At 52.4% G+C, this 57,671-nt stretch carries 49 protein-coding genes (1 of these 49 running past the window's edge); 18 read left to right on the top strand and 31 right to left on the bottom strand.

Features of this window, described 5'->3' with window-relative positions; translation table 11 throughout:
- The 4 genes from mdtO to yjcO all read left to right on the top strand — a co-directional run.
- Positions 1–141: the 3' end of a multidrug efflux transporter permease subunit MdtO gene (gene mdtO, locus D9597_RS20505; protein ID WP_130224319.1), read on the top strand. Its footprint begins 1,911 nt before the window's first position; only the last 141 of its 2,052 coding nucleotides appear in the window; its start codon lies off the left edge, out of view; its stop codon occupies positions 139–141.
- Positions 138–1,604, top strand: a complete 1,467-nt coding sequence (gene mdtP / locus D9597_RS20500) for a multidrug efflux transporter outer membrane subunit MdtP (RefSeq protein ID WP_130224317.1) — start codon at positions 138–140, stop codon at positions 1,602–1,604. The genes mdtO and mdtP overlap by 4 nt, the downstream gene beginning before the upstream one ends.
- 197 nt (positions 1,605–1,801) lie before the next feature.
- Positions 1,802–3,949 carry a formate dehydrogenase subunit alpha gene (fdhF, locus tag D9597_RS20495; RefSeq protein WP_077629246.1) on the top strand — a complete coding sequence of 716 codons (2,148 nt, stop codon included), beginning with the start codon at positions 1,802–1,804 and terminating at the stop codon, positions 3,947–3,949.
- A gap of 93 nt (positions 3,950–4,042) precedes the next feature.
- Complete coding sequence (gene yjcO / locus D9597_RS20490; RefSeq protein ID WP_064525643.1) at positions 4,043–4,732, top strand: Sel1 family TPR-like repeat protein YjcO; 690 nt, start codon at positions 4,043–4,045, stop codon at positions 4,730–4,732.
- Between the two features lie 201 nt (positions 4,733–4,933).
- Here the strand turns inward: yjcO and gltP are convergent, their stop codons facing one another.
- From gltP to nrfA, 8 genes are all read right to left on the bottom strand, one after another.
- A complete protein-coding gene (gltP, locus tag D9597_RS20485) occupies positions 4,934–6,247 on the bottom strand; it encodes a glutamate/aspartate:proton symporter GltP (RefSeq protein WP_130218549.1) in 1,314 nt (437 codons plus the stop codon).
- 341 nt (positions 6,248–6,588) lie between these two features.
- On the bottom strand, positions 6,589–7,185 hold the full coding sequence (gene nrfG, locus D9597_RS20480) for a heme lyase NrfEFG subunit NrfG (RefSeq protein ID WP_130224315.1): 597 nt from the start codon (positions 7,183–7,185) through the stop codon (positions 6,589–6,591).
- Positions 7,182–7,565, bottom strand: coding sequence for a heme lyase NrfEFG subunit NrfF (gene nrfF / locus D9597_RS20475; RefSeq protein WP_130224313.1), 384 nt, complete (start codon positions 7,563–7,565; stop codon positions 7,182–7,184). The genes nrfG and nrfF overlap by 4 nt, the downstream gene beginning before the upstream one ends.
- Complete coding sequence (locus tag D9597_RS20470; RefSeq protein ID WP_130224301.1) at positions 7,558–9,276, bottom strand: heme lyase CcmF/NrfE family subunit; 1,719 nt, start codon at positions 9,274–9,276, stop codon at positions 7,558–7,560. The genes nrfF and D9597_RS20470 overlap by 8 nt, the downstream gene beginning before the upstream one ends.
- Before the next feature lie 19 nt (positions 9,277–9,295).
- Complete coding sequence (gene nrfD, locus D9597_RS20465) at positions 9,296–10,252, bottom strand: cytochrome c nitrite reductase subunit NrfD (RefSeq protein WP_001601119.1); 957 nt, start codon at positions 10,250–10,252, stop codon at positions 9,296–9,298.
- Positions 10,249–10,920 (bottom strand): cytochrome c nitrite reductase Fe-S protein, encoded by a 672-nt coding sequence (nrfC, locus tag D9597_RS20460; protein ID WP_000220281.1) that lies wholly within the window; start codon positions 10,918–10,920, stop codon positions 10,249–10,251. Before nrfC ends, nrfD begins: the two co-directional genes overlap by 4 nt.
- Positions 10,917–11,483, bottom strand: a complete 567-nt coding sequence (nrfB, locus tag D9597_RS20455) for a cytochrome c nitrite reductase pentaheme subunit (protein ID WP_001296647.1) — start codon at positions 11,481–11,483, stop codon at positions 10,917–10,919. The genes nrfC and nrfB overlap by 4 nt, the downstream gene beginning before the upstream one ends.
- A gap of 44 nt (positions 11,484–11,527) precedes the next feature.
- Positions 11,528–12,964 (bottom strand): ammonia-forming nitrite reductase cytochrome c552 subunit, encoded by a 1,437-nt coding sequence (nrfA, locus tag D9597_RS20450; protein ID WP_000196875.1) that lies wholly within the window; start codon positions 12,962–12,964, stop codon positions 11,528–11,530.
- A gap of 393 nt (positions 12,965–13,357) precedes the next feature.
- Here nrfA and acs point away from each other — a divergent pair, with 393 nt between their 5' ends.
- The 3 genes from acs (at position 13,358) to actP (ending at position 17,929) form a co-directional block, all read left to right on the top strand.
- Positions 13,358–15,316 carry an acetate--CoA ligase gene (gene acs / locus D9597_RS20440; RefSeq protein WP_130224299.1) on the top strand — a complete coding sequence of 653 codons (1,959 nt, stop codon included), beginning with the start codon at positions 13,358–13,360 and terminating at the stop codon, positions 15,314–15,316.
- 652 nt (positions 15,317–15,968) lie between these two features.
- On the top strand, positions 15,969–16,283 hold the full coding sequence (locus D9597_RS20435; RefSeq protein WP_001337746.1) for a DUF485 domain-containing protein: 315 nt from the start codon (positions 15,969–15,971) through the stop codon (positions 16,281–16,283).
- The gene (gene actP / locus D9597_RS20430; RefSeq protein WP_000832550.1) at positions 16,280–17,929 is read left to right on the top strand and encodes a cation/acetate symporter ActP; all 1,650 of its coding nucleotides are present in this window, start codon (positions 16,280–16,282) and stop codon (positions 17,927–17,929) included. The genes D9597_RS20435 and actP overlap by 4 nt, the downstream gene beginning before the upstream one ends.
- Before the next feature lie 82 nt (positions 17,930–18,011).
- On the opposite strand, the gene D9597_RS20425 is transcribed toward actP, so the two are convergent.
- The 3 genes from D9597_RS20425 to soxR form a co-directional block, all read right to left on the bottom strand.
- On the bottom strand, positions 18,012–19,661 hold the full coding sequence (locus D9597_RS20425; protein ID WP_130205832.1) for a Na+/H+ antiporter: 1,650 nt from the start codon (positions 19,659–19,661) through the stop codon (positions 18,012–18,014).
- Positions 19,662–19,810: 149 nt separating this feature from the next.
- A complete protein-coding gene (ghxP, locus tag D9597_RS20420; RefSeq protein ID WP_130224297.1) occupies positions 19,811–21,160 on the bottom strand; it encodes a guanine/hypoxanthine transporter GhxP in 1,350 nt (449 codons plus the stop codon).
- Positions 21,161–21,704: 544 nt separating this feature from the next.
- The gene (soxR, locus tag D9597_RS20415; protein ID WP_000412428.1) at positions 21,705–22,169 is read right to left on the bottom strand and encodes a redox-sensitive transcriptional activator SoxR; all 465 of its coding nucleotides are present in this window, start codon (positions 22,167–22,169) and stop codon (positions 21,705–21,707) included.
- Positions 22,170–22,254: 85 nt separating this feature from the next.
- Between soxR and soxS the strand changes: the two genes are divergently transcribed.
- Positions 22,255–22,578, top strand: a complete 324-nt coding sequence (gene soxS / locus D9597_RS20410) for a superoxide response transcriptional regulator SoxS (RefSeq protein WP_000019357.1) — start codon at positions 22,255–22,257, stop codon at positions 22,576–22,578.
- Between the two features lie 2 nt (positions 22,579–22,580).
- Here soxS and D9597_RS20405 read toward each other — a convergent pair whose 3' ends face one another.
- The gene (locus D9597_RS20405) at positions 22,581–24,167 is read right to left on the bottom strand and encodes an EAL domain-containing protein (RefSeq protein WP_130224295.1); all 1,587 of its coding nucleotides are present in this window, start codon (positions 24,165–24,167) and stop codon (positions 22,581–22,583) included.
- A gap of 439 nt (positions 24,168–24,606) precedes the next feature.
- Between D9597_RS20405 and D9597_RS20400 the strand changes: the two genes are divergently transcribed.
- A complete protein-coding gene (locus tag D9597_RS20400) occupies positions 24,607–24,888 on the top strand; it encodes a YjcB family protein (protein WP_130224293.1) in 282 nt (93 codons plus the stop codon).
- 98 nt (positions 24,889–24,986) lie between these two features.
- Here the strand turns inward: D9597_RS20400 and ssb1 are convergent, their stop codons facing one another.
- Positions 24,987–25,523, bottom strand: coding sequence for a single-stranded DNA-binding protein SSB1 (ssb1, locus tag D9597_RS20395; protein ID WP_000168309.1), 537 nt, complete (start codon positions 25,521–25,523; stop codon positions 24,987–24,989).
- A gap of 251 nt (positions 25,524–25,774) precedes the next feature.
- Between ssb1 and uvrA the strand changes: the two genes are divergently transcribed.
- Positions 25,775–28,597: an excinuclease ABC subunit UvrA gene (gene uvrA, locus D9597_RS20390; RefSeq protein WP_130205822.1), complete on the top strand. Its 2,823-nt coding sequence runs from the start codon at positions 25,775–25,777 to the stop codon at positions 28,595–28,597.
- A gap of 380 nt (positions 28,598–28,977) precedes the next feature.
- Here the strand turns inward: uvrA and D9597_RS20385 are convergent, their stop codons facing one another.
- From D9597_RS20385 to D9597_RS20350, 7 genes are all read right to left on the bottom strand, one after another.
- Positions 28,978–29,334, bottom strand: coding sequence for an MmcQ/YjbR family DNA-binding protein (locus D9597_RS20385; protein WP_130218565.1), 357 nt, complete (start codon positions 29,332–29,334; stop codon positions 28,978–28,980).
- Between the two features lie 3 nt (positions 29,335–29,337).
- Complete coding sequence (locus D9597_RS20380; RefSeq protein WP_130205818.1) at positions 29,338–29,754, bottom strand: secondary thiamine-phosphate synthase enzyme YjbQ; 417 nt, start codon at positions 29,752–29,754, stop codon at positions 29,338–29,340.
- Positions 29,755–29,864: 110 nt separating this feature from the next.
- A complete protein-coding gene (aphA, locus tag D9597_RS20375) occupies positions 29,865–30,578 on the bottom strand; it encodes an acid phosphatase AphA (protein WP_130224290.1) in 714 nt (237 codons plus the stop codon).
- 339 nt (positions 30,579–30,917) lie between these two features.
- A complete protein-coding gene (gene tyrB, locus D9597_RS20365) occupies positions 30,918–32,111 on the bottom strand; it encodes an aromatic amino acid transaminase (protein WP_130224288.1) in 1,194 nt (397 codons plus the stop codon).
- Between the two features lie 253 nt (positions 32,112–32,364).
- Positions 32,365–33,444, bottom strand: a complete 1,080-nt coding sequence (alr, locus tag D9597_RS20360) for an alanine racemase (protein WP_130218569.1) — start codon at positions 33,442–33,444, stop codon at positions 32,365–32,367.
- Between the two features lie 52 nt (positions 33,445–33,496).
- Positions 33,497–34,912, bottom strand: a complete 1,416-nt coding sequence (dnaB, locus tag D9597_RS20355; protein ID WP_130205810.1) for a replicative DNA helicase — start codon at positions 34,910–34,912, stop codon at positions 33,497–33,499.
- Between the two features lie 71 nt (positions 34,913–34,983).
- Complete coding sequence (locus tag D9597_RS20350; RefSeq protein WP_130205808.1) at positions 34,984–36,018, bottom strand: LacI family DNA-binding transcriptional regulator; 1,035 nt, start codon at positions 36,016–36,018, stop codon at positions 34,984–34,986.
- A 255-nt stretch (positions 36,019–36,273) separates the two neighbouring features.
- On the opposite strand from D9597_RS20350, the gene D9597_RS20345 reads away from it, so the two are divergent.
- From D9597_RS20345 to D9597_RS20325, 5 genes are all read left to right on the top strand, one after another.
- Entirely contained in the window at positions 36,274–37,845 is a 1,572-nt protein-coding gene (locus D9597_RS20345; protein WP_130218571.1) for a malonate decarboxylase subunit alpha, read from the top strand.
- Entirely contained in the window at positions 37,838–38,617 is a 780-nt protein-coding gene (locus D9597_RS20340) for an enoyl-CoA hydratase/isomerase family protein (RefSeq protein ID WP_130224286.1), read from the top strand. Before D9597_RS20345 ends, D9597_RS20340 begins: the two co-directional genes overlap by 8 nt.
- A gap of 77 nt (positions 38,618–38,694) precedes the next feature.
- Entirely contained in the window at positions 38,695–39,924 is a 1,230-nt protein-coding gene (locus D9597_RS20335; protein WP_165383160.1) for an Nramp family divalent metal transporter, read from the top strand.
- Positions 39,925–39,934: 10 nt separating this feature from the next.
- Positions 39,935–41,971 (top strand): FAD-binding protein, encoded by a 2,037-nt coding sequence (locus tag D9597_RS20330; protein ID WP_130224284.1) that lies wholly within the window; start codon positions 39,935–39,937, stop codon positions 41,969–41,971.
- Between the two features lie 105 nt (positions 41,972–42,076).
- Positions 42,077–43,060 carry a quinone oxidoreductase gene (locus D9597_RS20325; protein WP_130224282.1) on the top strand — a complete coding sequence of 328 codons (984 nt, stop codon included), beginning with the start codon at positions 42,077–42,079 and terminating at the stop codon, positions 43,058–43,060.
- A gap of 163 nt (positions 43,061–43,223) precedes the next feature.
- Here D9597_RS20325 and pspG read toward each other — a convergent pair whose 3' ends face one another.
- Positions 43,224–43,466 (bottom strand): envelope stress response protein PspG, encoded by a 243-nt coding sequence (pspG, locus tag D9597_RS20320; protein WP_000891404.1) that lies wholly within the window; start codon positions 43,464–43,466, stop codon positions 43,224–43,226.
- Between the two features lie 133 nt (positions 43,467–43,599).
- Positions 43,600–44,595: a tRNA dihydrouridine(20/20a) synthase DusA gene (gene dusA, locus D9597_RS20315; RefSeq protein WP_130224280.1), complete on the bottom strand. Its 996-nt coding sequence runs from the start codon at positions 44,593–44,595 to the stop codon at positions 43,600–43,602.
- A 155-nt stretch (positions 44,596–44,750) separates the two neighbouring features.
- Here dusA and zur point away from each other — a divergent pair, with 155 nt between their 5' ends.
- The gene (zur, locus tag D9597_RS20310; protein ID WP_064525566.1) at positions 44,751–45,266 is read left to right on the top strand and encodes a zinc uptake transcriptional repressor Zur; all 516 of its coding nucleotides are present in this window, start codon (positions 44,751–44,753) and stop codon (positions 45,264–45,266) included.
- 41 nt (positions 45,267–45,307) lie between these two features.
- Here zur and D9597_RS20305 read toward each other — a convergent pair whose 3' ends face one another.
- The 4 genes from D9597_RS20305 to dgkA all read right to left on the bottom strand — a co-directional run bounded on the left by D9597_RS20305 (position 45,308) and on the right by dgkA (position 48,117).
- Positions 45,308–45,517 carry a CsbD family protein gene (locus D9597_RS20305; protein ID WP_001030602.1) on the bottom strand — a complete coding sequence of 70 codons (210 nt, stop codon included), beginning with the start codon at positions 45,515–45,517 and terminating at the stop codon, positions 45,308–45,310.
- 115 nt (positions 45,518–45,632) lie between these two features.
- Positions 45,633–46,958: an MATE family efflux transporter DinF gene (gene dinF, locus D9597_RS20300; RefSeq protein ID WP_130224278.1), complete on the bottom strand. Its 1,326-nt coding sequence runs from the start codon at positions 46,956–46,958 to the stop codon at positions 45,633–45,635.
- Between the two features lie 72 nt (positions 46,959–47,030).
- On the bottom strand, positions 47,031–47,639 hold the full coding sequence (gene lexA / locus D9597_RS20295) for a transcriptional repressor LexA (protein ID WP_064525560.1): 609 nt from the start codon (positions 47,637–47,639) through the stop codon (positions 47,031–47,033).
- A 109-nt stretch (positions 47,640–47,748) separates the two neighbouring features.
- The gene (gene dgkA / locus D9597_RS20290; protein WP_000002907.1) at positions 47,749–48,117 is read right to left on the bottom strand and encodes a diacylglycerol kinase; all 369 of its coding nucleotides are present in this window, start codon (positions 48,115–48,117) and stop codon (positions 47,749–47,751) included.
- Positions 48,118–48,287: 170 nt separating this feature from the next.
- Between dgkA and plsB the strand changes: the two genes are divergently transcribed.
- Positions 48,288–50,711: a glycerol-3-phosphate 1-O-acyltransferase PlsB gene (gene plsB / locus D9597_RS20285; RefSeq protein WP_130218630.1), complete on the top strand. Its 2,424-nt coding sequence runs from the start codon at positions 48,288–48,290 to the stop codon at positions 50,709–50,711.
- A gap of 146 nt (positions 50,712–50,857) precedes the next feature.
- On the opposite strand, the gene ubiA is transcribed toward plsB, so the two are convergent.
- From ubiA to malK, 5 genes are all read right to left on the bottom strand, one after another.
- The gene (gene ubiA / locus D9597_RS20280; RefSeq protein WP_130224276.1) at positions 50,858–51,730 is read right to left on the bottom strand and encodes a 4-hydroxybenzoate octaprenyltransferase; all 873 of its coding nucleotides are present in this window, start codon (positions 51,728–51,730) and stop codon (positions 50,858–50,860) included.
- Between the two features lie 12 nt (positions 51,731–51,742).
- Positions 51,743–52,240, bottom strand: coding sequence for a chorismate lyase (ubiC, locus tag D9597_RS20275; RefSeq protein WP_000019214.1), 498 nt, complete (start codon positions 52,238–52,240; stop codon positions 51,743–51,745).
- Positions 52,241–52,417: 177 nt separating this feature from the next.
- Positions 52,418–53,338, bottom strand: coding sequence for a maltose operon protein MalM (malM, locus tag D9597_RS20270; protein WP_130224274.1), 921 nt, complete (start codon positions 53,336–53,338; stop codon positions 52,418–52,420).
- A 150-nt stretch (positions 53,339–53,488) separates the two neighbouring features.
- Positions 53,489–54,829, bottom strand: a complete 1,341-nt coding sequence (gene lamB / locus D9597_RS20265) for a maltoporin LamB (protein WP_130205783.1) — start codon at positions 54,827–54,829, stop codon at positions 53,489–53,491.
- 71 nt (positions 54,830–54,900) lie between these two features.
- Entirely contained in the window at positions 54,901–56,016 is a 1,116-nt protein-coding gene (malK, locus tag D9597_RS20260; protein ID WP_130224272.1) for a maltose/maltodextrin ABC transporter ATP-binding protein MalK, read from the bottom strand.
- Positions 56,017–56,380: 364 nt separating this feature from the next.
- Here malK and malE point away from each other — a divergent pair, with 364 nt between their 5' ends.
- A complete protein-coding gene (malE, locus tag D9597_RS20255) occupies positions 56,381–57,571 on the top strand; it encodes a maltose/maltodextrin ABC transporter substrate-binding protein MalE (RefSeq protein WP_130205779.1) in 1,191 nt (396 codons plus the stop codon).
- The last annotated feature ends 100 nt before the right edge of the window (positions 57,572–57,671 follow it).

Here is a 57,671-nt window from a genome sequence, read left to right as displayed (position 1 = left end):
GAAACACCCGCCTCGCAGGCCATCCTGCCGACCTTATTAAAACAGGAGCAACACGTCTGCCAGCTTTTCGCCCGCTTGCCAGACTGGACAGCCCCGGCATTAACGCCCGCCACGGAACAGGCACAAGGAGCCACGCAATGATCAATCGTCAACTTTCACGCCTGCTGTTGTGCAGCATTCTCGGCAGCACGACGCTGATTTCCGGCTGTGCCCTGGTACGTAAGGATTCTGCGCCTCATCAACAGCTCAAACCGGAACAAATCAAACTTGTCGATGATATCCATCTGGCCAGTTCCGGCTGGCCGCAGGCGCAGTGGTGGAAACAATTTAACGATCCGCAACTGGATGCCCTGATCCAGCGCACACTGCAAGGTTCACACACGCTTGCTGAAGCGAAACTGCGGGAAGAAAAAGCGCAATCGCAGGCCGACCTGTTAGATGCCGGTTCACAATTGCAGGTGGCGGCGTTAGGGATGCTCAACCGCCAACGTGTCTCGGCGAACGGTTTTTTAAGCCCTTATTCAATGGATGCGCCAGCACTGGGTATGGACGGGCCGTACTATACGGAAGCCACAGTAGGTTTGTTTGCCGGACTGGATCTCGATTTGTGGGGTGTACATCGCTCGGCGGTTGCCGCCGCTATTGGCGCGCATAATGCCGCGCTGGCAGAAACCGCAGCAGTAGAGCTATCGCTGACCACGGGCGTAGCGCAGCTTTATTACAGTATGCAGGCCAGCTATCAGATGCTTGATCTGTTAGAACAAACTCGCGATGTGATTGATTACGCGGTGAAAGCGCACCAGAGTAAAGTGGCACACGGCCTGGAAGCGCAAGTGCCTTTCCACGGCGCGCGGGCACAGATTCTGGCGGTCGATAAACAAATTGCTGCCGTCAAAGGACAAATCACCGAAACGCGAGAATCTCTGCGTGCATTGATTGGCGCGGGAGCCAGCGATATGCCGGAGATCAAACCGGTGGCATTACCGCAAGTACAGACCGGTATTCCGGCGACGCTCTCTTATGAGTTGCTCGCCAGACGCCCGGATCTGCAAGCCATGCGCTGGTATGTTCAGGCGTCATTAGATCAGGTAGATTCCGCGCGGGCGCTGTTCTACCCGAGCTTTGATATCAAAGCGTTTTTCGGTCTGGACTCCATCCACCTGGATACCTTATTCAAAAAAACCAGTCGCCAGTTCAACTTCATCCCGGGTCTGAAATTGCCGCTGTTTGACGGTGGACGGTTGAATGCCAATCTCGAAGGCACTCGCACCGCCAGCAACATGATGATTGAACGTTACAACCAGTCAGTACTGAACGCGGTGCGCGACGTTGCAGTCAATGGCACGCGTCTGCAAACGCTCAACGACGAGCGGGAGATGCAGGCAGAACGCGTAGAAGCAACCCGCTTCTCCCAGCGTGCCGCCGACGCCGCCTACCAACGCGGTCTAACCAGCCGCTTACTGGCTACCGAAGCTCAGTTGCCGGTGCTTTCCGAAGAGATGTCATTACTGATGCTGGACAGCCGCCGGGTGATTCAAAGTATTCAGTTGATGAAATCGCTGGGCGGCGGGTATCAGGCGGCTCCCGTCGTTGAGAAAAAATAAAATGTCTGCCGCGTGATGGCTGTCACGCGGTATTTCGTTTCGTCACGTCAAAACTGACGACAGCCTGTTTTTCGTCAGAGTTTTGAATAAATAGTGCCCGTAATATCAGGGAATAGCCTCAAATAAAATGTGGCATAAAAGATGCATACTGTGGTCGAGAGCGCGTATGCGTGATTTGATTAACTGGAGCGAGACTGATGAAAAAAGTCGTCACGGTTTGCCCCTATTGCGCATCAGGTTGCAAAATCAACCTGGTCGTCGATAACGGCAAAATCGTCCGGGCGGAGGCAGCGCAGGGGAAAACCAACCAGGGTACTCTGTGTCTGAAGGGTTATTATGGCTGGGATTTTATTAACGATACCCAGATCCTGACCCCGCGCCTGAAAACCCCCATGATCCGTCGCCAGCGTGGCGGCAAACTCGAACCTGTTTCCTGGGATGAGGCACTGAATTACGTTGCCGAGCGCCTGAGCGCCATCAAAGAGAAGTACGGTCCGGATGCCATCCAGACGACAGGCTCCTCGCGTGGTACGGGTAACGAAACCAACTATGTAATGCAAAAATTTGCGCGCGCCGTTATTGGTACCAATAACGTTGACTGCTGCGCTCGCGTCTGACACGGCCCATCGGTTGCAGGTCTGCACCAATCGGTCGGTAACGGCGCAATGAGCAATGCCATTAACGAAATTGATAATACCGATTTAGTGTTCGTTTTCGGGTACAACCCGGCGGATTCCCACCCTATCGTGGCGAATCACGTGATTAACGCTAAACGTAACGGGGCGAAAATTATCGTCTGCGATCCGCGCAAAATTGAAACCGCGCGCATTGCTGACATGCACATCGCACTGAAAAACGGCTCGAACATCGCGCTGTTGAATGCGATGGGTCATGTCATTATTGAAGAAAATCTGTACGACAAAGCGTTTGTCGCTTCTCGCACAGAGGGCTTTGAAGAGTATCGTAAAATCGTTGAAGGCTACACGCCGGAGTCGGTTGAAGATATCACCGGCGTTAGCGCCAGTGAGATTCGTCAGGCGGCGCGGATGTATGCCCAGGCGGAAAGCGCATCTATTCTGTGGGGCATGGGTGTGACCCAGTTCTATCAGGGCGTGGAAACCGTGCGTTCTCTGACCAGCCTCGCGATGCTGACCGGTAACCTCGGTAAGCCGCATGCGGGCGTTAACCCGGTTCGTGGTCAGAACAACGTGCAGGGCGCCTGTGATATGGGCGCGCTGCCGGATACGTATCCGGGATACCAGTACGTGAAAGATCCGGCTAACCGCGAGAAATTCGCCAAAGCCTGGGGCGTAGAAAGCCTGCCTGCTCATACCGGTTATCGCATCAGCGAGCTGCCGCACCGCGCAGCGCATGGCGAAGTGCGTGCCGCGTACATTATGGGCGAAGATCCGCTGCAAACGGATGCGGAACTGTCGGCAGTACGTAAAGCCTTTGAAGATCTGGAACTGGTCATCGTTCAGGACATCTTTATGACCAAAACCGCGTCGGCGGCGGATGTCATTTTACCGTCAACGTCGTGGGGCGAGCATGAAGGTGTCTATACTGCGGCTGACCGTGGCTTCCAGCGTTTCTTCAAGGCGGTTGAACCGAAGTGGGATCTGAAAACGGACTGGCAGATTATCAGTGAAATCGCCACCCGTATGGGTTATCCGATGCACTACAACAACACCCAGGAGATCTGGGACGAGTTGCGTCATCTGTGCCCGGATTTCTACGGTGCGACTTACGAGAAAATGGGCGAACTGGGCTTCATTCAGTGGCCTTGCCGCGATACGTCAGATGCCGATCAGGGGACTTCTTATCTGTTTAAAGAGAAGTTTGATACCCCGAACGGTCTGGCGCAGTTCTTCACCTGCGATTGGGTTGCGCCAATCGACAAACTCACCGACGAGTACCCGATGGTACTGTCAACGGTGCGTGAAGTTGGCCACTACTCTTGCCGTTCGATGACCGGTAACTGTGCGGCACTGGCGGCGCTGGCTGATGAACCTGGCTACGCACAAATTAATACCGAAGACGCCAAACGTCTGGGTATTGAAGATGAGGCATTGGTTTGGGTGCACTCGCGTAAAGGCAAAATTATCACCCGTGCGCAGGTCAGCGATCGTCCTAACAAAGGGGCGATTTACATGACCTACCAGTGGTGGATTGGCGCCTGTAACGAGCTGGTTACCGAGAACTTAAGCCCAATTACCAAAACGCCGGAGTACAAATACTGCGCCGTGCGCGTCGAGCCGATCGCCGATCAGCGCGCCGCCGAGCAGTACGTGATTGACGAGTACAACAAGTTGAAAACTCGCCTGCGCGAAGCGGCACTGGCGTAAATAAGTCCCTTCTACAGCCTCCTCTGGGAGGCTGTTTTTTTATCCATTCGAACTCTTTATACTGGATACACCCTACCCAATCGTATTATCAAAATGAAAAAAATTATCGCATTGATGTTGTTTTTGACATTCTTTGCCCACGCGAACGACTCCGAGCCTGGCAGCCAGTATGTAAAGGCGGCAGAGGCCGGAGACAGACGCGCACAATATTTTCTTGCCGACAGCTGGTTTAGCTCCGGCGATTTGAGCAAAGCCGAATATTGGGCACAGAAAGCCGCCGACAGTGGTGATGCCGATGCCTGCGCGCTGTTGGCGCAGATTAAAATCACCAATCCGGTCAGTCTGGACTATCCACAAGCAAAAATTCTCGCCGAAAAAGCAGCGCAAGCGGGCAGTAAAGAAGGTGAAGTGACGCTGGCACATATTCTGGTGAATACTCAGGCAGGTAAACCGGATTATCCGAAGGCGATTTCGCTGTTAGAAAACGCCTCGGAAGATCTGGAGAACGACTCCGCCGTCGATGCCCAGATGCTGCTTGGTTTGATTTACGCCAACGGCATAGGCATTAAGGCCGATGATGAGAAAGCGACCTGGTATTTCAAGCGTAGCTCTGCGATTTCCCGTACCGGTTATTCCGAGTACTGGGCAGGAATGATGTTCTTAAACGGTGAAGAAGGTTTTATCGAGAAGAACAAACAGAAGGCGCTGCACTGGTTGAACCTGAGCTGTATGGAAGGGTTTGATACCGGGTGTGAAGAGTTTGAAAAATTAACCAATGGTTAAGGTAGCCCTGATAAAACGCGTTAAACGTCGCATCAGGCATTGATGTCGGTTGATGTCGGATGCGGCGTAAACGCCTTATCCGACCTACAAAATCACGCTAAATCAGGCTATTGCGCTGTCTGGCGTAGGCCTGATAAGACGCGGCAAGCGTCGCATCAGGCATCCACACATTGCCGGGTGGATGTCCCCGGCAATCTTCAATTACTGATCCGCAGTCTTATCAAATTTGCCCAGCACTTCACGCTCGTAGGCCATCGCTTTTTTGTGGTCAAATTTGTGTTCCCACTTGGCAATCACCAGCACCGCCAGCGCATTACCTACCACGTTCAGCGCGGTACGCGCCATGTCGAGGATACGGTCAACACCGGCAATAAACGCCAGACCTTCCAGCGGAATGCCTACGCTACCCAGCGTTGCCAGCAACACCACAAACGACACGCCCGGCACGCCAGCAATCCCTTTCGAGGTCACCATCAGCGTCAGCACCAGAATGATTTCCTGCCAGATGGACAGGTCAATACCATACAACTGCGCGATGAAAATAGCGGCAATACTTTGATACAGCGTCGAACCATCAAGGTTAAAAGAGTAACCGGTCGGCACCACGAAACTGGTGATCGATGCCGGGGCGCCGTAGGCTTCCATCTTCTCAATAATTCGCGGCAGTACGCTTTCTGAGCTGGCAGTGGAGTACGCCAGAATCAGCTCATCTTTCAGAATACGAATCAGGATCCAGACACTTAACCCGCACAGGCGCGCCACAATTCCCAGCACTACCAGCGCGAAGAACAGAATGGCGAAATGCACCAGCAGCACCAGTTTCGCCAGTGGCCACAGAGAAGAGAAACCAAAGTTAGCCACCGTCACCGCAATCAGCGCAAACACACCCACTGGGGCATAGCGCATCACCATGTGCGTCACTTTAAACATGGTTTCAGAGATAGAGCGGAACACGGTCACCAGCGGTTCACGATGCAACGCAGGCAGAGAGGAAAGCCCCAAACCAAACAGCACCGAGAAGAAGATGATTGGCAGCATTTCGCCTTTCGCCATCGACGCCACAATGTTCGTCGGCACCAGCGACAAAATCGTGCCCATAATGCCGTGGGAACTGCTTTGGACTGCTTCCGTAGTGCTCTGATATTTCGAGATATCGACGGTCGCCAGCTGCGACATATCCACCCCGGCACCGGGCTGGAAGACGTTCGCCAGAGTGATCCCCAAAATGATAGCGATGGTGGTGATCACCTCGAAGTAGATAATGGTTTTCGCACCAATTCGCCCGAGCTGTTTGGCGTCGCCGACACCTGCGATACCGACCACCAGCGTGGAAATTACGATCGGCACAACAATCATTTTGATCAGGTGGATGAAGATATCACCCGCTGGAGAAAGCAAATTGACGACCAGCCAGTCGCGACTGTCGCTATGGTAGTGCAGGTAGCTTCCCAGGAGAATGCCCAGCACCATAGCAAACAGAATCTGCCAGGCCAGGCTGAATTTTATATTTTTCATATGAATGACTTCCTCAATGGAGCGCCGTTCCCCGTTCAGAAACGCGAGAACGTGACATACTGCCAGGGCATGAATTGTGTTGCGTTGGTTTGTAGATTTTTTTAACGCTTATGATCAGTATCATTTGCGCGGTATGTTGCGCAACCCTTTAACAACAGAGCTTTTCGCTGCATTAATGCATAATAACGCGAGTTTATGGCAGGATTAATGAATAACCATTTGTTATGGAAAGATTTTTATTTGTTTAATCTGCAATAATACTGATTAGTGATTATTTTTGGCATATGTTCATTCGATTATTTTTTATGCAGCTCAATGACATAATCTTCAACGCCGGATGATTAATCCGATCGCCGCTGTAGCAGTTTTGCCATATTAATCGACTCAACCAACTGTGTTCGGTTAACTCGCGGTGAGTTGAGATCCATCACTTTTTGCCATAGTTCGATGGCTTGCGCGTAGTTCGCCTGCATAAACGCATCTGAAGCCAGCAGCATCAGGGCGGTGATTTCATTACTGTCCAGCGCGAGGGCTTTGTCGATCATTGCGCGAGTCTGGGCGGTCATATGCTGGCTGGCCTGGTAATAAAGCACCGTCGCCAGCGCCGCATACAGTTCAGCGTTCTCACCACGTAGTTGCAACGCCTGACGGTACGCCAGCAGCGAATTGCTGTAATCGTTTTGCCACAGATAGTACTCGCCCAGTAACGCCCACTGTTCGCTGTTTTGTGGATTAGCGCGGATTTTATCCTGCAATGCCTGAAGCTGCGCTTCCGGGGTTGGCTGGCTGGCAAACTGATGCAGCGGATCGCGCTGACGCTGATACTCCGCACGTACCGCCTGCCATTTTGGGCTTAACAGATAACTGCCGATACAGAGAAATACCATCAAAATCGTGAGTGTTGTCAGCATTTTCACCGGTATTTGTGACTGTTTCATCGCTTCGCCCTCACTCGCCAGAGGATCAGTGCCATCAGCAGTAACAACACCACTGGCAGCGCCCACAACACCAGCGTCTGACCCGTTAACGGTGGGTTATAGCGAACAAAATCTCCGTAGCGTTCGGTCATCCAGCCAATGATTTCGGCTTCGTTCTTCCCCTCCTCCACCATGCTGTAAACCTGATGGCGCATACTGACTGCAACCGGCGCATTGGATTCCAGTAAGTTCTGATTCTGGCACTGCGGACAACGTAACTGGCTGGCAATATTTAACGCCTGTTGCTGTTGTTGCGGATTGGCGAATTGCCAGGTGTCTACGACCTGAGCGTGCGCAAAACAGGTAAATAGCAGCAGCAAAGTGAGAAGCCCTTTATTCATAGCGCTTCCTCCCCCGCCATCCGCTTAACAATGCGCCTGCAATCATCAACAATCCTCCCCCCCAGATCCAGCGCACACCGCTTTGTACATACAAACGAAAAGCGTAACGATCCGCTCCGGTTTTTTCACCCATGACCGCATACCAGTCATGGATGCCGTTCCAGCGAATTGACGGCTCCATCATTTGCTGACGACGAGCTTCGTAAAAACGCCGCTCCGGCGTTAATTCACCAATACGTTGCTGATGGTCAAACAGTGCCACTATCGCTTTTTCGCTGGTGTAATTGCCTTTGGCTTGCAGATCGAGGCGCTCAAAACGGAAGGTGTATCCTGCCAGCGTCACCTGCTGACCCGGCTGTAAATTCAGGCTGATCTCCTGACGGCTGACGCTGGAGACCACGATCCCCGCGGCAAATAACAGCACGCCCGCATGCGCCAGCAGCGCCGGAAGCTGCGCGCGTTTGCCAGAGACAAACGTCGCCAGCACAATCACCACCAGCATCAACAGACCAAACGGTAACGTTGCGCGGTTAAAATACGGTGCGCCAACGGAGAGGCGTCCCCAGCCCAGCAAGCCGTAAATCATCGGATAAAGCGTTCCCACCAGCACGATCAGTAGCACTGCGCAAAACAGCAACAGCGTAGCGAGAATTAACATTTCTCGCGATAACACCGAAAAACGCACCGCCGGGCCACCGTCCCGCGCTCGCCAGCCATACAGAGCCAGAGACGCAAGGCTAATCAGCGCAAACAGGCTGAACAACGGCACGGCGCGGACGTTATCCAGCGCGAACGCATGAACCGAAACCAGAATGCCAGAACGGACAATCAACGTCCCCAGCAGCGACAGCATCAGAGTAACGATCGCCAGCAGCAGCGACCAGTGGCGGAAAATCCCCCGCTGGCGTGTCAGGGATAAACTGTGCAGCAGCGCAGTGGCAGAAAGCCAGGGTAATAAAGAGGCGTTTTCCACCGGATCCCAGAACCACCAGCCGCCCCAGCCCAGTTCGCAATAGGCCCACCAGGAACCGAGGATGATCCCCGCCGTTAATGCGCTCCAGCCAGGTAGTGCCCAGCGCCAACAAATTCTGGCGCAGGCACCATCAAACTCGCCGCGCAGTAAACTCGCCAGCGCCACGCTCGCCGCCACCATCAAACCGCCATAGCCAAGGTAAAGCAGCGGCGGATGAAAGATAAGACCGGGATGTTGCAGCATCGGATTGAGATCGCGGCCTTCGATTGCTGGTGGAAATATCCGCACGAAAGGGTCGGACCACAGCACCACAAACAGTAGCAGCGCGGCGAGCATGAGAGATAAAACGGCTAGCGTCAGCGGAAATAGCGGATCGGTTTGCTGCCGATAATGCCAGGCAAACAGCGCGCTCCAGACGGAAAGCAACAGCACCCAAAGTAGCAACGAACCTTCATGACCGCCCCACACCGCCGCCAGTTTGAGTTCCCACGACAGCAGGCTGTAGCTATGTTGGGCGACATAAATGACCGAGAAATCGCTGATGAGAAAACAATACGTCAGTACGCCAAAGGCGAGCAGCAGGAGCGCGAACTGCGCCAGAATGCCGATGCAAGTGAGTCGCATCATGGCAGGCCAGCGCAACCGCACTCCCGCGAAAGTCGTCAACGGGGTCAACACGTTGACCCCGAGACTTAACAACAACGCCAGAAAACCGACTTCAGGAAGGAATACGTCCAGAAACCACCTCTTTTCTGGCTTACGCCACCGTCAACTGTCCGGCGTAGAGAATGAAAAAGCGCAGCATCAACACGCCGACCAGGCTGGCCCCACACGCCGCCAGCACGGCAGGAATGCCGGAACTGCGATTGACCCACGGTTTGAGCAACATTGGCACAATCAGCCCCAGCCCGGCGACACCAAGCCAGAACCACCACGTCCAGAAACCGCCCCCCAATGCCGCCACCAGCGCACGCACTTTACCGTCATCGCCCAGCGCCAGACCGACAAAAAACGCCACCAGCAGGAAGATTTCGCCCCATACCACAGGGATTTCCATACGGTGAACAAAGTGCGCTTCCGTGGAATGCGGATTTTTGCGCTGACGTATCGCCATGGCGATCAGCGCCACCGCCGCACCGGACGAGATGCCGGAGAAGAGGAACAGCACCGGCAGGATCGGATTATTGAGGAACGGATACGATTTCAGCGCCGACAGCAGAAAGCCGGTATAAGCCCCCAGCAGCACCGCCAGCACCAGCATCAATGTTTCCAGTCCGCGATGAACGGGCGTCAGCAGGCTCAGAACCTTTTGCACGATCCCCAGCTTCGGCAACCAGCGTTGTTGCAGGGCAAGCAAATCATGTTCAAAGATTTTCGCCAGCCACAGCACCAGCACCACCATGTAGAGCTGAAACAGCATCACCCCCATCGACATCACCGAGGTAAAACTGTAGTGGAACATCAGCTTCCAGAAGGTCCACGGCTTTGTCAGGTGGAAGACGAGGATCAACAGACCGAGGATCACCGCGCCAGGCCCGACAATCAGCGTGGTGCGCAGCAACGTACTGTCTGCACCGCCCGCCTGCGGGTAGAAGCGACGTAACAGCACGGCCAGCGTCACCAGACCGGCAGAAATACCAATCAAAAACAGGTAGATGGCAATCGGCCAGTCCCACACCAGCGATTCAAAATGAAATGCGGAAGTCTGCGTCATTGGCTCACCTCCCCGTATTTAAACGGCACGCGGTACAGCTTCGGTTTGGTTCCCAGCGCCAGCTTGTAGCGGTAAGTGGGCTTCTGGCGCAGCAGTTGTGAAATCTCACTGTTGGGATCGTCCAGATTGCCAAACGTCAGCGCCTTCGTCGGGCAAGCTTCAACGCACGCGGGTAACTTACCGGCCTGCAAATTAGTCTTGCGGCAGAAATCGCATTTGTCCGCTGTCTTCGTGACCGGATGGATAAAGCGCACGCGGTACGGACAGGCGGCGATGCAATACTGACAACCGACGCAGAGATCCGGATTAACATCGACAATCCCACTGGCGGCATCGCGAAAAGACGCACCGGTCGGGCAGACGTCAACGCACGGCGCATGATCGCAGTGCTGACAAGACTTACGGAAGAAGCGATATTTCACATCAGGAAATTCGCCCTGCGGCTCGCTACGAATAATCGTCAGGCGCGACACACCTTCCGGCACCTTGTTCACTTCCCGACAAGCATCCATACAGGCGGTACAGCCGATACATAACGACTCGTCATGCACCATGCCGTAACGCACCCCATTGATATTCAACGTTTTCGCCACCACGCGCCCTGCGGTGCCGCTGACGGCTGCCAGCACGCCGACGCCGGTGAGAAACTGGCGACGTGACCAGGTCATGGCTGCTCCTTAAGCAACGGAACAGACGCCGGGTTAAAGTTCGGATTGGTGCGCTGATCGCTGTGGCAATCGACGCAAATCTTAATCCGTCCTTTGTCACTTAACGTCTGCATCGTATCTTGCTGTGGATGCAGGGAATGGCAGCTGGCGCACGCCACTTTGGTTACGTGAACATCGTGCGGCCAGAACGCTTTTTGCAACTGTTCCGGCAGATGGCAGGACATACAAACACTGTTCTGCTCACCAACCTTGTACATCGGCTCGTTAAAGCGCATCACATCTTTCACCCCTTCACGGTGTTGCGGTGATGGCTGACCGTGACAGTTGGTGCAGGTGACCGGCAGTTTGTTATTCGGGTTGATAACGGAAGCATGTTTGCCATGCATACCTTCGGTATCTGGCTTATGACAGTCCAGACAGGCGGCATCCGGGTTACGCTGCTGGGTAACTTCGTAGCGATCACCAGATGCCTGCGCCGCAGGGGTAGCGGTAATTCCGTTCAGGCTCCACAACAGGCCCGACGCCAGCACCCCGGCAGTTAATAACGAACGTAATACGCTCATATTCACTCCATTGTGTTTTCCGCCCCTTGCGAGGCGGAACGGGGTTATTGGCTTAACAGACCGTTTTTACGTGCCTGTTCTTCCCACTGCGGGATCACCGTTTTGATGAAGTCCTGCTTCTCGGCCTTGATTTGTTCCATGTTCAGGCCAATGGCCTGCTGGGCTTTCTCTTTGGTCGAGATATCCGGGATCTGGATTTCATGGGTGATGCCTTTGGTCGCCAGCAGACGCGCCAGTTTGGTACGCGCATCCGCCGCTTTATCCATCGCCGTACCGAGCATCCGCAGACCTTCTTCCGGTGCGTGCATATGAATGCCGTGGGAAGCGATCGCCAGATCCCAACGCCACTGGGCATGACGGATATCGTCCTGAATCGGCTTCATTTCGGCTTCCGTCGCGCCTGCGTCCAGTGCAGCTTTCGCTTCGAAGTGAGCGTGAACCAGTTGATCTTCCACCTTGATTTTCAGGTCGTTAATCGACTGCTTACGTTCCGCGACCACTTTTTGCAAGGCGGCTTTGTCCTGGGTATGGCAGTTCGCACAAGTCTGGGCGAAGTTATCAAACGGATTACCAATTTTATGGTCGGTGTAGAGTTTGCCTTCGGCGTTCTGCACTTTTGGCATATGGCAGTCGATACAGGTCACGTTGTTTTTGCCGTGAATGCCCGCTGTCCAGGTTTCATATTCCGGGTGCTGCGCTTTCAGCATTGGCGTTTTCGACAGGGAGTTAGTCCAGTCAGAGAAGGCAATTTTGTCGTAATACTGCTCCATATTTTCGACTTTCATGCCGTCATCCCACGGGAATTTAACCGCTTTGTTTTTGCCGTCGAAGTAATACTCCACATGGCACTGACCGCAAACCATCGATTGCTGGTCGAAACGTCCGGCTTTCTCAAAAGGTTTACCAATGGCTTCCATCGCGCGAGCCGCATACGGACGGGAAAGGGTTAACTCCGGCTTGCCTTTGGCGAACTCTGGTGAGGCGGTGTTATGGCAGTCGGCACAACCTAAGTTGTTGACGATTTCCGGGCCGCCGCGCGCCCATTTACCGTGGAAGTAGCCATCTTCGCCGTCTTTCTGGATCAGACGCGCCACATCCGGGCTTTTACAACTCCAGCATGCCATCGGTAGCGGACCATCTTCGGCGTTTTTCGGCGCACCGGTACGCAGGGTTTCACGCACATCGGTCACAGCAAAAGCATGTCCACGCGGCTTGTTGTAATCGCGCGAGAAGGGATACCCCGCCCACAGGATCACCAGCCGTGGATCTTCCGCCAGCGCGTCAACACGCTCTGACTGTTCCGAGGTGGCTTTCCAGGAGAGATATTGATCGGGATGCTGTGGGGCAAAGGTTTCATTCTTCGCTTCCACAGTTACAGGTTTCGCGGGAGCGGCCGTTTGTTCAGCGTGAACAGAAGTGAAAAAGAAAAAAGGAATCAACAAGCTGAAGATACGGCGTGCGTTTATTTTTATCCTTGTCATAGGGGCTTTATCCAAATTTTGCCATTGAGGCAATGGCAGTTTTTATTGTTTTTTCATGACAGTAACCGCACATACACTGTCATGACATTGCTCGCCCCTATGTGTAACAAATAACCACACTGTGAATGTTGTCTTTAATCAATTGTAAGTGCATGTGAAATACCACTTTAGAGTTAGTCGATAATTTCCTCCATTTCAAACACATGCATAACTGCATGTTCCAGAAAGAAAATGCCAACTTTTGTTGCTGTCCTTCAAAAATAATCCTGTCGTTTATTTGCACAATTCTACTTTTGCGTGATCTGCCGCCCAAATACTAAACAAAACTGCCAATACCCCTACATTTAACGCTTATGACACATATTATTAACATCCTACAAGGAGAACAAAAGCATGAGCCAAATACACAAACACACCATTCCTGCCAACATCGCAGACCATTGCCTGATAAGCCCTCAGCAGTACGAGGCGATGTACCAACAATCAATTAACGCACCAGATACCTTTTGGGGCGAACAGGGAAAAATTCTCGACTGGATCAAACCGTACCAGAAGGTGAAAAACACCTCCTTTGCCCCCGGTAATGTGTCCATTAAATGGTACGAGGACGGCACGCTGAATCTGGCGGCAAACTGCCTTGACCGCCATTTGCAAGAAAACGGCGATCGTACCGCCATCATCTGGGAAGGCGATGACGCCAGTCAGAGCAAACATATCAGCTATAAAGAGCTGCACCGCGACGTCTGCCGCTTCGCCAATACCCTGCTCGAGCTGGGCATTAAAAAAGGTGACGTAGTCGCGATTTATATGCCGATGGTGCCGGAAGCCGCAGTCGCGATGCTGGCCTGCGCCCGCATTGGCGCGGTGCATTCGGTGATTTTCGGCGGCTTCTCGCCGGAAGCCGTTGCCGGACGCATCATCGATTCTAACTCACGGTTGGTGATCACTTCCGACGAAGGTGTGCGCGCCGGGCGCAGTATTCCGCTGAAGAAAAACGTTGATGACGCGCTGAAAAACCCGAACGTCACTAGCATTGAACATGTGGTGGTACTGAAGCGTACTGGCGGGAAAATTGACTGGCAGGAAGGGCGCGACCTGTGGTGGCACGACCTGGTTGAGCAAGCCAGCGATCAGCATCAGGCGGAAGAGATGAACGCCGAAGATCCGCTGTTTATTCTCTACACCTCCGGTTCTACCGGTAAGCCGAAAGGCGTGCTGCACACTACCGGCGGTTATCTGGTGTACGCGGCGCTGACCTTTAAATATGTCTTTGATTATCATCCGGGCGATATCTACTGGTGTACCGCTGATGTGGGCTGGGTTACCGGACACAGTTATTTGCTGTACGGCCCGCTGGCCTGCGGTGCGACCACGCTGATGTTTGAAGGCGTTCCCAACTGGCCGACGCCTGCCCGTATGGCGCAGGTGGTGGATAAGCATCAGGTCAATATTCTTTACACCGCGCCAACGGCGATTCGCGCGCTGATGGCGGAAGGCGATAAAGCGATTGAAGGTACCAACCGTTCGTCGCTACGTATCCTCGGTTCCGTGGGCGAGCCAATTAACCCGGAAGCGTGGGAGTGGTACTGGAAGAAGATCGGCAACGAGAAATGCCCGGTGGTCGATACCTGGTGGCAGACCGAAACTGGCGGTTTCATGATTACGCCGCTGCCTGGGGCGACCGAACTGAAAGCCGGTTCTGCGACGCGTCCGTTTTTCGGCGTGCAACCGGCGCTGGTGGATAACGAAGGTAATCCACAAGAAGGTGCCGCTGAAGGCAGTCTGGTGATCACCGACTCCTGGCCGGGTCAGGCGCGTACGCTGTTTGGCGATCACGAACGTTTTGAACAGACCTACTTCTCCACCTTCAAAAATATGTATTTCAGCGGCGACGGCGCGCGTCGCGATGAAGATGGCTATTACTGGATCACCGGGCGCGTGGACGACGTGCTGAACGTCTCTGGTCACCGTCTGGGGACGGCAGAGATTGAGTCGGCGCTGGTGGCGCATCCGAAAATTGCCGAAGCCGCTGTGGTCGGTATTCCGCACAATATTAAAGGTCAGGCGATCTACGCCTACGTCACGCTTAATCACGGGGAGGAACCGTCACCAGAACTGTACGCAGAAGTCCGCAACTGGGTGCGTAAAGAGATTGGCCCGCTGGCGACGCCAGACGTGCTGCACTGGACCGACTCCCTGCCTAAAACCCGCTCCGGCAAAATTATGCGCCGTATTCTGCGCAAAATTGCGGCGGGCGATACCAGCAACCTGGGCGATACCTCGACGCTTGCCGATCCTGGCGTGGTCGAGAAGCTGCTTGAAGAGAAGCAGGCTATCGCGATGCCATCGTAACCCACAATTGCCGATGCGAGTCGGTAACGGTTTGTAGGCCTGATAAGACGCGACCGCGGCGCATCAGGCGTTGATTGCCGGATGCGGCGTAAACACCTTATCCGGCCTACATTCGGCAACAGTTGTAGGCCTGATAAGACGCGACAGCGTCGCATCCGGCGTTGATTGCCGGATGCGGCGAAACGCCTTATCCGGCCTACATTTGGCAACAGTTGTAGGCCTGATAAGACGCGACCGCGGCGCATCAGGCGTTGATTGCCGGATGCGGCGTAAACGCCTTATCCGGCCTACATTCGGCAACGGCTGTAGGCCTGATAAGACGCGACAGCGGCGCATCAGGCGTTGATTGCCGGATGCGGCGTAAACGCCTTATCCGGCCTACATTCGGCAACGGCTGTAGGCCTGATAAGACGCGACAGCGGCGCATCAGGCGCTGGTTGCCGGATGCGGCGTGAACGCCTTATCCGGCCTACATCTGGCAACGGCTGTAGGCCTGATAAGACGCGACAGCGTCGCATCAGGCGTTGATTGCCGGATGCGGCGTAAACGCCTTATCCGGCCTACATTTGGCAAGGTTTACCTGGGCGTTAACCTTCTCCCATAAGGGAGCGGGAATTAAAACAATCCCTACATTACCTCTGGAGAATCTGTGATGAATGGTACGATTTATCAGCGGATAGAAGACAATGCGCATTTCAGGGAGTTAGTCGAAAAACGGCAACGGTTTGCCACCATCCTGTCGATTATTATGCTGGCAGTTTATATCAGCTTTATTTTACTGATCGCCTTTGCGCCCGGCTGGCTGGGCACCCCGCTGAATCCGAACACCAGCGTCACACGCGGTATTCCCGTTGGCGTTGGGGTCATTGTTATCTCCTTTGTTCTCACTGGTATCTACATCTGGCGGGCGAACGGCGAATTCGACCGTCTAAATAATGAAGTCCTGCATGAGGTACAAGCATCATGAAAAGAGTTCTGACGGCGCTTGCCGCCACACTCCCTTTCGCAGCTAACGCCGCGGATGCTATTAGCGGGGCCGTAGAGCGCCAGCCAACGAACTGGCAGGCGATTATTATGTTCCTGATTTTCGTCGTGTTCACGCTCGGCATTACCTACTGGGCGTCAAAACGCGTACGTTCTCGTAATGACTACTACACCGCAGGCGGCAATATCACTGGCTTCCAGAACGGGCTGGCGATTGCCGGGGACTATATGTCTGCCGCCTCATTTTTGGGGATCTCCGCGCTGGTGTTTACTTCCGGCTATGACGGGCTGATCTACTCGCTGGGCTTCCTGGTGGGCTGGCCAATCATTCTGTTCCTGATTGCTGAACGTCTGCGTAACCTGGGCCGCTATACCTTTGCGGATGTGGCTTCTTACCGCCTGAAACAAGGGCCGATTCGTATTCTTTCGGCTTGTGGTTCTCTGGTGGTGGTGGCGCTTTACCTTATCGCCCAGATGGTGGGCGCAGGTAAATTGATTGAATTGCTGTTCGGCCTTAACTATCACATTGCCGTGGTGCTGGTCGGCGTGCTGATGATGATGTACGTTCTGTTCGGCGGCATGCTGGCGACCACCTGGGTACAGATTATCAAAGCCGTTCTGTTGCTGTTCGGTGCCAGCTTTATGGCCTTTATGGTGATGAAACACGTCGGCTTTAGCTTCAACAATCTGTTCAGCGAAGCGATGGCGGTACACCCAAAAGGTGTCGACATCATGAAACCGGGCGGACTGGTGAAAGATCCGATCTCCGCGCTCTCTCTGGGGCTTGGACTGATGTTTGGTACGGCTGGCTTGCCGCATATTCTGATGCGCTTCTTTACGGTCAGCGATGCCCGCGAAGCACGTAAGAGCGTGTTCTATGCCACCGGATTTATGGGCTACTTCTATATCCTGACCTTTATTATCGGCTTTGGCGCAATCATGCTGGTTGGTGCAAATCCGGAATATAAAGACGCGGCGGGCCATCTGATTGGTGGTAACAACATGGCGGCAGTTCACCTGGCCAATGCGGTGGGCGGCAACCTGTTCCTCGGCTTTATTTCAGCGGTTGCTTTCGCCACTATCCTCGCGGTAGTTGCGGGTCTGACGCTGGCAGGCGCTTCCGCGGTTTCTCACGACCTGTACGCCAACGTCTTCAAAAAAGGCGCGACCGAACGTGAAGAGCTGCGGGTATCAAAAATCACCGTGCTGATTTTGGGCGTGATCGCGATTATCCTCGGCGTGCTGTTTGAGAATCAGAACATCGCCTTCATGGTGGGCCTGGCGTTTGCCATCGCCGCGAGCTGCAACTTCCCAATCATTCTGCTTTCCATGTACTGGTCGAAGTTGACTACTCGTGGCGCAATGATGGGCGGCTGGTTAGGACTGATTACTGCGGTAGTACTGATGATCCTCGGCCCAACGATTTGGGTACAGATCCTCGGTCACGAAAAAGCCATCTTCCCGTACGAATACCCGGCGCTGTTCTCAATCAGCGTGGCATTCCTCGGCATCTGGTTCTTCTCGGCAACCGATAATTCAGCGGAAGGGGCGCGTGAGCGTGAACTGTTCCGTGCGCAATTTATCCGTTCCCAGACCGGCTTTGGCGTTGAGCAAGGCCGCGCGCATTAATCTCCACTAGCCTCTGGTCACCTGACCAACGGTAAAAAGGTGCGATGTACTGCACCTTTTTACCGATTACACCGCCAAAGCGTTATTGGTTCTCTTCAATCAACAACGCTTCCAGCAGATCGAGATCGTGTAGCAACTTTTGCAGCGTTTCGTTGCTGATCTCCCGCGTGGCGCGCAGGTGATAAAGTTCCGCACGTTCAGAACGCAACGCCGCCAGACGGAAGCGACGCTCCAGGTTCTCTTCCTGGACAGAACTTTCAACGTCGTTTCGGCCGTCGGCGCGACGACGCAGGTTACCAATGACGCGAGAACTGACCTCCGTAAGCAGCTGGTTGTCGATATTCTCTTCAGTGTCCGCCGCCAGTCGCTCTTCCATTTTCTGGATCGCCACAATCGCCACTTCTGCCGTTGCCGCGCGCGCAATGCGTTCCTCTTTCAACTGCTGAGAATGATCTGCGACTTCAATGTGTTGCAGCAGAACAGGCAGCATCACCACGCCAACAAACAGCGAGAAGAGAATGACGCCAGCCGCCAGGAACACCAGCTCATAACGCGCCGGGAAGACGTTGCCATCCGGCAACAGCAGCGGAATAGAGAGCACACCAGCCAGGGTGATAGCCCCGCGAACCCCGGCAAAAGACGCGATAAGAATTTCTCGTGTGGTCCACGAACCAAACTCCATCGGTTTCTTCTTCAGGAAGCGGTTACTGAACTTTTTCATCGTCCACAGCCAGCCGAAACGGACCAGCATGAGCGCTGCGTAAATCAAGATGATGTCGGTAAACAGCATCCAGATTTCGACGTTCGGGTCGATCTCTGCCGCCATCAGCGACGTCTCCAGAATGCCCGGCAGTTGCAGGCCCAACAGCAAGAACACCATGCCGTTAAAGACAAACTCCAGCATCGCCCAGGTGCTGTTCGCACGCAGACGCATCGCCAGCGGCGCACGGCGCATCACGCCTGAACGGGTGATGGTCATCCCGGCAGCAACTGCCGCAAGGATACCGGAAACGCCAATATGTTCGGCAATCAGATAAGAGGCGAACGGCAGCAGGAACAGCAGAACGATCTGCGTCGCGGGTTCATCGCCGCCCCAGCGGCTCAGGAAGCGCAGCGAGCGACCATATAGCCAGCTCACCACAAACCCCGCGAGAATACCGCCGATCGCGACTTTCATAAATTCGACCGTCGCACCGCCAACAGTGAAGATCATGGTCCCCATCGCGACTGCCACGGCAAACTTCAGCGACACCAGGCCTGAGGCGTCATTCATCAACGCTTCGCCCTGCAAAATGCCCATGATTTTTTTCGGTATTCGCCCTTCGCCAACAATCCCGGAGAGCGCCACGGCATCGGTCGGAGAGAGCACCGCCGCCAGCGCAAAGGCCGGAATTAGCGGAATGCCTGGCACCACCCAATAAATGAGGAAGCCAATGCCGACTACGGTGACTACCACCAGCGCCAGCGCAAGACCGAAGATCTCCCGACCATGTTCGAGAAATTCACGAGTCGGCGTTTTCCAGCCATCAGCAAACAGCAGCGGCGGGATAAACAAAACTAAAAAGAGTTCAGGATCAAACTCCACATGCAAACCAAACGTCGGCCACGCCAGTAGCGCACCAATGGCGATTTGCATAAGCGGAAGCGGGATCTGAAAGGGCATGACACGAGTGACCACCCCGGACAGCGAAACCACGAGGGTCATTATCAGTATGGTAAAGAAGATTTCCATGCGTTCCCTGTTTGCGATGTTTTATGGTTTGAGAAAGGCGCTATGCCTGAATTCTCAGTTTTTTCAGAATATCGCAAAAGCTCACACAATGTACGGAGAAAATAAAAACGGGCAGCCATTGCCACCCGTTTTCAGAATCTTATTAAAGATTAGATAGCCCAGCCACCCGCGTAGAAGGTCACCAGCGCCGCGGCGATAACAACCGTACCAATGTTCAGCTTACGCCATTCGCCAGAAACCAGACGCCCAATAACCAGGGTAGCGAAACCGATCATAATGCCGGTCACGATATTACAGGTCAGTACAATGAATACCGCCGTCACCAGCCCCGCCATCGCATCGACAAAATCAGCAAAGTCGATTTTCGCCACGTTGCTCAACATCAGCAGGCCAACATACATCAGCGCCGGAGCCGTTGCGTAACCTGGAACAAGGTAAGAGAGCGGAGAGAGGAACAGAATCAGCAGGAACAGCACGCCAACGGTGATTGCCGTCAGACCGGTTTTACCACCCGCTGCCGTACCCGCCGCAGACTCGATGTATACCGCAGCCGGAGCCGCCCCCACCAGGCCTGAGAAAACGCTGCTCAGGGAGTCGGTGGTCAGCGCTTTGCCGCCATCAATGATCTGCCCGTCTTTATCCAGCAGGTTCGCCTGACCGGCGACTGCACGGATGGTTCCGGTCGCATCAAAGACCGCAGTCATCACCAGCGCCAGTACGCTCGGCAGTACCACCGGATTCAGCGCGCCCATAATATCCAGGCTACCAATCAGCGAGTTACCATTTTCATCGCTCAATGACGGCATAGCGAAAATGCCGGAGAAATGAACGTTAGGATCGAAGATCAGGCCCACAATCGAGATACCGATAATGGTCAGCAGAATACCGCCCGGCACTTTCAGTTTTTCCAGACCGACGATCACCGCCAGACCTACCAGCGACATAATAACCGGGAAGGTGGCGAAATCACCCAGCGCAACCGGCAGACCGTCGAGCGGATTTTTAATGACCAGGCCAACACCATTCGCAGCAATCAGCAGCAGGAACAGGCCGATACCAATCCCCGTACCGTGCGCCACACCGTGTGGCAAGTTGCGCAAAATCCAGCTACGGATACCCGTTGCAGAAATGACTGTAAACAGCACCCCCATCAGGAACACGGCGCCCAGCGCGACCGGAACGCTAATATGCTGCCCCAGCACCAGGCTGAATGCAGTAAACGCGGTCAGGGAGATAGCGCAACCGATAGCCAGCGGCAAATTGGCCCACAGCCCCATCGCGATAGAACCAATTCCGGCAACCAGACAGGTCGCAACAAAAACTGCTGCTGGTGGGAAGCCTGCTTTACCCAGCATGCCCGGAACGACGATGACCGAGTAGACCATCGCCAGAAACGTTGTTAACCCGGCAACCACTTCCTGACGGACAGTGCTTCCACGTTGTGAAATTTTAAACCAAGCGTCGAGTGAACCGCCGGTACGCGCTGATGGCGTAGACATAAAAAACATCCCCTGAGAGTTTATTTTTCGTCAAGATGCGTGGCGGACAATCCCCTGCCAGCGAAACGTTATCTTCCTGCTTCAGGTTTGCGACAATGTGGGGCGTCGCAAAAAAGCAAACGTTTAGCTCCGCGCATACAAAACGGGTGGTAAAAAAAAGCAAACGATTATCCGGCGATCATAGCGGCTTTTTCAACCTAAGTTTGCTGCTTTTTTCCCTTTTCTTGTATTGACGATGAAAAACCAGGCAATTGATGCGCAAACGTTATCGTCGATGCGCAAAATTACGGCATTTGTAGGTAGCTTGTAGCGAAGGGTTGCAGTAAAAAATCGTGCAAGATGGCAAAAATATTGCGGCTAAAAAACGTCTTTTTGCACTGGCGAAGATACGGAGGCGGCATACAATTAAAGTATCAACACCAACCGGAACCTCCACCACGTGCTCGAATGAGGTGTGTTGACGTCGGGGGAAACCCTCCTGTGTACCAGCGGGATAGAGTGAAAGACAAAGACCGGAAACAAACTAAAGCGCCCTTGTGGCGCTTTAGTTTTGCTCGTCTTCCAGCAAACGCGCGCCAGTACCTTCTTCCCCTAAGCGGTCGCCCGGGTTACGCAACGGGCAGTCGCTACGCGAAAGGCAGCCGCAGCCAATACAACCGTCCAGTTCATCTCGCAGAGCCACTAAGGTATGAATGCGCCGATCTAATTCTTCTCGCCATTGCGAAGAAAGCTGCTTCCACTCTTTGGCGCTTAATGTATGCCCTTCAGGCAACACACCAAATGCTTCACCAATAGTCGCCAATGGAATGCCAATACGTTGAGCAATCTTGATAATCGCCACATATCGCAACACATCACGCTTATATCGTCGCTGATTGCCGCTATTTCGAATACTGGTAATCAGCCCTTTGCTCTCATAGAAATGCAGTGCAGATACCGCTACCCCACTGCGTTTCGCCACTTCGCCTGGGGTGAGCAAGGCTTTAATGCGGGGTAATTTCTTTTCCATAAATCGCTTTACCTCAAGTTAACTTGAGGAATTATACTCCCCAACAGATGAATTAACGAACTGAACACTGAAAAGAGGCAGATTTATGTCCCATCAGAAAATTATTCAGGATCTTATCGCATGGATTGACGAGCATATTGACCAGCCACTGAACATTGATGTCGTCGCAAAAAAATCAGGTTATTCAAAGTGGTACTTACAGCGGATGTTCCGCACGGTAACGCACCAGACACTTGGTGATTACATTCGTCAACGCCGCCTGTTACTGGCTGCCGTTGAATTGCGCACCACCGAGCGCCCTATTTTTGATATCGCAATGGATCTTGGGTATGTCTCGCAGCAGACCTTTTCCCGCGTTTTCCGTCGGCAGTTTGATCGCACTCCCAGCGATTATCGCCACCGTATCTAGAATTATTGCCCGCACATTAACTCATGTGCGGGTAATTTCCCTGTCCATTCCATAAACATTTGCGGCGGCATCGCCTTTGCAAAATACCAGCCCTGGCAATAACGCACGCCGCGTTTGCGCAGCCAATTAACTTGCTCCGACGTTTCTACCCCTTCCGCTATCGTTTTTAGCCCCAGACTGTGCGCCAGTTCAATGATGTGTTCCGCAATCAAATGGCTGGTTTTGTGCGTGGTCAGCGTCTCAACAAACGATTTATCGATTTTCAAAATATCGATATTCAATGAATTAAGGTTGTGTAAGTTGGAGTAGCCAATACCGAAGTCATCAATCGCAACTTCATAACCGGCCTGACGGAAAGCATGAATAATCGGCGTCATTTTGGTGACATCAAGAAACGCATGTTCAGTAACTTCAAATTTAATTTGCTGCGGACGCACCGCGTATTGCTCTATTTTCTGATTGGTTCGCGCAATTAAACGCGATGTATGAAAGTCGGAGGCCGACAGGTTAATAGAAACATAGCGATCGGCATGTGTTGCCAGATACGCCCCCAGATCGCTGAATACATTATCAATAACATAATCAGTGACTAACTCAATCATCCCCTCTTTTTCCGCCAATGGGATAAACTCTGCCGGACTCATCACTTGCCCCTGGCCACCTGGCCAACGTAGCAACGCTTCAGCGCCAATACATTTTTCTGTTTTGATATCGATAATTGGCTGGTAATAAAGACAAAGCTGTCTTTTTTCGAGGGCGCGTTGCAATTTGCGTTTGGGTGACTGGTACTCCTGGCTAATCCGCAACCAGAGTAACAGGAGTACCAGACTGCAAAAAATACCTGCGGGCAAAGCAAAGATAAGATGATTATAAAAATGAGCGATAAGACGTTTATTTGAAGTGGCAACAATGGCCGCTATTGGGCGTTTTGTTGAATGTACCATTGCATACAAATGACCATTTCGTTGCACCGTTAAATCATTCAGATGAATTAACGGAGTAAACGTTTCAGCCGAGGCCTGGTTGCTTAACGAAAAAAAGGTTTTCGTCACCGTATCATACACGCCCCATTGCAACGTCGGATCGTCAGATATCACCTCGCTCCAGAATAAAGGATTGATGACCGCCACATAATTACCCCGCTGCATATAAGTCATTTTATAACCGGAGAAAAAAGGGGTATCGCGGTAATAATAGATAGAAATGTCAGGGTCACGCTTATAATCCGCGGGGGCGATCATATATCCGTCAGCGGGAGCGATAAGCGAAGAACATAAAAAACGGTTATCCTGGGCATATATCAGTTCATTGATATAAAGATAGCCACGAATAATATTCAACATTCGCTTCTGATGATCCGGAGTACAAACTTGCCCCTGATAGCGTTCCGCTTCATCGCTCGCTGAATCTGCCTGTTGAATGACCAGTTCGGATTTATCCAGCGCCAGTTGGGCAAAGACACGAAGCTGATTGTTCACTTCTGATTTTGCCCAAATGAAGGCAATCCATAGTGACAGGATGATGGGAAGAAGTGCTACAAAGATAATGCCCGGCAACGCCAGCAACTTGTGTCGTGCACGATGACTCATTTCTATCAATTCCCTGTCTGGTTATAGCTGGTCATTGCAAGGTGAAAACCCTGGCCACCGACGACGTTAGATAAATCTTACGGTATAAATAGCACTTTTGCCTGATTTGAAATTGATACCTTTATAATCGTTGTTTTAATAAAAATAACACGCTGATATCAAAAAGAATTTACTAAAAAATGCGGGTCAGTCAGGAATGTACGATATTTTGTATTTCCACGACGCCACTGAAAAACCACAAAATAAGCACGCTAATAAAAATAGTGACTCTATCTGGCTAACAAACAACCAATTGTGATATAGTTCACAAAAATAATGAAACACACTAATTGTTTCATTTTGGTATTTTGTAAGCCCCATGATAGCCAGAGTGCATCACACCTCCCGTGAACAACACCGTGCTGTCCAGGGCATCGGTTATTTTCAGAGGAAATGTTCGATGGCTACCCTCACCACTGGCGTGGTTCTTCTTCGCTGGCAGCTTCTTAGCGCCGTACTGATGTTTCTGGCAAGTACGCTCAACATCCGTTTTCGGCGGTCTGATTACGTAGGGCTCGCGGTGATCAGTAGTGGCCTGGGCGTTATTTCCGCCTGCTGGTTCGCGATGGGACTGCTCGGAATCACCATGATGGATATTGCCGCAATCTGGCACAATATTGAGTCGGTAATAGTGGAAGCCACAAATCAGGCACCGCCACAATGGCCGATGATTTTGGTGTGATATGCAGAAGCCTCCATTATGGAGGCTTCTTTTTTATCCCTGGCAGATGCGTTAATCACCTACCTTAAAACAATATAATCTATTGTTTTAAAACAAAATCAGAATGGGATATCGTCATCGAAATCCATCGGCGGCTCGTTAGACGGCGCTGCCGGAGCGGACTGCTGCGGGCGAGACTGCGCGCCGCCGCTGAACTGATTGCCACCCTGCGGCTGCTGAGGCTGGCCCCAACCGCCCTGCGGCTGACCGCCACCGACGTTACCGCCTGCCGGTGCACCACCGCCCTGACGGCCACCCAGCATCTGCATGGTGCCGCCAACGTTCACCACCACTTCCGTGGTGTAGCGATCCTGACCGGATTGATCGGTCCATTTGCGGGTACGCAGCTGACCTTCGATATAAACCTGGGAACCTTTACGCAGATATTCGCTGGCCACTTCAGCCAGTTTGCCGAACAGCACAACGCGGTGCCATTCAGTCTGCTCTTTCATCTCGCCGGTCGCTTTATCACGCCAGGATTCGGAAGTAGCCAGCGTAATGTTGGCAACTGCGCCACCATTTGGCATGTAGCGTACTTCCGGGTCCTGACCCAGATTACCAACGAGAATAACCTTGTTTACGCCTCTGCTGGCCATGTTCATGTCTCCTGAAAAAAACGTTCTAATAAGTGTAAACGCGCGATTGTAGCATTACCAATAGCGGTTTTACTATGTTGTGACCTCGGTTCCGCTAAACAATTCTGGTCAAACATTGTTACATAGCGCTCTGGGTTTTGCATTCCAACACTGTATATTCATTCAGGTCATTCTGTGTCATAATTAACCGTTTGTGATCGCCGGTAGCACCATGCCACCGGGCAAAAAAGCGTTTAATCCGGGAAAGGTGAATGGATAAGATCGAAGTTCGGGGCGCCCGCACCCATAATCTCAAAAACATCAACCTCGTTATCCCCCGCGACAAACTCATTGTCGTGACCGGGCTTTCGGGTTCTGGCAAATCCTCGCTCGCTTTCGACACCTTATATGCCGAAGGGCAGCGTCGTTACGTTGAATCCCTTTCCGCCTACGCGCGGCAATTTCTGTCACTGATGGAAAAGCCGGATGTCGACCATATTGAGGGGCTTTCACCCGCCATCTCCATTGAACAGAAATCGACGTCTCATAACCCACGTTCCACGGTGGGGACAATCACCGAAATCCACGACTATTTGCGTCTGCTGTACGCTCGCGTCGGTGAGCCGCGCTGCCCGGACCACGATGTTCCGCTGGCGGCGCAAACCGTCAGCCAGATGGTGGATAACGTGCTGTCGCAGCCGGAAGGTAAACGTCTGATGCTGCTGGCTCCGATTATTAAAGAGCGCAAAGGCGAACACACGAAAACGCTGGAGAATCTGGCAAGTCAGGGCTACATCCGTGCACGCATAGATGGCGAAGTCTGCGATCTTTCCGATCCCCCGAAACTGGAACTGCAAAAGAAACACACCATTGAAGTGGTTATTGATCGTTTCAAAGTACGCGACGATCTCACCCAACGTCTGGCTGAGTCGTTTGAAACGGCGCTGGAGCTTTCTGGTGGTACCGCGGTCGTCGCTGATATGGACGATCCAAAAGCGGAAGAACTGCTTTTCTCCGCCAACTTCGCCTGTCCGATTTGCGGCTACAGTATGCGTGAACTGGAACCGCGTCTGTTTTCGTTTAACAACCCGGCGGGGGCCTGCCCGACCTGTGACGGCCTCGGCGTACAGCAATATTTCGATCCTGACCGTGTGATCCAAAACCCGGAACTGTCGCTGGCAGGTGGTGCGATCCGTGGCTGGGATCGCCGCAACTTCTATTACTTCCAGATGCTGAAATCGTTGGCAGATCACTATAAGTTCGACGTCGAAGCACCGTGGGGCAGCCTGAGCGCGAACGTGCATAAAGTGGTGCTGTACGGTTCTGGCAAAGAAAACATCGAATTCAAATACATGAACGATCGTGGCGATACCTCCATTCGTCGTCATCCGTTCGAAGGCGTGCTGCACAATATGGAGCGCCGTTATAAAGAGACGGAATCCAGCGCGGTACGCGAAGAGTTAGCCAAGTTTATCAGCAATCGCCCGTGTACCAGCTGCGACGGAACACGTCTGCGTCGGGAAGCGCGCCACGTGTATGTCGAGAATACGCCGCTGCCTGCTATCTCCGACATGAGCATTGGTCATGCGATGGAGTTTTTCAACAATCTCAAACTCGCTGGTCAGCGGGCGAAGATTGCGGAAAAAATCCTCAAAGAGATTGGCGATCGTCTGAAATTCCTCGTTAACGTCGGCCTGAATTACCTGACACTTTCCCGCTCGGCAGAAACACTTTCCGGCGGTGAAGCCCAGCGTATCCGTCTGGCGAGCCAGATTGGCGCGGGCCTGGTTGGTGTGATGTACGTGCTGGACGAACCGTCTATCGGCCTGCACCAGCGCGATAACGAGCGCCTGTTGGGTACGCTTATCCATCTGCGCGATCTCGGTAATACCGTGATTGTGGTGGAGCACGACGAAGACGCGATTCGCGCCGCTGACCACGTTATCGACATTGGCCCGGGCGCGGGTGTACACGGTGGTGAAGTGGTCGCGGAAGGTCCGCTGGAAGCGATTATGGCCGTGCCGGAGTCGTTGACCGGGCAGTACATGAGCGGCAAACGCAAGATTGAAGTGCCGAAGAAACGCGTTCCGGCGGATCCGGAAAAAGTGTTGAAGCTGACAGGCGCGCGTGGCAACAACCTGAAAGACGTGACGCTGACACTGCCAGTCGGTCTGTTTACCTGCATTACAGGTGTTTCAGGTTCCGGTAAATCGACGCTGATTAACGACACGCTGTTCCCGATTGCCCAACGCCAGTTGAACGGCGCGACCATCGCCGAACCGGCACCGTATCGCGATATTCAGGGACTTGAGCATTTCGATAAAGTCATCGATATCGACCAAAGCCCGATTGGTCGTACTCCGCGTTCTAACCCGGCGACCTATACCGGCGTGTTTACGCCTGTACGTGAACTGTTTGCGGGCGTACCGGAATCCCGCGCGCGCGGTTATACGCCAGGACGTTTCAGCTTTAACGTCCGTGGCGGTCGTTGCGAAGCCTGTCAGGGCGATGGCGTGATCAAAGTGGAGATGCACTTCCTGCCGGATATCTACGTGCCGTGCGACCAGTGCAAAGGTAAACGCTATAATCGTGAAACGTTGGAGATTAAGTACAAAGGCAAAACCATCCACGAAGTGTTGGATATGACCATCGAAGAAGCGCGTGAGTTCTTCGATGCCGTACCGGCGCTGGCGCGTAAGCTGCAAACGTTGATGGACGTTGGCCTGACGTATATCCGCCTCGGGCAGTCCGCAACCACGCTTTCCGGCGGTGAAGCCCAGCGCGTGAAGCTGGCGCGTGAGCTGTCAAAACGCGGCACCGGGCAGACGCTGTATATTCTCGACGAGCCGACCACCGGTCTGCACTTCGCCGATATTCAGCAACTGCTCGACGTGCTGCATAAACTGCGCGATCAGGGCAACACCATTGTGGTGATTGAGCACAATCTCGACGTGATCAAAACCGCCGACTGGATTGTCGACCTGGGACCAGAAGGCGGTAGCGGTGGCGGTGAAATCCTCGTCTCCGGTACGCCAGAAACCGTCGCGGAGTGCGAAGCATCACACACGGCACGCTTCCTCAAGCCGATGCTGTAATCGTTAAGGCCGCTTTCTGAGCGGCCTCAGATTATTAACAAAGTGCGCTTTGTTCTTGCCGGATGCGGTGTGAACGCCTTATCCGGCCTACAAAAACATGCAATTTCAATATATTGCAGGGATTACGTAGGCCTGATAAGCGTAGCGCATCAGGCAATTTTGCGTTTGTCATCATTCTCAGGCCGCTTGCTGAACGGCCTCAGATTATTAACAAAGTGCGCTTTGTTCTTGCCGGATGCGGCGTGAATGCCTTATCCGACCTACATAAACATGCAATTTCAATATATTGCAGGGATTACGTAGGCCTGATAAGCGTAGCGCATCAGGCAATTTTGCGTTTGTCATCATTCTCAGGCCGCTTGCTGAACGGTCTTTTCCTTTCAGAGTTGCACCAGCAATTTACGTTTTTCTTCCGGCAGCAAATTCACCGCCTGCTGATACGACGCATCGACCAGATAATAGATTTGCGAATCCGGCAACGAGCCGTCGAGATATACGGTGCTCCAGTGCGCTTTGTTCAGATGCCGACTGGGACGCACATCGCTATGCTGCTGTCGCAAAAGCTCGGCCAGCGCAGGGCTGGTTTTCAGCGAAACCGCTGGGCGATTTTCCACTTCTTTCACCATCGCAAACAGCACATCTTCCACTTTGATTTGCGTTGCTTTCCAGTCACTATGCACACTCTGTTCTGCGCCTGGTTTTGCCATGCAATATTGTAGCAACTCCGAAATGGTCATTTTTTACTCCCCTTGTAGTGTCGCGATAATGCGACGCGAACCGCCGTGGATGCGATGTTCCCCAAGCCATATTCCCTGCCAGGTGCCGGTCTGAATACGCCCCTGATGCACTGGCAATACGAGCGATACCCCCAGCATCGAGGATTTGATATGAGAAGGCATATCGTCTGCCCCTTCATAGTCATGCTCATAGTTTCCGTTGTCGGGAACGGTGCGGAGGAAAAAACGCTCCATGTCATAGCGTACTGTGGGGTCGCAATTCTCATTAAGTGTCAGAGAGGCGGAAGTGTGTTGCAGCAACAGGTGCAGTAAACCGACATTAACACGCGGCATATCAGCTAGTTGAGTCAGGATTTCATCCGTTACCAAATGAAACCCACGAGATTTAGCGCTAAGCGTGAGCGTCTTTTGAAACCACATGTGCTGCTCCTTGATAAAACTCTCTTAATCAGTTTGCAGCAAGACAGCGAAAGGATAAAGGTGTGATTAAAAAAACAGCATTCGGGAGAGTCAGGCGCTCTCCCGACTTATCAGTATTCTGAATTGATGATCACCTCTTCATCGAATGCACCCGCTTGTGGCAAGGGTTTGTAGGTAGAGTTAGAGGCTCGCAGAATGCGGATGCCACGGATGCCAACATCACGCGCAGCGGTAATATCGTTATCGGAATCACCATAAAAAATTCGGATATTTTTATCCTGTAGCCACTGCGTTTTTGTATTTTGTTCTGCTTTATCGCCCGCAAAAATCACCGGGTTCATACTGGTTGCAGGAATGTGAAAGTCATCAGCTAGCGTTTTTGACACTGTTTCAGTTTTCGTAGGGCTACGACCTGTCACAAAGAAAATGGTGTCGCCACGGCGGACATGCATATCAATTAGCTGACGCGCGACCTCTTTTGGAATACTGAATTCATCCCAACCGTTGTTCATCTTTTCCCAGAATGCCGGGTTTTTTAGATAATCTTCGCTTTCTGGCGAGAACGTTTTTTTGCCGCGCCAGAATCCAGGGCTAGAAAACAGAACAGTGTCATCAATATCAAACCCAACTGCCATCTGTGGGCGTCCTGCCAGACTGTTTTCAATTTGGGCGACTGAAACCCAATGAATTGGCGCCTGTTCAGCGAGTTTGGCTACGTTAGTACCCGGATTAAGCGGTGAAGGTGATGAGGCCAGGGCAACAGCGGAACTGTTTAGAGCGAACAATAAGCAAACAGCACTCAATGCCTGTGTGATCTTGCGCATATTTTTCCCTAAATAGTCAGTAAGTTAAAACTTTTTATTGTGAGATTTGTTGAAAAAACCATCTGACCATAACGCCAGCAGCGGGGGAAAGGAAGGATTATCTGCGGTTTTGTTAGAGAAAGGGAGCAGGATCACATGAGAGAAGTTCGTGTTTTTTAATAGCTTAATGTCTATCCATGGAGTAGGTATATCCATTTAGTCCGTGGTTAATATCGCTTACCAGAAGTGAGCGGCTTTATATGAGGGGTAGAATATTTCCTTCTCTCTATTCTCAATGATACTAATTATATCAACAAGTTAAAATTGAGCAGGCGGCTGTTCAACCACCTGCTAACGACATTACATCACTGCTGCAAACGCCTTCGCCACGCGATGCACATTTTGCGCATTAAGTCCGGCAACACACATGCGGCCGCTGGCAATCAGGTAAACACCAAACTCTTCACGCAGTCGGTCAACCTGAGCAGCGCTTAAACCGGTATAGCTGAACATGCCGCGCTGCTTAAGCAGATAATCAAAATTGCGTTCTGGCATCTCTTTACTCAATACCTTCACCAGTTCCTGACGCATCGCCAGAATACGGGTACGCATTTCTTCCACTTCTGCCAGCCAGCTAGCTTTTAACGCCGCATCATTCAGCACCGTAGCCACCACCTGCGCACCAAAATTTGGCGGGCTGGAGTAGTTGCGACGAACTGTTGCTTTCAACTGCCCCAGTACGCGGCCTGCGGCTTCGGCATCTTCACACACCACAGAAAGACCGCCGACACGCTCGCCGTAAAGGGAGAAAATTTTCGAGAATGAATTGCTCACCAGAGCAGGTAATCCGGCGCTGGCGATCGCGCGAATGGCATAGGCATCTTCTTCCATACCGGCACCAAATCCTTGATAGGCAATATCGAGGAATGGGATAAGCTCGCGTGCTTTGAGAATTTCAATCACCGCATCCCACTGGTCGTTGGTGAGATCGGCGCCCGTTGGGTTATGACAACAAGGATGCAGCAGCACAATGCTGCGGGCAGGTAATGTTTTCAGCGTCGCCAACAGGTCATTAAAACGCACGCCGTTAGTCGCTTCGTCATACCAGGGGTAAGTATTCACTTCGAATCCAGCCCCCGCGAATATTGCCACATGGTTTTCCCAGGTGGGATCGCTGACCCAGACGCCTGATTCCGGGAAGTAGCGTTTCAGGAAGTCAGCGCCTACTTTTAATGCCCCCGAACCACCGAGCGTCTGAATGGTCGCCACACGCTGTTGTTGTAGCACCGGATGGTCAGCGCCAAACAGCAGCGGCGAAATGGCATGGCGATAGCTGTTCAGCCCTTCCATCGGTAAATAAAGCGAAGCGCCATGAGGTTGTGCATTCAGACGCGCTTCCGCTTCCGCGACAGCTTTTAGTTGCGGAATAATCCCGTCTTCGTTGTAGTACAGGCCGATACTCAAATTCACTTTGTCGCTGCGAGTGTCTTCTTTAAAACGCTCCATAAGCGAAAGAATCGGGTCGCCAGCATAGGCGTCAACTTTTTGAAACACGCGATGGTTCTCCTGGTTTACGGGCAGGTGGTTAAAACACAATAAACCGGAAGATGGCGAAGATCGAGAGGATGTTCAGCGACGAACGGCAATTAGCAACAGAGTGAGACTCATGACAAACGCACAATCGCCAGATGCACGGCCTTTATAAGAGCCATGCGAGAAAATCAATTTATTGAATTTACAAGATATTACGTGCCGGATAAGGCATTCACGCCGCATCCGGCACAGACAATCAACTATTACAGAACGATTAATCCACGTATTTCATCGCGACCCTTGACGTCAGGCGCGTGATAAGTTCGTAAGCACTCACTTTTGTTATTTCTGCGATACGTTCTACGGGCAAACCTTCGCCCCATAAAATGACCTGGTCCCCGGCTTTATCCTGCGCCTGTGGACCTAAATCTACGCAGATCATATCCATCGCCACGCGACCGACAATCGGCACTTCACGACCATTAACCAGCACTGGCGTACCGGACGGCGCGGCGCGCGGGTAGCCATCGCCATAGCCCATCGCCACCACGCCAAGGCGGGTATCGCGCTCGCTAATCCAGGTGCCTCCATAGCCTACCGGTTCACCCGCTTTATGCTCACGCACGGCAATCAGGCTGGAGGTCAGAGACATCACTGGCTGGCAACCGAAATCAGCACCGGTGGAGCCATCTTCCAGCGGTGACACGCCGTAAAGAATGATGCCCGGGCGCACCCAATCAAAATGCGACTGCGGCCATAACAAAATTCCACCCGATGCGGCGATTGAACGCTTGCCGGGTTTGCCTTCGCAAAAGGTATTGAAGATATCGAGTTGTTTCTCAGTCGCGCCGCATTTTGGCTCATCAGCGCGAGCAAAGTGGCTGACAATATTCACCGGCTGACGGACGTTTTTACATTGCGTAAGACGTTGATAAAACGCCTCAGCTTGTTCCGGTAAAACGCCCAGTCGGTGCATACCAGTGTCGAGTTTCATCCAGACGGTAACTGGCTCCTCCAGACTGGCCTCTTCCAGAGCAGCGAGCTGTTCTTCGTTATGCACGGCGGTATGCAGATGTTCAGCGGAGATCGTCGGCAGATCGTCTGCTTCAAAAAAGCCTTCCAGTAACAATATAGGTTGCGTGATGCCCCCTGCTCTAAGCCGCAGGGCTTCTTCGAGACGGGCTACGCCAAAGGCGTCGGCATCAGGAAGCGTTCGCGCGGTTTCAAGAAGACCGTGACCATAAGCGTTCGCTTTCACCACCGCAACCAGTTTACTGGCGGGGGCCAGTTCACGCAGACGTTGCAAGTTGTGTCGCAGAGCGCGGCGGTTAATCACTACAGTTGCCGCTTGCATTTGTATTCCTTGATAAGTGTTTGCTTTAATTACCTAATACATAAAATAATTATTATTCGTCATCGTACTGCGGCCCCGCGTAGTTGTCGAAGCGCGACCATTGACCGTTAAAGGTCAGGCGTACCGTCCCGATTGGGCCGTTACGTTGTTTACCGATAATAATTTCCGCGATGCCTTTCAAATCACTGTTCTCGTGATAAACCTCATCACGATAGATAAACATGATCAAGTCCGCATCCTGCTCGATGGAGCCGGATTCACGCAAGTCGGAGTTGACCGGACGTTTGTCGGCACGTTGTTCCAGAGAACGGTTCAACTGGGACAGGGCCACCACCGGCACATTCAGTTCTTTTGCCAGCGCTTTCAGCGAGCGGGAGATTTCCGCAATTTCCAGCGTACGGTTGTCGGAAAGTGACGGCACACGCATCAGCTGCAGGTAGTCGATCATGATAAGCCCGATGCCGCCGTGCTCACGGGCAATACGACGCGCGCGCGAGCGCACTTCCGTTGGCGTCAGACCGGAGGAGTCATCAATATAGATGTTACGTTTCTCGAGCAAAATGCCCATCGTGCCGGAAATACGCGCCCAGTCTTCATCATCCAGCTGCCCGGTACGGATTTTGGTCTGGTCAACGCGCGACAGCGATGCCAGAGAACGCATCATAATCTGTTCCGATGGCATCTCCAGCGAGAAGATAAGTACCGGTTTATCCTGCAACATCGCCGCATTTTCGACGAGGTTCATCGCAAATGTCGTTTTACCCATCGACGGACGCGCCGCGACGATAATCAAGTCCGACGGCTGCAAACCGGCGGTTTTTTTGTTGAGATCGTCATAGCCGGTGTTTACCCCGGTGACGCCATCGTGCGGCTGCTGGAACAGTTGCTCAATACGCGCCACGGTAGCGTCGAGCACATCGGCGATGTTCTTCGGCCCTTCGTCTTTATTGGCGCGACTTTCGGCAATTTTAAAGACGCGGGATTCAGCAAGGTCCAGCAAGTCTTCACTGGTGCGCCCTTGCGGATCAAAACCAGCTTCGGCAATCTCGTTAGCAACTGAGATCATCTCACGGACAACAGCACGTTCCCGCACGATGTCAGCATAAGCGCTGATGTTCGCCGCACTTGGCGTATTTTTTGACAGCTCTGCCAGATAAGCGAAACCACCGACGCTATCAAGTTGCCCCTGGCGCTCCAGCGATTCCGCCAGAGTTATCAGGTCTATCGGGCTACCACCTTCCTGCAAACGCGCCATTTCGGTAAAGATATGGCGGTGCGGACGGGTGTAGAAATCGTCTGCCACGACACGCTCGGCTACATCGTCCCAGCGTTCGTTATCCAGCATTAAACCGCCCAACACCGACTGCTCCGCTTCGATCGAGTGCGGAGGCACTTTCAGCCCGGCAACTTGTGGATCGCGTTCGCGAAGCTCAGCCTGCTGTTTGTTGAAGGGTTTATTTCCAGCCATAGTGAATGGAGTTACCTGCTGTTAAAAAAGGACTAGAGAGTATAGCGAGAAACGGTTTCTCGCTACAGCATTTAACGCCCCCGTCTTCCGGTAGAAGCGCGAATTTGCAGGGTTGGGCGATAGACGTAATGGCTGAGCGGTGCGTCTGGCTGCGCAATACGCCGTAAAATTTGCTGCGCCGCCTGTTTCCCTAGAGCCAATGGTTCTACCGCAATTGTGGTTAACGGCGGGTTACTGTAAGCACAAGCCGCCACGCCATCATTACCAATCAACGAAATATCTTCCCCGGCAAATAATCCTCTTTCGCCTAGTGCCGACTCCGCGCCAAAAGCCATTAAATCGTTATAACAAATCACCGCTGTGGGTGGCGAAGGCATATCCAACAGTTGTTGCATCAACTGGTAACCGTTGGCCTGAGTCGGTTCAGCACGCAGCGAAAAAGCATCAGTGCTCCACGGCTGTAAATCATGATGGTTCATCGCCTCCAGGTATCCCTGATAACGCATATGGTGCGTAAGTCCCCCAATAAACACGATGTCTCTGTGCCCTTGTTGAATGAGATATTCCGTAGCTTCCCGGACACCTGCGTGGCTGTCCACGCCAACGTAATCGACGGGCAATTGTTGCCAGTCCAGAGGGCGCATTGTGATTAATAAGGGTGTGGAACTGTTGGCATAACGCTGTAAATCGGCTTCTGAGGTGCTGTTTACTGGACAGAGGACAATGCCCGCGACGTGGTGTTCCAGCAAGGTATCAAGTACCTGTTTTTGCCGATCGCTACGCTGGGAGGTATTGGACATTACGGTGATAAAACCGTGCTCCGCCAGCGTGATCTCAAGGCCCATTGTAAATTCAGCGAAAAAAGGGTTGGTCAAATCATCAATCACCACGCCGATAGTCAGCGATTTTTGCGAACGCAGATTGGCAGCAAAACGGTTATAGACATAGCCTAATTGCTCAATGGCTTGCTGGACTTTTTGTTGCGTCTCTTTTTTGATAAGCGGACTGTCGTTGAGTACCAGCGACACGGTCGATTTCGAAACGCCAGCCGCACGTGCAACATCGGTTAATGTTACCCGCTTTCTTCCTGTATCCGACTTCGCCATGACTACTCCAAACCCCCATAAGATCAAGGCATTTACTTTATCATAATCTCCTTTTACTCATGCGATCCGTTAACGCCATGGATCGCAGGAGATCGTCGTTTCGATCACAGATTCATACTTCCCTTGTTGTGTTTTTTGCACGCCAATCGTACAAATTACGCATAAATTAGATCGTTCCAATTAATTTATAATCACTATTATGTTGTTTTACATTGATATTTTTAATTATTTTTATATCGAAATAAGGAAATTATTATGTGCTCTGTACGCACGATCACTGCATCGGAAGCTGCAGATTTGATTGCTGATGGCGCAGTTGTCACCGTCTCCTCCTCCAGTGGAATGGGGTGTCCGGATGCCGTGCTGGCAGCAATAGGTGAACGCTTTCAACGTGCCGGACATCCGCAAAACATCACCAGCATCCACCCTATCGCCGCAGGTGATATGTATGGCGTAAAAGGCATCGATCATCTGGCGCAATCGGGTTTACTGGCAAAAGTGATCGCTGGCTCCTACCCCTCCGGGCCATCATCAATGACGCCTCCGTTAATCTGGCAAATGATCAATGACAACGCGATCCCCGCCTGGAATCTGCCTTCCGGGATCTTATTTGATATGCACCGGGAAGCGGCGGCTCATCGTCCTGGCGTGCTGACACAAACAGGCATGGATACCTATGTGGATCCCCTGTTGCAGGGCGGCGCAATGAATGAAAAAGCGGCGCAACAATCTCTGGTTGAACGTGTTCGATTTGCTAACGACGACTGGCTGTTTTTCCCCAGCATCGTGCCCCAGGTAGCGATCATTCGCGCTACCACTGCCGATGAACGCGGCAACCTGACTTATGAACATGAAGGGGCTTATCTTGGGCCACTGGAACAGGCCACAGCTGTTCGCAATAACGGTGGCATCGTAATTGCGCAGGTAAAACGGCAGGTTGCCGCCGGAAGTCTGAAACCAAAAGAGGTGCGTATTCCGGGTGTACTGGTGGATTACATCGTGATTGCGCCGGAACAAACACAAACCACGCAAACACAATACGAACCTGCCATTTCCGGCGAAATCAGTCGTCCGCTGTCCGCCTTTCGTTATATGGAACATGGCCCGGCGCGGGTTATTGCCCAGCGAGTCGCGCAAGAACTACAAAGTGGAGATGCGGTAAATATTGGCTTTGGTATTTCTGCCAATGTACCGCGTATTTTACTGGAACAAGGTCGCCACGGTGATGTCACCTGGCTGCTGGAACAGGGCGCAATTGGCGGAGTTCCACTACTGGAATTTCAATTCGGCTGCGCCTCTAATGCAGAAGCATTTTTGCCCTCTCCCCAGCAGTTCACCTATTTCCAGGGCGGTGGCTTTGATCTCACTCTGATGTCATTTTTACAAATCGGCGCAGATGGCTCAGTAAACGTCTCGCATCTGCCTGCCCGTCCACATGTCACTGCCGGATGCGGTGGGTTTATTGATATCACTTCACATGCGAAGCGCATTATTTTCTCTGGCTTTTTCAATGCCGGTGCCCAACTGCAACTGGAAGAGGGTCAGCTGCGTATCATTAAAGAAGGCAAAGCCAAAAAACTGGTACAGGACGTCGCCCACGTGACGTTCTCCGGCAAACGCGCAATAAGACTCGGGCAACAAGTGCAGTACATCACTGAACGCTGCGTTCTGGAATTAACACCAGACGGGCTACTGGTCACAGAAATTGCCCCTGGTATTGATCCTGAACGCGACATTCTCGCCCAAAGCGATGCCCCACTCCGTCTGGCAGACGATCTCAAGCTAATGAATCCCCACTATTTTCAACAAGGACGTCACCATGAATAACGGCACTATTGACCTCCAGCGCAACGGTTTCATTGCCACTCTGGTGATTAATCGTCCGGCGAAACTCAACGCATTAACCCCGGAGATGCTTGAACAGCTGCTGACACATTGCCACACGCTGGAAACGGATTCGGAGATCCGCGTGGTTCTGCTGACCAGCGCCAGTGAAAAAGCGTTTTGTGTCGGTGCGGATATTCATCGCTGGACCTCTCTTTCTGCACTCGATATGTGGCGCAACTGGATCCGCCGCGGTCATCAGGCATTTGACGCTCTGGCACAACTGCCACAACCCGTAATCGCCCTGGTGCACGGACTGGCTTATGGCGGTGGTCTGGAACTGGCTGCTACCGCCGATATCCGTATTTGTAGCGCCGAGGCTCGGATGGCGCTACCAGAAACCGGACTGGCGACAGTGCCTGGCTGGTCAGGAACGCAGCGGCTGACGGCACTGCTTGGGCGCTCACTGGTGAAAGAACTGGTATTTACCGGCGAACCACTAGATGCACAGCGTGCGCTGTCCTGCGGGCTGGTGAATCGTGTTGTCGCCAGGGAAGCGTTACACGACGCAGGCCTGCAACTGGCACAACGTATCGCCCAACGTGCTCCGGTTGCTGTGCAGATCGCCAAGCAAGTTATCGATGCCGGAGAAGGTATTGCTGTGGCCTCGACGCTTGAAGCGCTTGCTGGCGCTTTTTCCGCCACTACTGAAGATGCTCGTGAAGGAAGTCAGGCATTCGCCGAGAAGCGTCAACCACAATTTCAGGCACGCTGAAAGCCTCTTACAAGGAAAGAAAGATAATGAATATGACAACCTCTGTTCCCCAAACGCCTTCTTTATTTCGGCGAATAATGACAAAACTCGCAGCCTTTGCACCCGGCATCTTTCTTATTGGCTACAGCATCGGGACAGGCAGTATCACCACTATGGCGAAAGCGGGTGCAAACTATGGCGTCTCGCTGATGTGGGCGGTGGCGCTTTCTTGTATCGTTACCTGGTTTTTAATCCGTATTTATGGTCGTTATGCTTCCGTCACAGGTGAACGCGCGTTGACTGCATTTCGTCGCCATATCCATCCTGGCGTTGCTATGTTGTTTCTGATCGGGTTAACCGTTGCCGTGAGTGGTTCCATTATGGGGGTAATGGGCATTCTGGCGGATGTAATGGCAACATGGTCCACGACCTGGTTTAGTGGCGGTATCTCAGCACTCGCCTGGGCTATCGCGATGGTCATTATGATTAACGTGATGCTCTGGACCAACAGCAACGCCGGGTTCGACAAAATCCTCTCCGCGCTGGTTGGCATTATGGGGCTGGCGTTTGTGATTAATTTTTTCATTATGATGCCGCCGGTCGCAGATCTGCTGGCCGGATTTATTCCGTCAGTTCCCGATCCTGTTGCTGGCGATAACAGTACGCCATTTCTGATAATTTCTGGCATGGTGGGAACCACCGTAGCGCCAGCAATGTTTCTTATGCGCACGACTCTGGTAAAAAGTAATGGTTGGGGTGTGGACAATCTGCCTCATCAAAATCGTGATGCCATTGTCAGTGCAGGAATGATGTTCATCATCAGTGCGGCGGTGATGGCTGCGGCTGCGGGTACGTTGTATCAAACTGGCACAGGTTTAAATAACGCCTCGCAAATGGTCATTATTCTCGAACCTATTGCTGGCTCGGCTGCCGTGGGACTATTTGTTATTGGTATTGTTGCTGCCGGGCTTTCCAGTCAGTTCCCGAATTTACTGTTAACGCCCTGGCTGCTGGCTGACTGGCGTGATACCAGCAACGAAGTTAGCCCAGGTTACCGTATCCTGATGACGGTTATGTCTCTGCTTTGTCTGGTTGTGCCGCTGTTCCACGCACGCCCGGTATTGGTGATGATTGCCAGCCAGGCCTTTAACGCCATTATTCTGCCGCTGACTGTTTTATGTATGTTCTGGCTGGCGAACAAGCCTTCGTTAATGGGCGAATATCGTTGCTCACGCTGGGAAAACGTCATGTTTGTTGCCATAAGCGCATTTACGCTAATCATGGGCTATATGGCAATGAGCGGCTTAATCGAAAGTCTGATGAAATAGGTGGGACGCAATGATTGACGAAACGCTAACGGCGCTCACTGATATCAAAATGCCCCATTACTCACCGCTGGCTCAAGCCAGCGGTAGTATCGACCTTAACGGCGCCATTTTACCTGAGTACCGCTGCAACACGCTGGTGCTAGGCAGTGGTGCTGCCGGATGGCGAGCTGCCGTCGAGCTGAAACGGCAAAATATCGATGTAATGGTAGCCTCCAGCAAAGCCTTCTGGGGCACTTCCGCCTGTTCTGGTTCTGATAAACAAACTCTCCACACCGCCAATACCCGTGCAAATGGTGACCATTTTCTGGCATTAAGTGACACTCTGGCGGCGGGCGGTTCGATGGATCATGACACTGCCTATGTTGAAGCCGTCGGCTCAGTGAACACCTGTGAAGTACTGAAATATCTGGGTCTGGATCTGCCAGAAGATCTCTTTGGCGCAACGTTGCGTTATCAAACCGATCACGATGAGTTCGGTCGCGCCACCAGTTGCGGCCCACGAACTTCTCGCCTGATGGTTAAAGTTCTGGCTCTGGAGGCAATGCGCCTTAATATTCCTCTGCGCGATCACACAACGGCGATTCGTATCCTGACTCGCGGTGAAGGAGAAAACAGACGAGTCGTAGGGGTGATCGCCATCGATAAAACCTGTCGGGATAATCCCTGGCGAATGGTAGTAATTCGCTGCCAACATCTGGTTTTAGCCACGGGCGGGCCAGGTGAACTTTATCGTGACAGTGTCTATCCGGTGAACTGTTTTAGTGCGTTGGGCATGGCGTTGGAAGCAGGTATAAGGCTGGTGAATCTTACGGAGAGTCAGTTTGGTATCGGTACACCGCGCAGCCAGTTTCCGTGGAATCTTTCCGGTACTTACATGCAAGCGATGCCGCGCATCTACTCGCAGGACCACTCCGGACGTCAGTATAATTTTCTGGCAGCTTATTACCCTACGACTCGTATGCTGGCCTCCGCGATATTTCGCAAAGGTTACCAGTGGCCGTTTCACGCGGAACGAATGCTGGAATATGGCTCCAGCCTACTGGATGTCGCGGTGTATGAGGAGACACAAAAAGGGCGCGATGTTTTTCTCGATTTTCTGCGGGAACCCGAACCCGCAGCGGACGGAACGCCATTCAACCTGCGAGAGCTGGATGATGATGTCATCGACTATCTGCAACAAAATCACGCCCTGCTGGCGCAACCGCTGGCGCGATTAACACAGATGAATCCTCTGGCTATTCGCTTGTATCAGATGCATGGTCATGATCTCACAGCCTCACCGCTAAAATTTACGCTAAATAATCAACATCTTAATGGCGGAATTGATGTTGATATTTGGGGGCGTACATCGCTAACTGGTTGTTATGCTGCCGGAGAAAATGCCGGAACACATGGTGTGACGCGTCCTGGTGGGTCGGCGCTCAATGCCGGGCAAGTTTTCGCCCGCCGCTGTGCATTGCATATTGCTCATCAGAAAAGTCAGGACCTCCCTCTCGAGAGGCAACAAATTCTCAGCACGATTAATGAGGCGCAACAGTTCCTGAATCAGGGGCTGCTGCGCGACGACGTGCGAGAAACGATACAAAATACCATGAGCCACCATGCCGCAATTTTGTGTCATACACAGGGGATCAACACTGCCACGCAAACCATAGCAACACTTTGTGAAGATATTCGCCGGGAAGGCATTCAAAGCGATGAAAACAGCCTCGCCCAATCTTTCCAGTGGCGGCAAAGTGCGCAACTGGCGCTGGCTGTACTGCGCTCTTTACAATGCTATATCGAAAACGGTGGCGGGAGTCGTGGTGCCAGGGCTGTCTATGATGGCGAAGCCGGTATCGCACCGCAAACACCAGGTGGGCCGCTCCTGACCTGGCGTTTTCGACCAGAAAATCAGGATGCCCGGCAATACATGATTTGTGTTTGTCTGGAAGCTAATGATTGCCATGCCTGGATTCGCTTGTGCCGTGAGCGGGGCGTATTAACGCTAACCAACTTTGAGCGCCAGTGGCAAAACTGGATTGCGGCGACGCTGTTTCAATACTGACCAGAGATATTCCGGGTTGTGACCACAGCCCGGAAAAAATCCCCGCGCGGCCCGGCGACTACTGTTAGGCTTAAAACAGATATGTCGCTCAGTAAAGGAGTTTAAATGGCAACACGCATCGAATTTCACAAGCACGGTGGCCCGGAAGTTCTGCAAGCCGTGGAGTTTACTCCTGTCGATCCGGCAGAGAATGAAATCCAGGTCGAAAATAAAGCCATTGGCATTAATTTTATCGACACGTATATCCGCAGCGGCCTTTATCCGCCGCCATCGCTACCCAGCGGATTAGGCACAGAAGCGGCTGGCATCGTGAGCAAAGTCGGCAGCGGCGTGAAGCATATTAAAGCGGGCGATCGCGTGGTTTATGCGCAATCAACGTTAGGGGCTTACAGTTCTGTGCATAACGTCAATGCCGATAAAGCCGCAATTCTTCCCGCGGCGATCTCTTTTGAGCAAGCCGCCGCATCATTCCTGAAAGGCTTAACGGTTTATTATCTGCTACGCAAAACGTATGAAATCAAACCTGACGAACAGTTCCTGTTCCATGCGGCTGCTGGCGGCGTTGGCTTAATTGCCTGTCAGTGGGCAAAAGCCTTAGGGGCAAAACTTATTGGCACCGTGGGAACGGCGCAAAAAGCGCAAAGCGCCTTAAAAGCCGGGGCATGGCAGGTCATTAACTATCGCGAAGAGAATCTGGTCGAGCGGTTAAAAGAGATCACCGACGGCAAGAAAGTGCGCGTAGTGTACGATTCCGTGGGCAGAGACACCTGGGAACGGTCGCTGGATTGCCTGCAACGTCGCGGCTTAATGGTCAGTTTTGGCAACTCATCAGGCGCAGTGACGGGTGTGAACTTAGGCATTCTCAATCAGAAAGGCTCGCTGTATGTGACACGCCCTTCCCTGCAAGGCTATATCACTACGCGTGATGAGTTAACCGAAGCCAGTAATGAACTGTTTTCTTTGATTGCCAGCGGGGTAATTAAAGTGGATGTCGCAGAACATCAGAAATACCCGCTGAAGGATGCGCGGCGTGCGCATGAGATTCTGGAAAGCCGGGCGACGCAGGGTTCCAGCTTACTGATTCCATAAAGAAATTGGGCTTCCACCTGGGAAGCCCTTTCTTTTATAGTTCGGCTGTATGTAGGGTACAGCTCGATGAATTTGTTTGACGCGCAATAGTGACAGATTTGATTATCAATTCCTATTTTGTTCTAAGGATAAAACCTGAGGTTGTGATCATCCGCACAATCCCTTAGTAACGCCAGCGGTCATAACGCTGATATTTCGGCACTTTTGGCGCTTTAATCGCCTTGATCACCCACACTACCGCAATCGCCAACAGCAGCCACGGCAGCAGCTTAATCATCAATGCCAGCATACCGCCGAGGAACATAATGGCCGTCGCCACAACCAGCGCAGCGATAATGCCCAGCAATGAAACGCCAGTGACCATCAACATGACAAAAAAGCCAATCACAAAAAGTAGTTCCAGCATGATGTTCTCCCAAAAATGAAATCTCTTGCTGGCTTTACAAGAATCATGCCAGAAATAACATATTGATTTATCAACAAAACGCCACGCGTCGAAGCGCAGGGCGTGGTGAATTTGACTACTTTGTGGTGAAAAATTAACGCTTATCAGCCACCAGTTTGAGCGCATGTTCCAACACGTTAATGTCAGCGCCCGCTTTATGGGCATTTTCACTTAAATACCGCCGCCACTGCCGCGCGCCAGGAATCCCCTGGAACAGGCCCAGCATATGCCGGGTGATATGGCCCAGATAAGTTCCCTGGCTGAGTTCACGCTCAATGTACGGGTACATGGCGCGCACCACTGCCACCGGGTCGGCATCGGTATCCGAGGAACCAAAAATCTCACGATCCACCGCCGCCAGAATGCCTGGGTTTTGATACGCTTCACGCCCGACCATCACGCCATCCATATGTTGCAGGTGTGCTTTAGCCTCTTCCAGTGACTTGATGCCGCCGTTAATTGACATAGCCAGATGCGGGAAATCACGCTTCAGTTGATAGACACGCGGGTAATCGAGCGGCGGGATCTCACGGTTTTCTTTCGGACTTAAACCAGAAAGCCAGGCTTTGCGCGCATGGATAATAAACATCTCGCATTCGCCTTTGCCGGAAACAGTGTCGATAAAATCACAGAGAAATTCATAGCTGTCCTGGTCGTCAATGCCAATACGCGTTTTCACCGTCACTGGAATCGACACGACGTCGCGCATCGCTTTTACGCAGTCAGCCACCAGTTGCGCATTCCCCATCAGACAAGCGCCAAACATGCCGTTCTGTACCCGGTCTGACGGGCAGCCGACATTCAGGTTGATCTCATCATATCCGCGCGCTTCTGCCAGCTTCGCACACTGCGCCAGCGCCGCCGGATCGCTACCGCCCAACTGTAACGCCACCGGATGCTCTTCTTCACTGTATGCCAGGTAATCACCTTTACCGTGAATAATCGCCCCTGTGGTCACCATTTCGGTATAGAGCAACGTATTACGGGAGAGCAGACGCAGGAAATAACGGCAGTGTCTGTCCGTCCAGTCGAGCATCGGAGCAATAGAGAAACGGTATGCGGGATAAGCGGTTTGTGATTCTGCTGACATGGCGATTTTTTAAGCATCTGGTGAATTGGGGGCGCTACTATAGCATAACGAATATGCGATCAGGCAATGTGGCAGCTTCGATGCCCGGTTGTCGGCGTTTAAGTGAGAATTATGGTAAAGTAAGGACATTCTTAACCCCACTTTCGAGGTGCACAATGGAAAAGACCACAACGCAGGAGTTATTGGCGCAGGCTGAAAAACTCTGCGCGCAGCGTAATGTGCGCCTGACACCGCAACGTCTCGAAGTGCTGCGCCTTATGAGCCTGCAAGAAGGGGCTATCAGCGCCTACGATCTACTTGATTTGCTGCGCGAAGCCGAGCCGCAAGCCAAGCCGCCGACGGTTTATCGCGCACTCGATTTTCTGCTTGAACAAGGTTTTGTGCATAAGGTTGAATCCACCAACAGCTATGTGCTCTGCCATCTGTTCGATCAGCCTACCCATACTTCAGCCATGTTTATTTGCGATCGCTGCGGCGCGGTGAAAGAAGAGTGTGCGGAAGGTGTGGAAGACATCATGCATACGCTGGCGGCAAAAATGGGTTTTGCCCTGCGGCATAATGTGATTGAAGCACATGGACTCTGTGCGGCATGTGTGGAAGTTGAAGCGTGTCGTCATCCTGAACAGTGCCATCATGACCACTCTCTTCAGGTGAAAAAGAAACCTCGCTAAGAGGGCGTACATCCTTGTACACGTCGGGCAGGAGGGATCAATTACCAACGGTAATCATGGCGTTTTTCCCAGCTATCAACCTCTTTTTCTGCCTGATCTTTCTGGTAACCGTAACGTTCCTGGATTTTACCCACTAACTGGTCACGCTTACCTTCAATGACCGTCATATCATCATCGGTCAGTTTGCCCCATTGCTCTTTCACTTTACCTTTGAACTGTTTCCAGTTACCGCCGACTTCGTCTTTATTCATATTCAAATCCTCATCGTTAGGTGGTGAATGAGTGTACGCTCACTTTTCTTCTGAACGTGGGATTAAGTGTAGTCAGGAATTTGGCTTAGGATTATTTATTCAGAACTTTTAACCGTCATGTTGCTGAAAACCAGGTTCCATTACGCCAGTGACGACGCCAGATAACCGCCAGTGAAAGCCCGCGCAGCGCCAGAAAGACGGTTAACGCCAGCCATAAACCTTGGTTACCCAACCACGGCAACGTCAGTAGCGTCAAAGCAAACCCTGCTGCTGCGACTGCCATACTATTGCGCATTTCGGCAGCGCGAGTTGCGCCAATAAACATACCGTCCAGCAGATAACACCAGACTCCCACCAGCGGTAAAATAACCTGCCAGATTAGGTAGCGATCGGCCAGATTCTGGATCTGGGTTAACGACGTTAGCAACGCGATGATATGTTCTCCCGCCAGCAAATAAATCACCGAAAACAACAATGCCACGATCCCCGACTGGCGGCACGCTGCGCGCCAGACATCCAGTAACTGGCTACCGTCGCGCGCACCATACGCCTGACCGGAGTGGGCTTCAACCGCGTAGGCAAAACCATCCAGCGCATAAGCGGTAAAGGTGAGTAGCGTCATCAGGACCGCGTTGACGGCGATAATATCGCTCCCCAGCCGCGCACCAAGAACCGTTATTGCGCCAAAACAGAGTTGTAGCAGCAGTGAGCGCAGCATAATGTCGCGGTTAAGCGCCAGCAAGCGACGGAAGTTTCCTCGCCAGGCTGTTTTCAGCATTTCGCCGGAGATACCACGTAGTTTGAGGATTTTACGCACCATAAGCAGACCAATCAGCAATGTTGCATATTCCGCAATAACCGTCGCCAGCGCCGCGCCCTGCACGTTCATATGCAGCCCCATCACCAGCCAGACATCCAGCACAATGTTGAGGATATTGCCAACCACTAACAAAATCACTGGCGCGCGGGCATATTGCACGCCGAGCAACCAGCCGAGCAGCACCAGATTCGCCAGCGACGCCGGTGCGCTTAACCAGCGGATTGAAAGAAAGCGCCGCGCCTGTTCCAGAACCGCTTCGCTACCACCAACAATATGCAGCGCCAGCTCGATAATCGGCGTACGCAGTAACGCAATCAACGCTCCGGCTCCCAGTGCCAACAGCAACGGCTGCACCAGCGCACGCGCCAATGCCTGAGGATTTTTGGCACCATAAGCCTGTGCAGTAAGCCCGGTAGTGCTCATACGCAAAAACAGCAACAGCATAAAGAGAAAACTTGTCGCCGTTGCGCCAACCGCCACGCCGCCCAGATAAACCGGACTATCAAGATGACCAATGACCGCCGTATCAACCAGTCCCAGCAAGGGAACGGTGATATTGGAGAAAATCATGGGTAAGGCGAGATGCCAGAGTGCTTTATCAGATGAAGTGAGGAATGCCATGCAGACAAGCCTGATGAAGAGAGATGAAAAACAAACCGCGATGCCAGGCGGCATCGCGGTATCAGAGATAGATTACAGCCAGTCGCCGTTGCGAATAACACCAACCGCCAGCCCTTCAATGCTGAAGCTCTGCTGACGAAGGTCAACGACAATGGGTTTAAACTCGCTATTTTCTGGCAGAAGTTCGACTTTATTACCCTGTTTTTTCAGACGCTTAACGGTAACTTCGTCATCTATACGCGCGACAACGACCTGACCATTACGCACATCCTGGGTTTTATGCACTGCCAGCAAGTCGCCGTCCATAATGCCGATATCTTTCATCGACATCCCACTGACGCGCAGCAGGAAATCGGCATTCGGTTTGAACAGGGAAGGATCGACCTGATAATGACCTTCAATATGCTGCTGCGCCAGAAGCGGTTCACCGGCAGCCACACGACCCACCAGCGGCAACCCTTCTTCCTCTTCCTGCAACAGACGAATCCCGCGCGATGCGCCGGAAACAATTTCAATAACGCCTTTGCGTGCCAGCGCCTTCAGATGTTCTTCTGCCGCATTTGGGGAACGGAACCCCAAACGCTGCGCGATTTCCGCACGCGTCGGCGGCATACCTGTCTGGCTGATGTGATCACGGATGAGATCAAACACCTCTTGTTGCCTGGCCGTTAACGCTTTCATTCCGCCCCCTGGGTGTATATACAGTTATGCTGTGAGTATATACAGCAAAAGGTGATTTTGGAACCATAAACTACACAATAAACCAGAGATTTATCGAATTCTGGAAGGGTTATCCAAAATGCGACCATAACAGAATGCACCAGGTTATCACGGCGACGATAATCGCAATCAGCACCGCGGCAGAGCCCATATCTTTCGCCCGCCCGGAAAGCTCATGGTATTCAGAGCCAATACGGTCAACCACCGCTTCGATGGCACTATTGAGAATTTCCACAATCATCACCAGCATGACAGAACTAATAAGCAATACTCGGGTTATTGCATCCACATCCAGCCAACAGGCAATAACCACTGCCAACAATACCGCGACACCTTCCTGACGGAATGCCGCTTCGTTGATCCATGCGGCACGTAAACCTTTCCAGGAATAGCCAGCAGCTTTGATAATTCGGGTGAATCCAGTGGTATTATTGGCCATCGAAAGAACCTTTTTACATTATGAGCGTCAATATCAGTGTACCGTTGAATCCGAAGATTACGGTTAGCGTAACGTCGCGCGAAACATGAGCGGATACCACAGAATTTCCCATGACTTTCTGCTATCCTTCCCGCGCATTTGCATTATTAACCAGAGGCTTTACATCGTTTATGTCCGGCTGGCCACGAATTTACTACAAATTACTGAATTTACCATTAAGCATCCTGGTAAAAAGCAAGTCTATTCCGGCAGATCCTGCCCCGGAACTGGGACTGGATACCTCTCGTCCAATTATGTACGTTTTACCGTACAACTCAAAAGCGGATTTGCTGACGTTGCGCGCCCAGTGCCTGGCGCACGACCTGCCTGACCCATTAGAGCCGCTGGAAATAGACGGCACGCTACTGCCGCGCTATGTGTTTATTCATGGCGGGCCGCGTGTTTTCACCTATTACACACCGAAAGAAGAGTCTATTAAGCTTTTCCACGACTATCTCGATCTGCACCGTAGCAACCCGAATCTGGATGTGCAAATGGTGCCAGTATCGGTGATGTTTGGTCGTGCGCCAGGGCGTGAAAAAGGTGAAGTTAACCCGCCACTGCGCATGCTCAACGGCGTACAGAAATTTTTCGCCGTGCTATGGCTCGGTCGCGACAGTTTTGTGCGCTTCTCTCCGTCAGTTTCGCTGCGCCGTATGGCGGATGAACACGGCACGGATAAAACTATCGCTCAGAAACTGGCACGCGTGGCGCGTATGCACTTTGCCCGCCAGCGTCTGGCTGCCGTGGGGCCACGCCTGCCAGCTCGTCAGGATCTGTTTAACAAGCTGCTCGCCTCCCGCGCCATTGCCAAAGCGGTAGAAGACGAAGCGCGGAGCAAAAAAATCTCCCATGAAAAAGCGCAGCAGAATGCTATTGCACTGATGGAAGAGATTGCGGCGAACTTCTCTTACGAGATGATCCGCCTGACTGACCGTATTCTGGGCTTCACCTGGAACCGACTTTATCAGGGCATCAACGTCCATAACGCCGAGCGCGTTCGCCAGTTGGCCCACGACGGTCATGAGCTGGTGTATGTTCCTTGCCACCGCAGCCACATGGACTACCTGCTGCTTTCTTACGTGCTGTATCACCAGGGGCTGGTGCCGCCGCATATCGCCGCCGGGATCAACCTGAATTTCTGGCCTGCCGGGCCGATTTTCCGCCGTCTGGGTGCGTTCTTTATTCGCCGCACGTTTAAAGGCAATAAGCTCTATTCTACGGTTTTCCGTGAGTATCTCGGCGAACTGTTCAGCCGTGGTTATTCCGTCGAGTACTTTGTGGAAGGCGGTCGTTCGCGTACAGGCCGTTTGCTGGACCCGAAAACCGGTACGCTGTCGATGACCATTCAGGCGATGCTGCGTGGCGGCACTCGTCCGATTACGCTGATTCCGATCTACATCGGTTATGAGCACGTCATGGAAGTGGGTACTTACGCCAAAGAACTCCGCGGCGCAACGAAAGAGAAAGAGAGCCTGCTGCAGATGCTGCGCGGTTTAAGCAAGCTGCGTAATCTCGGTCAGGGCTATGTCAACTTCGGTGAACCAATGCCGTTGATGACCTACCTTAACCAGCACGTGCCAGACTGGCGTGAATCTATCGACCCCATCGAAGCGGTGCGTCCGGCCTGGTTAACGCCGACGGTCAATAACATTGCTGCCGATCTGATGGTACGCATTAACAACGCAGGCGCGGCAAACGCCATGAACCTGTGCTGTACTGCGCTTCTGGCGTCACGTCAGCGCTCACTCACCCGCGAGCAGTTAACCGAGCAACTCAACTGCTATCTGGATTTGATGCGCAACGTGCCTTACTCCACGGACTCTACCGTTCCTTCAGCCAGCGCCAGCGAGCTTATCGATCACGCGCTGCAAATGAACAAGTTTGAAGTTGAGAAAGACACTATCGGCGACATCATCATTCTGCCGCGCGAGCAAGCGGTGCTGATGACCTACTATCGCAACAACATTGCGCATATGTTGGTGCTGCCTTCGCTGATGGCGGCAATTGTCACCCAGCATCGCCACATCTCCCGCGACGTTTTGATGGAGCACGTCAATGTGCTTTACCCAATGCTGAAAGCGGAGCTGTTCCTGCGCTGGGATCGCGACGAGTTGCCGGACGTTATTGATGCGCTGGCAAATGAGATGCAACGTCAGGGGCTGATTACACTGCAAAATGACGAGCTGCATATCAATCCGGCACATTCCCGCACGCTTCAGCTGCTGGCCGCAGGCGCGCGCGAAACGCTGCAACGTTATGCCATCACTTTCTGGCTGCTGAGCGCCAACCCGTCGATCAACCGCGGTACGCTGGAGAAAGAGAGCCGCACCGTGGCGCAACGTCTCTCCGTGCTTCACGGCATCAACGCACCGGAATTCTTCGACAAGGCGGTATTCAGTTCCCTGGTACTGACGCTGCGTGATGAAGGGTATATCAGCGACAGCGGCGACGCCGAACCGGCAGAGACGATGAAGGTCTATCAGTTGCTGGCGGAGTTGATTACGTCCGATGTGCGCTTAACGATTGAGAGTGCGACGCAAGGCGAAGGGTAACTGATGAGAGTTGCCAGATGTATCCGGCCTACCATGACTTGCAAATTCAATAAATTGCGATGTGTTATGTAGGCCTGATAAGCGCAGCGCATCAGGCAGCTTTTCCCAGAAAAAAAGCCGGATGACCATCCGGCTTTTTTACATCATCAGAAATGCCAGTAACTCATTGCCAGCCCTAAAAACAGCACCAGGCCAACATAGTTATTATTCATAAATGCTTTAAAGCAGGCTTCGCGCTCGCGGTTAGCAATCAGTTTTTGTTGATATACAAACAGCGCGCCAGCCACCAGAATTGACCAGTAATATCCCCAGCCTAAGCCATTTAACTCACCGATGATTGCCATCAGCGCCAGCACGCCAATCTGCAAAATACCGATAATCAATTTATCGTATTGGCCGAACAAGATAGCGGTGGACTTAATGCCAATCTTCACGTCATCGTCACGGTCGACCATCGCATATTGCGTGTCGTAAGCCACCGCCCACAGAATATTGGCAAGGAACATCAGCCAGCAGCTTAACGGCACCGATTCACTCACAGCGGCAAAAGCCATTGGAATCGACCAACCAAACGCCGCACCCAGCACCACTTGCGGTAAATGGGTATACCGCTTCATAAACGGGTACACCCACGCCAACGCCAGTCCGGCAATCGACAACAGAATGGTCATCGTGTTCAGTGTCAATACCAGTAAGAACGAAATCAGCACCAGCACCACAAATAGCGTTCGCGCCTCTTTCTCCGTAACCGCACCACTGGGAAGCGGTCGGTTTGCTGTGCGCTTCACATGGCCATCAAATTTACGATCAGCATAGTCATTCACCACGCACCCGGCGGCGCGCATCAGCCAGACGCCAGCGACGAACACCGCCAGAATCCAGAGTTGGGGAACACCTGGGGTCGCCACCCACAGCGCCCACAACGTTGGCCAGAGCAGCAGTAACGCGCCTATTGGCTTATCCGTACGCATTAAGCGATGAAACGCCAGCAGCTTATTCTGCGTCAGACTCCACTCCATATTTTTTTCCTCTTAGTACAACGGTGACGCCGGTAAAAACAGTTCAGTCAGCAACAGCGGCTTACCGCTTAATCGCAGGCGGGAACGGCGCCCCCAAAGTCCGGCATCACGGCCTATCTCAATAAAGTCCCGGGTTAATGTCGATGATGTGAACAGATAGCGTCCTAGCGGCGTTTTACCCAATTTTTGTAACGCCAGCTCAGGGCCACTTAATGTTGATACAGGAACGACGGTACGCCCGGCAAGCCAGGGTTCCCCGTCGGCACATAGCAAAATTTCACGTAACCAGTAACGGGATTCTTTCGGCAGCAGCGGTAATTCTTCGGGGATTTCATTCTGTTCGACAAATCCTTCGCGGATCATCGTCACGCTCACCGTTTTTCCCTGCTGTTCAAAACGTTTAGTCATGGAATCTTCCAGCAACAACCAGTCGAGCAGTTGCGGTTCCAGCGCAGGGATCTCTGCAAAATAGCGCAGCGCACGCAGTTGCGTTAACGCGGGGTGTGACATGCCGAACTCTCCGTTACATAACGTAAAGGCATTGTATCGCAGAAAAGCGATAACGGGAGATGTAAAGCATATTAAGTGATCTAATACGCAACAAAAACGCAACAATCACTGGGGGGAGAAAAAAAGGTGCGCCAGAAGACGCACCAGTTGTTGCAAAATCAGCACTGTGGGGCGTAATTACCCCTTGCCTTTTACACTGCTGATAAAGGTGGAACGGGCAGATGTCGATCCCAGACGTTCAGCTTCATCAAGCAGTTTTAACGCCTTATCAACATCACCTTTCGCGACAGCGTTTTTGATCGCGGTATTAAAATAACTTTCCGTGTCGTTGAGCATCGGTTCGCTTTTCTTCACCGGTGCCGGAGCAGGTGCAGCCACGGCTGGTGCCGCCGTGTTGCCTACCGTAACCGGAGCTGGGGCGGAAGAACCAAATAACGGTCCCACCAGCACACTGGAGCTGGAGTTCGTTTTCACTTTCAGTTTCAGCAGGCCATCAGTGGTATGACGAGCTACCGGGTCTGGAATATCAGGGATCGAGTTACCGACGCCTTTGGCATAGGCTTTTGCCGGGTCGAGTAGTTGCGTCGTCTGCTGGAGATCTTTTTCCGTGGTAAAGATCAGAACATACAGTTTTTGCTGCCCCAACGCTGGTGTCAGGCGCATCACTCCTTCCAGACGATCTGCGCTCATGACGCCTGGTTCCTGGTAGGTGAAATAACTGCTGGGGAAGAAGGCTGATGGGGTCATGCTCTGATCAAGAATCAGCACATTTGGCGCAAATACACTGGTTTGTTTGTTCACTTCGCTGGTCAGCGTAAGGGTCAGTTCGCCAATGTTTGCCGGAACGCTGTATGCCGCAACCGGACCACTGATACCAGGAACGTTCAACCGTTGGCCGCCAGTCGCTAACTGGGTAGTCTGAGTTTTGGATTGATCGACGGGTGTCCAGGTTAATTGTTGTAGCGCGGCAGATGGAATAGCTGGGGCGTCACTGGTGTTTTGCGGTACGTAGTTGACGTCGGCGAGGCTAATTCCAGGCGCGCTCGCCAGCAACCCTGCTGATAAACAGAGGGCGATGAGACTTTTATTCATTTTCATTGTTTTCACCTCAAAATCTGGAGTTCAGCGGTAGCCAGGCAATAGCGCGCTAAACCGATAATCAGAGGGGCTTGCGCCCCTTATAGATAATGACAACGTGTTTTTATGCCGGATGCGGCGTAAACACCTTATCCGGCATACACATTGCTATTACCACCAGATTTCCATCTGGGCGCCGAAGGTCCACTCGTCGCTATCACCGCGACCGAAGCTACCACCTTCGAAGCTCGCCGGAACGGCTTTACCGTAGTTCGGGTTGGAAGAGGAACTACCGTTGTAGTCATAGCCCCATTTCTCATCCCACTTGGCGTAGGTTGCGAAGACACGAATAGCCGGGCGTGACCAGATGCTGTCGCCAGCCTGCCATTGTTGTGCGAGGGTAATTTTGTACTGATTGTTCTTGTCGCCAGTGCGCTGGGATTCGACGTTGTCGTAGCCGATCTCCATCAAAGTGCTCATGATTGGCGTCCACTTGTACATCGGGCGAATACCGACGGTCCACCACTTGGTGCCGTTATCGTTATCCCAGTTGATATCCTGATACATACCCACGTACATCATGTCCCAGTTGTCACCCATCGAGATCGCACCGTGATCAAGAATACGCAGCATGTGACCGTTGTTGTTGATGTTGTAGGCAAAGTGTTCGTTATCAAACGCGACGCCAGAGCCCTGCGACAGACCTTTACCCTGCGAGGTCATCGAGTCAGTTGCGTACTGAACAACAAACTTGTTGAAGCCCTTCAGGATGCTCTGAGTATGTTCAGCAGTGAATAACCAACCGTCTTTCGATGCGCCATCAACCAGACGATAGTTATCACGAAGGTTAGCGCGACCGTAGTCGACACCCAGTTCTAACGTACCGCCTGGGTTGATTTCCATCTGCGCTAAACGCACGTCGAAGACATCGTTCGCAGTTTCGTTGGTGTAGTCATAGATATTGTTGCTGGCGAACGAGGAAGAACCACCTGCTTCAGAAGAGCGGGTTGCAGCCAGAGAGAGCTTACCGAAGCCAACATCGATGTTTTCCAGACCGGCACCAGGACCAGAAATATCCCAGTAGTAGAAGTCGATCATATGAACGTCATGACGTTGATAGAAACGCTTACCCGCCCAGATGGTGGAACCAGGCAGCCATTCAATCAGGTTTTTACCCTGCACGTTCGCTTCACGGAAGGCCGGATCAGTGGCTTCCCAGTCATTCTGTTGCGCGACGGAATAGGCCACGTTAGTGTCGAAATAGAAGCTCTTATCGCCCTCTTTCCACACTTCCTGACCCAATTTTAATTCAGCATAAGTTTCACATTCGTTGCCAAGACGGTATTTACTTTGAGCACCAGTGGTCTGGAAACACTGTTGTTCACCGCCACTCCCTGTCCAGCCGATACCGGAACGAGCGTAACCGTGGAAATCCACAGCCATTGCCTGAGCAGACATTACGCCCGCTGCGACGGCAACCGCCAGAGGAAGTTTGCGCAGAGTAATCATCATTCTATCTCCTGAGTCATTGCTTTTCTTTTTTCACATCACCTGTCACAGGTTTTGTGTCTTTTGTAGGGTGCTTAAACGCCCGGCTCCTGATGCAGTCGACGACATGCAGTGCCATCCTCACGGAACAGATGGCAACGCTCTGGCGGCAGGCCGATAGCGAATGTGGCACCTTCTTCTACCAACACCACGTCAGACTGGCGGTACACCAGGTTTTGACGAATGGAAGGGATCTGGATATGAATTTGGGTTTCGTTGCCGAGTTGCTCGACGACCTGAACTTCACCTTCAAGGATGACGTCGGCGATATCACTTGGCAGTAGATGTTCCGGGCGAATGCCCAGTGACATGTTGGCTCCGACCTGAACGTTGTGGCTTTCAACCGGAAGCCAGACTTGCTGGAGGTTTGGCATCGGCAGCTCAACCTGAACTTGATCGATTGCAACGGCGGTCACTTTTACCGGCAAGAAGTTCATTTTCGGCGAACCAATAAAACCAGCGACAAAGCGGTCCGCCGGATAGTGATACAGTTCGAGGGGTTTCCCGACCTGCGCCACGCGCCCGGCATCCAGCACCACGATTTTATCGGCCAGCGTCATCGCCTCGACCTGATCGTGGGTGACGTAAATCATCGTGCGGCCCAGACGTTTATGCAGGCGGGAGATTTCGATACGCATCTGCACACGCAGCGCAGCGTCAAGGTTGGAGAGCGGTTCATCAAGTAAAAACACGCTTGGCTCTGCCACCAGCGTTCGACCAATCGCCACTCGCTGACGCTGCCCGCCGGAGAGTGCCTTCGGTTTGCGATCAAGCAAGTGCGCCAGTTGCAGTACTTCCGCCACCTGGTTAACGCGCTGGTTGATCACCTTTTTCTTCGCGCCCGCCAGTTTCAGGCCAAAGGACATGTTTTCTGCCACTGACAGATGGGGATAGAGCGCATAGGACTGGAACACCATTCCGACGCCGCGTTCTGCTGGCGGGGTATCGTTCATTCGTTTCTCACCGATGAACAGGTCGCCGCTGGTGATCGTCTCAAGACCGGCAATCATGCGCAGTAACGTTGATTTACCGCAGCCAGATGGCCCGACAAACACCACGAACTCACCTTCGTGGATCTCGAGGTTGATATCTTTCGATACCACCACATCCCCCCAGGCCTTCGTTACATTTTGCAGCTGTACGCTCGCCATGCCCTTCTCCCTTCGTTACAACCTGTCATCGACAGCAACATTCATGATGCGGTGACTATGCTTGATCGACAGATAGCTTAAATCCTCCACCCCCAGGCTTTTTTATGGGGGAGGAGGCGGGAGGATGAGAAGGTGGTGTCTGCGTACTAATCCGAAGGAAAGTAAGGAAATTCGTGATGTTGCTTGCAAAAAACATGGCGATTTTGTGTGCGCCCTCCCGCAATACTGCCGTTTCTGCGACATGGATCACACAAAACGAAGGTGGGGCGTAGGGGCAAGGAGGATGGAAAGAGGTTGCCGTATAAAGAAACTAGAGTCCGTTTAGGCGTTTTCACAAGCACTTCACCAACAAGGACCAGAGATTATGAAAATAAAAACAGGTGCACGCATCCTCGCATTATCTGTTTTAACGACGATGATGTTTTCCGCCTCGGCTCTCGCCAAAATAGAAGAAGGTAAGCTGGTAATCTGGATCAACGGCGATAAAGGCTACAACGGCCTCGCTGAAGTCGGTAAAAAATTCGAGAAAGATACCGGAATTAAAGTCACCGTTGAGCACCCGGATAAACTGGAAGAGAAATTCCCCCAGGTTGCGGCAACTGGCGATGGTCCGGACATCATCTTCTGGGCGCACGACCGCTTTGGCGGCTATGCCCAGTCTGGTCTGTTAGCTGAAATCTCTCCGGACAAAGCGCTCCAGGACAAGATTTATCCGTTCACCTGGGATGCCGTGCGTTTTAACGGCAAACTCATTGCTTACCCGGTTGCAGTTGAAGCGTTATCGCTGATTTATAACAAAGATCTGTTGCCGAACCCGCCAAAAACCTGGGAAGAGATCCCGGCGCTGGATAAAGAACTAAAAGCGAAAGGTAAGAGCGCGCTGATGTTCAACCTGCAAGAACCGTACTTTACCTGGCCGCTGATTGCTGCCGACGGTGGTTATGCGTTCAAGTATGAAAACGACAAATACAACGTGAAAGACGTTGGCGTGGATAACGCTGGCGCGAAAGCGGGTCTGACCTTCCTGGTTGATCTGATTAAAAACAAACACATGAATGCGGATACTGACTACTCCATTGCAGAGGCAGCCTTTAACAAAGGTGAAACTGCGATGACCATTAATGGTCCGTGGGCATGGTCTAACATCGACACCAGCAAAGTGAACTACGGTGTGACGATGCTGCCAACCTTCAAGGGACAACCGTCCAAACCGTTCGTTGGCGTGCTGAGCGCAGGCATTAACGCGGCCAGTCCGAACAAAGAGCTGGCGAAAGAGTTCCTCGAAAACTACCTGCTGACCGACGAAGGTCTGGAAGCGGTGAATAAAGACAAACCGCTGGGTGCCGTGGCGCTGAAGTCTTACCAGGATCAGCTGGCGAAAGATCAACGCATCGCCGCCACCATGGATAACGCCAAGAACGGTGAAATCATGCCGAACATCCCGCAGATGTCCGCCTTCTGGTATGCCGTGCGTACCGCAGTAATCAACGCAGCCAGTGGTCGTCAGACCGTTGATGCCGCGCTGAAAGATGCACAGGGTCGTATCACTAAGTAATGCTTGAAATGCCGGATGCGGCGTGAACGCCTTATCCGGCCTACGAAAATAAAACGTATGTAGGCCTGATAAGACGCACCAGCGTCGCATCAGGCAGTTG

This window comes from Escherichia sp. E13S3 (assembly GCF_004212325.1).
GTDB lineage: Bacteria > Pseudomonadota > Gammaproteobacteria > Enterobacterales > Enterobacteriaceae > Escherichia.
The sequence above is the reverse complement of the archived record's forward strand: the minus strand, read 5'-3'. Positions and strand labels throughout refer to the sequence as shown.

Coding starts and splice junctions, on each gene's coding strand:
- D9597_RS20345 (WP_130218571.1), top strand. CDS start 36,274: ATGTGCTCTGTACGCACGATCACTGCATCGGAAGCTGCAGATTTGATT.
- D9597_RS20425 (WP_130205832.1), bottom strand. CDS start 19,661: ATGGAAATCTTCTTTACCATACTGATAATGACCCTCGTGGTTTCGCTG.
- mdtP (WP_130224317.1), top strand. CDS start 138: ATGATCAATCGTCAACTTTCACGCCTGCTGTTGTGCAGCATTCTCGGC.
- plsB (WP_130218630.1), top strand. CDS start 48,288: ATGTCCGGCTGGCCACGAATTTACTACAAATTACTGAATTTACCATTA.
- soxR (WP_000412428.1), bottom strand. CDS start 22,169: ATGGAAAAGAAATTACCCCGCATTAAAGCCTTGCTCACCCCAGGCGAA.
- malK (WP_130224272.1), bottom strand. CDS start 56,016: ATGGCGAGCGTACAGCTGCAAAATGTAACGAAGGCCTGGGGGGATGTG.
- nrfD (WP_001601119.1), bottom strand. CDS start 10,252: ATGACGCAGACTTCCGCATTTCATTTTGAATCGCTGGTGTGGGACTGG.
- ghxP (WP_130224297.1), bottom strand. CDS start 21,160: ATGTCTACGCCATCAGCGCGTACCGGCGGTTCACTCGACGCTTGGTTT.
- D9597_RS20340 (WP_130224286.1), top strand. CDS start 37,838: ATGAATAACGGCACTATTGACCTCCAGCGCAACGGTTTCATTGCCACT.
- malE (WP_130205779.1), top strand. CDS start 56,381: ATGAAAATAAAAACAGGTGCACGCATCCTCGCATTATCTGTTTTAACG.
- ssb1 (WP_000168309.1), bottom strand. CDS start 25,523: ATGGCCAGCAGAGGCGTAAACAAGGTTATTCTCGTTGGTAATCTGGGT.
- yjcO (WP_064525643.1), top strand. CDS start 4,043: ATGAAAAAAATTATCGCATTGATGTTGTTTTTGACATTCTTTGCCCAC.
- gltP (WP_130218549.1), bottom strand. CDS start 6,247: ATGAAAAATATAAAATTCAGCCTGGCCTGGCAGATTCTGTTTGCTATG.
- D9597_RS20435 (WP_001337746.1), top strand. CDS start 15,969: ATGAATGGTACGATTTATCAGCGGATAGAAGACAATGCGCATTTCAGG.
- alr (WP_130218569.1), bottom strand. CDS start 33,444: ATGCAAGCGGCAACTGTAGTGATTAACCGCCGCGCTCTGCGACACAAC.
- nrfC (WP_000220281.1), bottom strand. CDS start 10,920: ATGACCTGGTCACGTCGCCAGTTTCTCACCGGCGTCGGCGTGCTGGCA.
- D9597_RS20305 (WP_001030602.1), bottom strand. CDS start 45,517: ATGAATAAAGACGAAGTCGGCGGTAACTGGAAACAGTTCAAAGGTAAA.
- D9597_RS20405 (WP_130224295.1), bottom strand. CDS start 24,167: ATGAGTCATCGTGCACGACACAAGTTGCTGGCGTTGCCGGGCATTATC.
- actP (WP_000832550.1), top strand. CDS start 16,280: ATGAAAAGAGTTCTGACGGCGCTTGCCGCCACACTCCCTTTCGCAGCT.
- nrfG (WP_130224315.1), bottom strand. CDS start 7,185: ATGAAACAGTCACAAATACCGGTGAAAATGCTGACAACACTCACGATT.
- dusA (WP_130224280.1), bottom strand. CDS start 44,595: ATGTCAGCAGAATCACAAACCGCTTATCCCGCATACCGTTTCTCTATT.
- zur (WP_064525566.1), top strand. CDS start 44,751: ATGGAAAAGACCACAACGCAGGAGTTATTGGCGCAGGCTGAAAAACTC.
- D9597_RS20350 (WP_130205808.1), bottom strand. CDS start 36,018: ATGGCGAAGTCGGATACAGGAAGAAAGCGGGTAACATTAACCGATGTT.
- nrfA (WP_000196875.1), bottom strand. CDS start 12,964: ATGACAAGGATAAAAATAAACGCACGCCGTATCTTCAGCTTGTTGATT.
- ubiA (WP_130224276.1), bottom strand. CDS start 51,730: ATGGAGTGGAGTCTGACGCAGAATAAGCTGCTGGCGTTTCATCGCTTA.
- acs (WP_130224299.1), top strand. CDS start 13,358: ATGAGCCAAATACACAAACACACCATTCCTGCCAACATCGCAGACCAT.
- aphA (WP_130224290.1), bottom strand. CDS start 30,578: ATGCGCAAGATCACACAGGCATTGAGTGCTGTTTGCTTATTGTTCGCT.
- D9597_RS20385 (WP_130218565.1), bottom strand. CDS start 29,334: ATGACCATTTCGGAGTTGCTACAATATTGCATGGCAAAACCAGGCGCA.
- D9597_RS20380 (WP_130205818.1), bottom strand. CDS start 29,754: ATGTGGTTTCAAAAGACGCTCACGCTTAGCGCTAAATCTCGTGGGTTT.
- lamB (WP_130205783.1), bottom strand. CDS start 54,829: ATGATGATTACTCTGCGCAAACTTCCTCTGGCGGTTGCCGTCGCAGCG.
- dnaB (WP_130205810.1), bottom strand. CDS start 34,912: ATGGCTGGAAATAAACCCTTCAACAAACAGCAGGCTGAGCTTCGCGAA.
- nrfF (WP_130224313.1), bottom strand. CDS start 7,565: ATGAATAAAGGGCTTCTCACTTTGCTGCTGCTATTTACCTGTTTTGCG.
- nrfB (WP_001296647.1), bottom strand. CDS start 11,483: ATGAGCGTATTACGTTCGTTATTAACTGCCGGGGTGCTGGCGTCGGGC.
- D9597_RS20335 (WP_165383160.1), top strand. CDS start 38,695: ATGACAAAACTCGCAGCCTTTGCACCCGGCATCTTTCTTATTGGCTAC.
- D9597_RS20400 (WP_130224293.1), top strand. CDS start 24,607: ATGGCTACCCTCACCACTGGCGTGGTTCTTCTTCGCTGGCAGCTTCTT.
- lexA (WP_064525560.1), bottom strand. CDS start 47,639: ATGAAAGCGTTAACGGCCAGGCAACAAGAGGTGTTTGATCTCATCCGT.
- dgkA (WP_000002907.1), bottom strand. CDS start 48,117: ATGGCCAATAATACCACTGGATTCACCCGAATTATCAAAGCTGCTGGC.
- soxS (WP_000019357.1), top strand. CDS start 22,255: ATGTCCCATCAGAAAATTATTCAGGATCTTATCGCATGGATTGACGAG.
- pspG (WP_000891404.1), bottom strand. CDS start 43,466: ATGCTGGAACTACTTTTTGTGATTGGCTTTTTTGTCATGTTGATGGTC.
- dinF (WP_130224278.1), bottom strand. CDS start 46,958: ATGGCATTCCTCACTTCATCTGATAAAGCACTCTGGCATCTCGCCTTA.
- D9597_RS20330 (WP_130224284.1), top strand. CDS start 39,935: ATGATTGACGAAACGCTAACGGCGCTCACTGATATCAAAATGCCCCAT.
- malM (WP_130224274.1), bottom strand. CDS start 53,338: ATGAAAATGAATAAAAGTCTCATCGCCCTCTGTTTATCAGCAGGGTTG.
- D9597_RS20325 (WP_130224282.1), top strand. CDS start 42,077: ATGGCAACACGCATCGAATTTCACAAGCACGGTGGCCCGGAAGTTCTG.
- ubiC (WP_000019214.1), bottom strand. CDS start 52,240: ATGTCACACCCCGCGTTAACGCAACTGCGTGCGCTGCGCTATTTTGCA.
- uvrA (WP_130205822.1), top strand. CDS start 25,775: ATGGATAAGATCGAAGTTCGGGGCGCCCGCACCCATAATCTCAAAAAC.